The 56,520-nt window shown below is 72.3% G+C and carries 49 protein-coding genes (1 of these 49 running past the window's edge); 23 read left to right on the top strand and 26 right to left on the bottom strand.

Translation table 11 applies throughout. From position 1 onward, the window contains the following. The 3 genes from ACIRQF_RS11955 to ACIRQF_RS11965 form a co-directional block, all read left to right on the top strand. On the top strand, positions 1–1,769 hold the 3' portion of the coding sequence (locus ACIRQF_RS11955) for a DUF4082 domain-containing protein (RefSeq protein WP_404091290.1). Its footprint begins 1,486 nt before the window's first position; only the last 1,769 of its 3,255 coding nucleotides appear in the window; its start codon lies off the left edge, out of view; it ends in the stop codon at positions 1,767–1,769. A gap of 100 nt (positions 1,770–1,869) precedes the next feature. Further along, positions 1,870–2,916 (top strand): glycosyltransferase, encoded by a 1,047-nt coding sequence (locus tag ACIRQF_RS11960; RefSeq protein ID WP_376631565.1) that lies wholly within the window; start codon positions 1,870–1,872, stop codon positions 2,914–2,916. Between the two features lie 59 nt (positions 2,917–2,975). Continuing rightward, a complete protein-coding gene (locus ACIRQF_RS11965; protein WP_389753048.1) occupies positions 2,976–3,584 on the top strand; it encodes an acyltransferase in 609 nt (202 codons plus the stop codon). On the opposite strand, the gene ACIRQF_RS11970 is transcribed toward ACIRQF_RS11965, so the two are convergent. Beyond that, the gene (locus ACIRQF_RS11970; RefSeq protein WP_404091294.1) at positions 3,559–4,239 is read right to left on the bottom strand and encodes a hypothetical protein; all 681 of its coding nucleotides are present in this window, start codon (positions 4,237–4,239) and stop codon (positions 3,559–3,561) included. The two genes, ACIRQF_RS11965 and ACIRQF_RS11970, sit on opposite strands and share 26 nt — an antisense overlap. A gap of 44 nt (positions 4,240–4,283) precedes the next feature. Between ACIRQF_RS11970 and ACIRQF_RS11975 the strand changes: the two genes are divergently transcribed. Next, positions 4,284–6,341, top strand: coding sequence for an O-antigen ligase family protein (locus ACIRQF_RS11975; RefSeq protein ID WP_404091297.1), 2,058 nt, complete (start codon positions 4,284–4,286; stop codon positions 6,339–6,341). Then, on the top strand, positions 6,341–7,285 hold the full coding sequence (locus tag ACIRQF_RS11980) for a glycosyltransferase family 2 protein (protein WP_404091300.1): 945 nt from the start codon (positions 6,341–6,343) through the stop codon (positions 7,283–7,285). The genes ACIRQF_RS11975 and ACIRQF_RS11980 overlap by 1 nt, the downstream gene beginning before the upstream one ends. Here the strand turns inward: ACIRQF_RS11980 and ACIRQF_RS11985 are convergent. The 9 genes from ACIRQF_RS11985 to ACIRQF_RS12025 form a co-directional block, all read right to left on the bottom strand. Beyond that, the gene (locus ACIRQF_RS11985; protein WP_404091303.1) at positions 7,264–8,067 is read right to left on the bottom strand and encodes a glycosyltransferase family 2 protein; all 804 of its coding nucleotides are present in this window, start codon (positions 8,065–8,067) and stop codon (positions 7,264–7,266) included. The genes ACIRQF_RS11980 and ACIRQF_RS11985 overlap by 22 nt on opposite strands. Continuing rightward, positions 8,067–8,729 carry a class I SAM-dependent methyltransferase gene (locus ACIRQF_RS11990; protein WP_376631576.1) on the bottom strand — a complete coding sequence of 221 codons (663 nt, stop codon included), beginning with the start codon at positions 8,727–8,729 and terminating at the stop codon, positions 8,067–8,069. The genes ACIRQF_RS11985 and ACIRQF_RS11990 overlap by 1 nt, the downstream gene beginning before the upstream one ends. Before the next feature lie 96 nt (positions 8,730–8,825). Further along, positions 8,826–9,869, bottom strand: a complete 1,044-nt coding sequence (locus tag ACIRQF_RS11995; protein WP_404091306.1) for a hypothetical protein — start codon at positions 9,867–9,869, stop codon at positions 8,826–8,828. A gap of 1 nt (position 9,870) precedes the next feature. Next, positions 9,871–11,418 (bottom strand): oligosaccharide flippase family protein, encoded by a 1,548-nt coding sequence (locus ACIRQF_RS12000; RefSeq protein WP_376631579.1) that lies wholly within the window; start codon positions 11,416–11,418, stop codon positions 9,871–9,873. Positions 11,419–11,432: 14 nt separating this feature from the next. Then, on the bottom strand, positions 11,433–12,344 hold the full coding sequence (locus tag ACIRQF_RS12005; protein WP_404091310.1) for a chain length determinant protein: 912 nt from the start codon (positions 12,342–12,344) through the stop codon (positions 11,433–11,435). A gap of 152 nt (positions 12,345–12,496) precedes the next feature. Continuing rightward, positions 12,497–13,636 (bottom strand): non-hydrolyzing UDP-N-acetylglucosamine 2-epimerase, encoded by a 1,140-nt coding sequence (gene wecB / locus ACIRQF_RS12010; RefSeq protein ID WP_404091313.1) that lies wholly within the window; start codon positions 13,634–13,636, stop codon positions 12,497–12,499. 5 nt (positions 13,637–13,641) lie between these two features. Next, complete coding sequence (locus ACIRQF_RS12015; protein ID WP_404091315.1) at positions 13,642–14,898, bottom strand: nucleotide sugar dehydrogenase; 1,257 nt, start codon at positions 14,896–14,898, stop codon at positions 13,642–13,644. Then, positions 14,898–15,677, bottom strand: coding sequence for a WecB/TagA/CpsF family glycosyltransferase (locus ACIRQF_RS12020; RefSeq protein ID WP_404091318.1), 780 nt, complete (start codon positions 15,675–15,677; stop codon positions 14,898–14,900). Before ACIRQF_RS12020 ends, ACIRQF_RS12015 begins: the two co-directional genes overlap by 1 nt. Beyond that, a complete protein-coding gene (locus tag ACIRQF_RS12025) occupies positions 15,674–16,894 on the bottom strand; it encodes a hypothetical protein (protein WP_404091321.1) in 1,221 nt (406 codons plus the stop codon). The genes ACIRQF_RS12020 and ACIRQF_RS12025 overlap by 4 nt, the downstream gene beginning before the upstream one ends. A 592-nt stretch (positions 16,895–17,486) precedes the next feature. Here ACIRQF_RS12025 and ACIRQF_RS12030 point away from each other — a divergent pair. Both ACIRQF_RS12030 and ACIRQF_RS12035 read left to right on the top strand, forming a co-directional pair. Beyond that, entirely contained in the window at positions 17,487–18,770 is a 1,284-nt protein-coding gene (locus tag ACIRQF_RS12030; protein WP_404091788.1) for an MFS transporter, read from the top strand. Continuing rightward, positions 18,767–19,801: a TolB family protein gene (locus ACIRQF_RS12035; RefSeq protein WP_404091324.1), complete on the top strand. Its 1,035-nt coding sequence runs from the start codon at positions 18,767–18,769 to the stop codon at positions 19,799–19,801. The genes ACIRQF_RS12030 and ACIRQF_RS12035 overlap by 4 nt, the downstream gene beginning before the upstream one ends. A 245-nt stretch (positions 19,802–20,046) precedes the next feature. On the opposite strand, the gene ACIRQF_RS12040 is transcribed toward ACIRQF_RS12035, so the two are convergent. Beyond that, positions 20,047–20,985 carry a MurR/RpiR family transcriptional regulator gene (locus ACIRQF_RS12040; RefSeq protein ID WP_376631591.1) on the bottom strand — a complete coding sequence of 313 codons (939 nt, stop codon included), beginning with the start codon at positions 20,983–20,985 and terminating at the stop codon, positions 20,047–20,049. A gap of 205 nt (positions 20,986–21,190) precedes the next feature. Between ACIRQF_RS12040 and ACIRQF_RS12045 the strand changes: the two genes are divergently transcribed. From ACIRQF_RS12045 to ACIRQF_RS12075, 7 genes are read left to right on the top strand one after another with little or no spacing between them, the layout of a single operon-like run. Continuing rightward, on the top strand, positions 21,191–23,620 hold the full coding sequence (locus tag ACIRQF_RS12045) for a GMC family oxidoreductase (protein WP_404091327.1): 2,430 nt from the start codon (positions 21,191–21,193) through the stop codon (positions 23,618–23,620). Next, complete coding sequence (locus ACIRQF_RS12050; protein ID WP_404091330.1) at positions 23,617–25,515, top strand: hypothetical protein; 1,899 nt, start codon at positions 23,617–23,619, stop codon at positions 25,513–25,515. The genes ACIRQF_RS12045 and ACIRQF_RS12050 overlap by 4 nt, the downstream gene beginning before the upstream one ends. Before the next feature lie 5 nt (positions 25,516–25,520). Beyond that, on the top strand, positions 25,521–26,594 hold the full coding sequence (locus ACIRQF_RS12055) for an esterase/lipase family protein (RefSeq protein WP_404091333.1): 1,074 nt from the start codon (positions 25,521–25,523) through the stop codon (positions 26,592–26,594). Beyond that, on the top strand, positions 26,591–27,520 hold the full coding sequence (locus ACIRQF_RS12060) for an acetoacetate decarboxylase family protein (RefSeq protein ID WP_404091336.1): 930 nt from the start codon (positions 26,591–26,593) through the stop codon (positions 27,518–27,520). The genes ACIRQF_RS12055 and ACIRQF_RS12060 overlap by 4 nt, the downstream gene beginning before the upstream one ends. Further along, positions 27,517–28,002 (top strand): hypothetical protein, encoded by a 486-nt coding sequence (locus tag ACIRQF_RS12065; RefSeq protein WP_376631601.1) that lies wholly within the window; start codon positions 27,517–27,519, stop codon positions 28,000–28,002. Before ACIRQF_RS12060 ends, ACIRQF_RS12065 begins: the two co-directional genes overlap by 4 nt. Further along, positions 27,999–28,433, top strand: coding sequence for a hypothetical protein (locus ACIRQF_RS12070; protein ID WP_404091339.1), 435 nt, complete (start codon positions 27,999–28,001; stop codon positions 28,431–28,433). Before ACIRQF_RS12065 ends, ACIRQF_RS12070 begins: the two co-directional genes overlap by 4 nt. Next, a complete protein-coding gene (locus ACIRQF_RS12075; RefSeq protein WP_404091342.1) occupies positions 28,430–29,764 on the top strand; it encodes a patatin-like phospholipase family protein in 1,335 nt (444 codons plus the stop codon). Before ACIRQF_RS12070 ends, ACIRQF_RS12075 begins: the two co-directional genes overlap by 4 nt. Positions 29,765–29,824: 60 nt before the next feature. Here ACIRQF_RS12075 and ACIRQF_RS12080 read toward each other — a convergent pair whose 3' ends face one another. Then, on the bottom strand, positions 29,825–30,394 hold the full coding sequence (locus ACIRQF_RS12080; RefSeq protein ID WP_404091344.1) for a HutD family protein: 570 nt from the start codon (positions 30,392–30,394) through the stop codon (positions 29,825–29,827). Between the two features lie 192 nt (positions 30,395–30,586). Here ACIRQF_RS12080 and ACIRQF_RS12085 point away from each other — a divergent pair, with 192 nt between their 5' ends. Together ACIRQF_RS12085 and ACIRQF_RS12090 are read left to right on the top strand one after the other, a co-directional pair. Beyond that, positions 30,587–30,790: a cold-shock protein gene (locus ACIRQF_RS12085; protein ID WP_007502648.1), complete on the top strand. Its 204-nt coding sequence runs from the start codon at positions 30,587–30,589 to the stop codon at positions 30,788–30,790. Between the two features lie 87 nt (positions 30,791–30,877). Continuing rightward, the gene (locus ACIRQF_RS12090; RefSeq protein WP_404091347.1) at positions 30,878–32,632 is read left to right on the top strand and encodes a DEAD/DEAH box helicase; all 1,755 of its coding nucleotides are present in this window, start codon (positions 30,878–30,880) and stop codon (positions 32,630–32,632) included. A gap of 40 nt (positions 32,633–32,672) precedes the next feature. Here the strand turns inward: ACIRQF_RS12090 and ACIRQF_RS12095 are convergent, their stop codons facing one another. Further along, positions 32,673–33,590 (bottom strand): YhjD/YihY/BrkB family envelope integrity protein, encoded by a 918-nt coding sequence (locus ACIRQF_RS12095; RefSeq protein ID WP_404091350.1) that lies wholly within the window; start codon positions 33,588–33,590, stop codon positions 32,673–32,675. A gap of 388 nt (positions 33,591–33,978) precedes the next feature. On the opposite strand from ACIRQF_RS12095, the gene ACIRQF_RS12100 reads away from it, so the two are divergent. Next, the gene (locus tag ACIRQF_RS12100; protein WP_404091352.1) at positions 33,979–34,707 is read left to right on the top strand and encodes a GAP family protein; all 729 of its coding nucleotides are present in this window, start codon (positions 33,979–33,981) and stop codon (positions 34,705–34,707) included. Positions 34,708–34,807: 100 nt separating this feature from the next. Here the strand turns inward: ACIRQF_RS12100 and ACIRQF_RS12105 are convergent, their stop codons facing one another. From ACIRQF_RS12105 to ACIRQF_RS12115, 3 genes are all read right to left on the bottom strand, one after another. Then, positions 34,808–36,064, bottom strand: coding sequence for a hypothetical protein (locus tag ACIRQF_RS12105; protein ID WP_404091355.1), 1,257 nt, complete (start codon positions 36,062–36,064; stop codon positions 34,808–34,810). Positions 36,065–36,223: 159 nt separating this feature from the next. Beyond that, positions 36,224–36,520, bottom strand: coding sequence for an SHOCT domain-containing protein (locus ACIRQF_RS12110; RefSeq protein WP_376631616.1), 297 nt, complete (start codon positions 36,518–36,520; stop codon positions 36,224–36,226). Positions 36,521–36,574: 54 nt separating this feature from the next. Further along, positions 36,575–37,036, bottom strand: coding sequence for a DUF6325 family protein (locus ACIRQF_RS12115; protein WP_376631618.1), 462 nt, complete (start codon positions 37,034–37,036; stop codon positions 36,575–36,577). A gap of 320 nt (positions 37,037–37,356) precedes the next feature. Here ACIRQF_RS12115 and ACIRQF_RS12120 point away from each other — a divergent pair, with 320 nt between their 5' ends. After that, positions 37,357–38,097 carry a class I SAM-dependent DNA methyltransferase gene (locus ACIRQF_RS12120; RefSeq protein WP_404091360.1) on the top strand — a complete coding sequence of 247 codons (741 nt, stop codon included), beginning with the start codon at positions 37,357–37,359 and terminating at the stop codon, positions 38,095–38,097. Between the two features lie 43 nt (positions 38,098–38,140). Here the strand turns inward: ACIRQF_RS12120 and ACIRQF_RS12125 are convergent, their stop codons facing one another. The 5 genes from ACIRQF_RS12125 to kdpF all read right to left on the bottom strand — a co-directional run bounded on the left by ACIRQF_RS12125 (position 38,141) and on the right by kdpF (position 44,124). After that, positions 38,141–39,022 (bottom strand): hypothetical protein, encoded by an 882-nt coding sequence (locus ACIRQF_RS12125; protein WP_404091363.1) that lies wholly within the window; start codon positions 39,020–39,022, stop codon positions 38,141–38,143. A gap of 518 nt (positions 39,023–39,540) precedes the next feature. Then, the gene (locus ACIRQF_RS12130; protein ID WP_376631623.1) at positions 39,541–40,218 is read right to left on the bottom strand and encodes a potassium-transporting ATPase subunit C; all 678 of its coding nucleotides are present in this window, start codon (positions 40,216–40,218) and stop codon (positions 39,541–39,543) included. Between the two features lie 5 nt (positions 40,219–40,223). Further along, positions 40,224–42,365 carry a potassium-transporting ATPase subunit KdpB gene (gene kdpB / locus ACIRQF_RS12135; RefSeq protein WP_404091366.1) on the bottom strand — a complete coding sequence of 714 codons (2,142 nt, stop codon included), beginning with the start codon at positions 42,363–42,365 and terminating at the stop codon, positions 40,224–40,226. After that, complete coding sequence (gene kdpA / locus ACIRQF_RS12140; RefSeq protein WP_404091369.1) at positions 42,362–44,026, bottom strand: potassium-transporting ATPase subunit KdpA; 1,665 nt, start codon at positions 44,024–44,026, stop codon at positions 42,362–42,364. Before kdpA ends, kdpB begins: the two co-directional genes overlap by 4 nt. A gap of 8 nt (positions 44,027–44,034) precedes the next feature. Next, a complete protein-coding gene (gene kdpF / locus ACIRQF_RS12145) occupies positions 44,035–44,124 on the bottom strand; it encodes a K(+)-transporting ATPase subunit F (RefSeq protein ID WP_266387857.1) in 90 nt (29 codons plus the stop codon). 631 nt (positions 44,125–44,755) lie between these two features. Here kdpF and ACIRQF_RS12150 point away from each other — a divergent pair. After that, complete coding sequence (locus tag ACIRQF_RS12150; RefSeq protein ID WP_382479021.1) at positions 44,756–46,711, top strand: amino acid transporter; 1,956 nt, start codon at positions 44,756–44,758, stop codon at positions 46,709–46,711. Between the two features lie 571 nt (positions 46,712–47,282). On the opposite strand, the gene ACIRQF_RS12155 is transcribed toward ACIRQF_RS12150, so the two are convergent. After that, entirely contained in the window at positions 47,283–47,717 is a 435-nt protein-coding gene (locus ACIRQF_RS12155; RefSeq protein WP_404091374.1) for a hypothetical protein, read from the bottom strand. Between the two features lie 284 nt (positions 47,718–48,001). Continuing rightward, positions 48,002–48,436, bottom strand: a complete 435-nt coding sequence (locus ACIRQF_RS12160; RefSeq protein WP_389753114.1) for a VOC family protein — start codon at positions 48,434–48,436, stop codon at positions 48,002–48,004. 349 nt (positions 48,437–48,785) lie between these two features. Here ACIRQF_RS12160 and ACIRQF_RS12165 point away from each other — a divergent pair, with 349 nt between their 5' ends. Continuing rightward, on the top strand, positions 48,786–49,664 hold the full coding sequence (locus tag ACIRQF_RS12165; RefSeq protein WP_404091377.1) for a GNAT family N-acetyltransferase: 879 nt from the start codon (positions 48,786–48,788) through the stop codon (positions 49,662–49,664). 141 nt (positions 49,665–49,805) lie between these two features. Here ACIRQF_RS12165 and ACIRQF_RS12170 read toward each other — a convergent pair whose 3' ends face one another. After that, positions 49,806–51,032 carry a serine hydrolase domain-containing protein gene (locus ACIRQF_RS12170; protein ID WP_404091380.1) on the bottom strand — a complete coding sequence of 409 codons (1,227 nt, stop codon included), beginning with the start codon at positions 51,030–51,032 and terminating at the stop codon, positions 49,806–49,808. A 172-nt stretch (positions 51,033–51,204) separates the two neighbouring features. On the opposite strand from ACIRQF_RS12170, the gene ACIRQF_RS12175 reads away from it, so the two are divergent. After that, positions 51,205–51,990 carry a MerR family transcriptional regulator gene (locus ACIRQF_RS12175; protein WP_404091383.1) on the top strand — a complete coding sequence of 262 codons (786 nt, stop codon included), beginning with the start codon at positions 51,205–51,207 and terminating at the stop codon, positions 51,988–51,990. Between the two features lie 277 nt (positions 51,991–52,267). Here the strand turns inward: ACIRQF_RS12175 and ACIRQF_RS12180 are convergent, their stop codons facing one another. Then, positions 52,268–53,149, bottom strand: a complete 882-nt coding sequence (locus ACIRQF_RS12180) for a PhzF family phenazine biosynthesis isomerase (protein ID WP_404091386.1) — start codon at positions 53,147–53,149, stop codon at positions 52,268–52,270. A 95-nt stretch (positions 53,150–53,244) separates the two neighbouring features. Between ACIRQF_RS12180 and ACIRQF_RS12185 the strand changes: the two genes are divergently transcribed. After that, entirely contained in the window at positions 53,245–54,153 is a 909-nt protein-coding gene (locus ACIRQF_RS12185; RefSeq protein WP_404091389.1) for a LysR family transcriptional regulator, read from the top strand. 308 nt (positions 54,154–54,461) lie between these two features. On the opposite strand, the gene ACIRQF_RS12190 is transcribed toward ACIRQF_RS12185, so the two are convergent. Further along, complete coding sequence (locus ACIRQF_RS12190; protein ID WP_376631646.1) at positions 54,462–54,878, bottom strand: secondary thiamine-phosphate synthase enzyme YjbQ; 417 nt, start codon at positions 54,876–54,878, stop codon at positions 54,462–54,464. A 350-nt stretch (positions 54,879–55,228) separates the two neighbouring features. On the opposite strand from ACIRQF_RS12190, the gene ACIRQF_RS12195 reads away from it, so the two are divergent. Next, entirely contained in the window at positions 55,229–56,440 is a 1,212-nt protein-coding gene (locus ACIRQF_RS12195) for an LLM class flavin-dependent oxidoreductase (RefSeq protein WP_376631648.1), read from the top strand. Positions 56,441–56,520: the final 80 nt, after the last annotated feature.

Here is a 56,520-nt window from a genome sequence, read left to right on the forward strand (position 1 = left end):
GGTCCTGGGGCCTGACCAACGTCCCGACGGTCGACCCCAACGGCGGCGTGGTCACCGAGGACAAGCGGATGCAGCAGGCCACCGTGAACGTCCTGGCCGACATGGGCATCCAGCCCAAGTCGCTCCAGTCCGGACTCGTCACGGCCTCCTCCTCCACCGACACCACCGGGCCGGCCGTCACGGTCACCAGCCCGGTCGCCAACGCCTCCGTCCCGGCCCTGCGTCAGATCACCGTCACGGGCACCGCCGCCGACGCGGGCGGCGGCGTGGTCGCCCGGGTGGAGGTCTCCACCGACGGCGGCACCACCTGGAAGGCGGCCGAGGGCACCGGCTCCTGGAGCTACAAGTGGACGCCCATCGCGGAGGGACCCGTCCAGCTGAAGGTCCGCGCCGTCGACGACAGCGTCAACATCGGCAACGTCACCAACGTTCCGCTCACCGTGGCCCAGCAGCAGTGCCCGTGCACCGTTTGGCCGGCGACGGCCGCCCCGGCCAAGCCCAACGGCGGCGACGGCAGCTCCGTCGAGCTCGGCGTGAAGGTCCGCAGCTCGGTGCCCGGCACGATCACCGGCGTCCGCTTCTACAAGTCGAGCGCCAACACCGGTACCCACAAGGGCAGCCTGTGGTCCTCCGCCGGCCAGCTCCTCGCGACCGGCACCTTCACCAACGAGACCGCGTCCGGCTGGCAGGAGCTGAAGTTCGCCAACCCGGTGCCGGTGAAGGCCAACACCACCTACGTCGCCTCGTACTTCGCCCCGAACGGCGGATACTCCTACGACGCGCACTACTTCACCGACAAGGCCGCCGGGCTCGCCCCGCTGACGGCGCTGCAGTCCGGCACCGACGGCGGCAACGGCGTCTACCGGTACGGCTCCGCCGGCGGCTTCCCGAACCAGGCGGCCGCGGGCAGCAACTACTGGGTGGACGCGGTCCTGGAGACCGGTTCGGCCAGCACCGTGCCGCCGACCGTCACCGGCCGCACGCCGGCCGCGGGCGCGACCGGCGTGTCGATCACGGCCCCGCTCTCCGCGACCTTCAACCAGAGCATCGACAGCGGCACCCTGGTGTTCACGGTGACGGGCCCCGGCGGCGCGACCGTCCCGGGCCGGGCCACGCTCGACGGCGACGGCAAGACCGCGGCCTTCACGCTCAACAGCCAGCTGGCGCTCGGCACCACCTACACGGCCTCGGTGCAGGCCGCGGACCTGTGGGGCAACGCGATGGCCGACCCGGTCACGTGGACCTTCACCACGAGCCCGACCCCGCCGCCGACGGCCTGTCCCTGCACCCTCTGGAACGCGCAGACCGTGCCCGTGAAGCCCGCGGAGACCGGTGACGGCAACTCCCTGGAGCTGGGAACGCGGTTCCGGTCCTCGCTCGACGGCAAGGTCACCGGCGTCACCTTCTACAAGGGCGCCACCAACACCGGCAGCCACACCGGCAGCCTGTGGGCCGCCGACGGCACCCTGCTGGCCACCGGCACCTTCACGGGCGAGATGGCCACCGGCTGGCAGACGCTCACCTTCGCGAGTCCGGTGGCCATCACCGCCGGTACCACGTACGTGGCCTCGTACCACGCGCCGAACGGCAACTACGCCTCGGACCCGGCGTACTTCACGGGCACGTATCTGAACTACCCGCTGTCGGCGCCCGCCGACACGAGCGGTTCCGCCAACGGCCTCTACAGATACGGTGCTACGGCCGCCTTCCCGAACGGCTCCTACAACTCCACCAACTACTGGGTCGGCCCGGTCTTCACGACCGACTGACCCTGCGGCCGACCGCATCCACGGAGGGCCGGCCCGGTCCTGACGACCGACCGGCCCTCCGACCGACCGATCCACGGAACGAAAACGGGGAACGCACCACATGAGCTCTGTCAGCGTCGTGATCCCCTGCTACAAGTACGGCCATTTCCTGGCCGACTGCGTGAGCAGCGTGCTCGACGAACAGCCCGGCCTCGACGTGCGGGTACTGATCATCGACGACGCGTCCCCCGACGACTCGGCGGACGTGGCCAGGAAGCTGGCCGCCTCCGACCCGAGGATCGAGGTGCGGGTCCACGAGCGCAACAAGGGCCATATCGCCACCTACAACGAGGGCCTCCTGGAGTGGGCGGACGGCGACTACGTCGTCCTGCTGTCCGCCGACGACAGGCTGGTCCCCGGGGCGCTCGTGCGGGCCGTGGCCCTGCTGGACGCCCACCCGGAGGCGGGCTTCGCCTACGGCCGGCCGCTCCGGTTCCGGCACGGCGGCCCGCTGCCGGCGGCCCGCACCCGGAGCACCGGCTCCGTGGTCTACCCCGGCCACTGGTGGCTGGAGCGGCGCTTCCGCGAGGGCACGGGGTGCATCACCTCGCCCGAGGTCGTCGTCCGCACCAGCCTGCAGCGGAAGGTGGGCGGCTACGACCCCGAGCTGCCGCACGCCGGGGACATCGAGATGTGGATGCGGCTGGCCGCCCACGCGGACGTCGGGTACGTCCGCGGGGCGGACCAGGCCTTCTACCGCGTGCACGGCGACAACATGTCCACCACGGACTTCGGAGGCCAGCTCGACGACATCCGCCAGCGGCGGGTGGCGTTCACCTCCGTCCTCGACAAGTGCGGCGATCTGCTCCCGCAGCGGCAGCGGCTCGCCGGCCTGGTCGACACGCGCCTGGCCCGCCAGGCGCTGCGCCGGGCCTACCGGGCGTACGACCGGGGGCGCACGGACGTCGTGCCGGTGGACGAGCTCGTGGAGTTCGCCCGCGCCTGCCGCCCGGACGCCGAGACGCTGCCGGAGTACCGGGCACTGCGACTTCGGCGCCGGATCGGCGCCCGCACCATGCCGTACCTGCAGCCGCTCGTCCTGTCGGCGGTCGCCGAACGGGCCCGCGAGTGGTTCTGGTGGCAGTCGTGGAAGCGGCGCGGGATCTAGCACGTGCCGCTCCGCGGCCGGCCCGCTCCCCCGAGACCCTCCGAACGAAAGGCACGTCAGTGAACTACCGGGTCCAGCCCACCGCGCAGGTCGACGAGAAGGCCGTCGTCGGCTCCGGCAGCAGCGTGTGGGAGCTCGCCCAGATCCGCGAGGACGCCCGCCTCGGCGAGAACTGCGTGGTGGGCCGGGGGGCGTACGTCGGCCCCGGCGTGACCATCGGCGACAACTGCAAGCTGCAGAACTACGCCCTGGTGTACGAGCCCGCGGTGCTCGGCGACGGGGTGTTCATCGGCCCGTCCGTGGTGCTCACCAACGACCACAACCCGCGTGCGGTGGACCCGGAGGGCCGGCTCAAGCGCGGCGGCGACTGGGAGCCGGTGGCGGTGCGGATCGGCGACGGCGCCGCCGTCGGCGCCCGCTCGGTGTGCGTGGCCCCGGTGACCGTCGGACGCTGGGCCCTGGTCGCGGCCGGTTCGGTGGTGACCTCCGACGTCCCCGACTTCGCCCTGGTGATGGGCGTGCCCGCCCGGCGGGCCGGCTGGGTCGGCAAGGCGGGCGTCCGGTTGGCGGAGCACCCGGAGCGCCCGGGGATCTGGGAGTGCCCGGAGACGGGGGAGCTCTACGAGGAGCGGGACGGACGCCTCACCGAGCACGGTGCGGCGCACTGACCTCCCGCCGCTCCGGGTCCGTACGCCCGCGGCGCCGTGCCGTCGCGTACCGCTCGACCCACAGCGCCGACATGACGCCCGTGAGGGTGCCGAGGGCGCCCACCCCGGCGAAGGCCCGGGACCGGTTGGGGGGCAGGGCGACGGTGCCGGGGCGGTTCACCAGATCGACGGTGAGCAGCGTCGCGGCGGGCACGCCCTGGGAGGCCTGGAGGGCGCTCAGGTGCCGGCTGTAGACCCCGATGATCGCCTGCACCGTGCGGTCGGCCGCCTCGGGCGCGGACTGCTCGGCCTCGATCTGCAGGGTGGGGATCGAGTAGTACGGGGTGGCGCTGGTGCCGCTGTTGCGGGGCGTGATGCGATAGGTGCCGCGCACCCCCGCGTCGCGCAGTTCGGCGCGTCCGTCGGGCGACTGGAGCTGCTGGACCACCGAGAAGGAGACCATGGCCAGCGAGGGCTGCAGGTTGGTCAGCTGGTTGGGCTGGTTGTCGGTGCGCGGCGGTTTCACGACGAGCACCGCGGAGCTCTGGTAACGCGGCTCGGGTCGCAGCGCCGGGTAGCAGGCGACGCCGGTGACGAGCGCGGCGAGGACGAGGACGTACCAGCGGCGCAGCAGCACGCGGGCGAGTCCCTCGGGAGTCAGCACGTCTCTGTTCATCACCACCGATACTGGCAGCACCGAGAGGAACCGGGGGAGGGTTCGTGAGCATCGCCGAGATCTTCCGTGTGCTGTGCAGGCGTTGGTACGTGATGGTGCCGCTGACCCTGCTCGGTCTGGTCGCGGGCGGCTATCTGTACACGACGGTCCCCGTGACGTACGAGTCGCAGAGCCAGCTGGCCCTGCTGAACTCCAGTCGCGTGGCCAAGCCGGCGCCCAGCTACGGCAATCCGCTGGCGTATGCGAGCGGTTCGCTGATCGGCACCGCCGACGTCCTGATCCGGGCGCTGCAGTCGCCGGAGACGGCGCGGACGCTGCAGGCGCAGGGGATCACCGACGAGTACGGCGTCGACTTCGCCGCCAAGGCCGAGGGGCCGCTGCTCACGCTGACGGTCAAGGGCGAGGACCGGGCGAAGGTGCTCGACGAGACGCGGAAGATCACGGACTACGCGGCCGAGCAGCTCCAGGTCCTGCAGAAGCAGGCCCGGGTGCCGGACGGCTACTACGTGCAGTCGGCGCGCATCGTGCCGCCGCAGAAGCCGGTCTCGCAGCCGAAGTCCCGGTATCAGAAGGTCGCCGCCGTCGTGGTCCTCGGGATCACGGGCGCCTTCCTGCTCTCCTTCGTGGTGGAGACCTGGGCGGGCGCCCGCCGCCGGTCGCGGGGCCTGCCGGACCCGCACCCCGCTCCCCCGGCGCCCGCGCCCGGGGCGGGCCGGCTGCGGCGGCTGCTCACCCGGCCGCTGGACGCCACCGCCGTGCTGACCGGCTATCTGGCCCTCGCCCTCTTCCTGCCGTCCAACCTGGCGCTGCCCGCGCTGGGCGGAGCCGGCACTCCGGCGAACGTCTTCGCGCTGCTCGGCCTGTTCTGGTACCTGGCGACCTGGTGCAGCGGCCGGATCGCCCCCGCGCCCGGCACCCGCACGATGCGGACGGTGATGCTGGTGCTCGGCGTCGCCACCCTGCTGTCGTACATCGCCAACCAGGACCGGATCAGCGGCCAGAAGGAGATCCTGGCGGCCGACCGGGGGTTGATCGTGCTCCTGGTGTGGGTCTCGCTCGTGGTCCTGACGACGGCCGGGATCCAGGACCGCGAGCGGCTGAACGTGCTGATGGGGCGGCTCGTCGTGATGGGCACGGTGGTCGCCGCGCTGGGTCTGTACGACTTCTTCACGGGCACCAACATCGCCGACTCGCTGCGCATCCCGGGCCTCAGCTCCAGCACGGCGAGCGTCAACGTGATGGACCGTGGTTCCTTCACCCGGCCGCGTTCGCTGACCGCCCATCCGCTGGAGTTCAGCGGGATGCTGGCGATCCTGCTGCCGTTCGCCATCTGGTACGCCTTCGACCCGGCCCGCCGGCATCTGCGCGCGTACCGGCGCTGGGCGCCGGTGGTGCTCCTCGGCGGCGGACTGCCGCTGACCGTGTCGCGGACCTCGATCATCGGGATCCTGGTCGTCGCGCTCGTGATGGTGCCGCGCTGGAAGCCCGAGCGGCGCTGGACGGCGATCGGCATCCTCTTCGGCTCGGTCGCGGTCTTCAAGGTCCTGGTGCCGGGCCTCATCGGCACCATCACCGGCCTGTTCTCCGGAAGCCTCAACAACGCCGACAGCAGCACCCAGGCCCGCACCATCAAGTACCCGAAGATCTACGAGTACTTCGTGCAGGATCCCGTCTTCGGCCGGGGCTTCGGCACCTTCACCCCGGAGCGCTACTTCTTCACCGACAACCAGTACCTGCTCACCGTCGCCGAGCTGGGCGCCCTGGGCGTGGCCTGTCTGCTGCTCCTCGGCCTGACCGGGGTGCACCAGGGCGGCGCGATCCGGCGGCTCGCCCGGAGGGAGTCGGACCGGGAGCTCGGTCAGGCCTTCTTCGCCTCGGCGACGGTCGCCCTGGTCATCAGCGCCACCTTCGACACCCTCAGCTTCCCCATGTTCGCGGGCGTCTTCTTCCTGCTCCTCGGCGCGGGCGGCAGCTGCCTCGGCTTCGTACGGCGCGAGGCGGCCGGGGCCGCCACGCCGCCGGCGTCGCCCGAGGAGCGGGGGGACGCGCAGCACCCGCCCCGACCACGTACTCCTGACTCCCAGCGCCTCGTGGAGATTTGATGCAACATCAGTTCGTCACCGGGGTCGGCCCCGTGGCCGTCCTCGTCGTCACCTGGAACAGCGCGGAGGTGCTGCCCGGATTCCTCGACTCCCTCCCGGCCGGGATGAAGGGCCTGGACTGGCGGCTCGTGGTCGCCGACAACGCCTCCTCGGACGACACCGTCGCCGTGGTGCGCGCGCTCGCGCCGGAGGCCACGGTCGTGGAGACCGGCCGCAACGGCGGCTACGCCTTCGGGGTCAACGCGGCCCTGCGCGCGGCCGGGGACTGGGAGGACGGCTACCGGGCGGTCCTGATCTGCAACCCCGACATCCGGATGGCGGAGGGGTGCGCCGCCACCCTGGTCGAGGCCCTCGGCACCCCGCTGCCGGACGGTTCGGCGGTCGGGATCTCCGTGCCGCTGCTGTACGAGGAGGACGGGACCCTCATCCACTCCCTGCGCCGCGAGTCCAGCCTGAGCCGGGCGCTCGGCGAGGCGGTCGTCGGCAACCGCAGGGCCGGCCGCTTCCCGCGGCTCAGCGAGCTGGTCACCGCCCCGGCCGCCTACGCCGCTGCGACGACGGCGGACTGGGCCACCGGCGCGCTGATGGCGCTGTCACGGGAGTGCGTGGCGGCCTGCGGACCCTGGGACGAGTCCTTCTTCCTCTACTCGGAGGAGACGGAGTACTGCCTGCGGGCCGGCGACCGCGGCCTGCGTACCCGGTTGGAGCCGGCGGCACGGGCCACCCACCTCGGCGGCGAGTCGCGGGTGTCGCCGCGCCTGTGGTCGCTCCTGGTCGTGAACCGGGTGCGGCTCTACCGGCGCCGGCACGGTCTCGCCGCGGCCGCGGCCTTCCGCGGGGCGGTACTGCTACGGGAGCTGTCCCGGGCGGCGCTGGGGCGGGAGCCCGCGCGCGCCGCCGTGGCGGCCCTGCTGGGCGGCCCTCAGTCCCGCCACGAGGTGTAGAAGCTCCCGGGGTTGACCAGGTAGCGCACGGTGGGCCGGGCGACATGGGCGACGCGATGCGTCCGGCCGTAGCGGCGGATCAGCTCCCAGTCCTCGCGGGGCAGCACCTCGGGGGTGCGCCGCAGCCGGCTGAAGTGCAGGGCGGGGACCCGCCGGGCGACGAAGGCGTTGGTGTCGAGGAAGGCCTCGTGGGCGGCCCTGCGCCGGTCGTACGGCACCGACAGGACGTCCATGTCGGTGCCGTCCGGCCGCACCCGCCGCAGCGCGGTGTACACGCCGTCGGGGCCACCGGCCGCCTCCAGGGCGGCCAGCGCCTCCCGGAGGTGGTCGGGCTCCCACACGTTGTCGTCGTCGAGGAAGGCGACGTACGCCGAGTCGGTCAGCCGGATGCCCACGTTGCGCACGACGCCCGCGACCCCGGTGTTCCGGGCCAGCGAAACGGCGAAGAGGCGGGGGTCGTCGGGGAGTCCGGGCAGCCCGGCGCCGTCGTCGACGACGATGACGACCTGGTCGCGCACCGACTGCTCCAGGGCCGAGCGCACGGCCCGCAGCAGTGCGTCGGGGCGCCGGTGGGTGGCGATGACGGTCGCCACCCGGGCCCTGGGGCGGCGCCCGAGGACCTTCGCGAGCCGGGCGGTCTCGGCGTCCTCGACGCGACGCAGCCGGCGCGCGGTGGGCGCGAGCAGGAGCTTGTTCCGCAGCTCGTACAGGACGAGCCACCCGAAGCGCCGCTTCAGCAACACCCAGGGCGCGCGCAGGGCCCGGCGCGGCAGGCCGCGCATCAGGGCCGGGTGCGGACGGCCGTCAGCGACTTGGTGAGCCCCGCCACCCGCTCGCTGAGGATCACGGACCGGGGGAAGAGGTAGGTCATCTCGGCGCGGGTGAGCAGCTCGATGTTGATGACCGCGTCCATGCCCTCCTCGGGGGTGCCGGGGCGGCTGTGGGTGAGCGGCCAGTGCCGGACGAGCTTGGCCTGGGCGGCCAGCGGCAGGAACTGGAAGCCGGGGGCGAGGAAGTGCGGCTCCACTGGGAAGTAGCGGTAGGGGGTCTGCACCCAGTGCAGCGGGGCCAGCTTCTCGATGGCGGTGACGAAGCGGCGCCGCTGGGCGTGCCCGCCGACGTGCTCGATGGTCGAGTTGGAGACGACGAGGTCGAACTGGCCGAGGGAGTCCGGGATCGCCGGGTCGGTGACGTCGGCGATCTCGGCGCTGATCCAGTCGGGCAGCTCGGCGGGGTGTGCCTCCAGGTTCACCAGGTGCACGTGACGGGGCCGCAGCGGCGAGCGCAGCCAGTTGTCGGCGGTGCCACCGAGGTCGACGACGCGCATGTCGGCGATGCCGGGGAAGCAGTTGCGGAACCGCTCCCAGCGGGCCGCGCGGAATCGTTCGCCGAGCGAGTCGGGCGCGTCGACGAAACGATTGCGGAGGGCACGGATGCCGGACATCGCATCAACCACCTGGGGTTCGAGGAGAGGGTGGGGTCAGGGCCAACCCTATGCGGAGAGTGGGGATTTATCAGCTGATCAGCCGACGTCGTCGGATCATGAAGGGGACGGGACGACGGGTGTCCCGTCCGCCATCCGGTTGCCGCGCCACACGTTGCCCTTGCCGGTGGGGTTCCAGTAGGCGACGGCGCCGTAGCGGCCGCCCGCCGGGTAGTACCGGGGCGAGAAGACGTTGTCGGTGACCTCGACGCCGGTGGAGTCCTTGCCGCCCGCGTAGAGCGTGTAGGAGCCGCCGGCCAGCCAGTTGTCGTCGACGACGGTGTTGGTGACGGGCGCGCTGTCGGCGAAGAGGCCGATGGCGGCGGAGGCGCCCTTCTCGACGGGGGTCGGGTTGAGCAGGGTGTTGTGACGGATGATCAGCTTGCCCTTGCCGCCGCCGTTGCTGATGACGGCGTTGGTGTGCTGCCACTCGCCGTCGAGGTTCTTGAACGGGGTGATGTCGTGCACGTAGTTGTCGTGCAGGTTGCCCTGGCCCATGGACAGGGCGTCGCCGAAGACGGAGACGTCACAGAAGCCGACCTCGACCGAACTGGTGCTCATGTTGGACACCGCGTAGTCCGAACCGCCGTTGTTGGGGCCCTTGCCGGGAACGGCGGTGATGGTGGTGTGGAGGACGCGCAGGCCCGAGTACCCGGGGCGCAGGTTGATCCCCCACCAGTTGGTCGAGGTGATGCGGCTGTCGACGACGGTGACGTTGTTCGCGTAGATGTCGAGGGAGCCGGTGATGTCCCAGCCCCGGATGACGGTGCCGTCGGTGCGGATCGACGCGTTGCCGGTGCTCTGCGGGGTCAGGGTCGCGATCCGCGGCCCGGTGGTGCTCGCGTCCGGGTAGCCGCAGGCCCTGGGGCCGGCGCAGCCCTTCGGTGCGCGCGGCTTGCCGTCCGCGGTGCCGGGCGGCGTCCCGGGCGGGTCGGTCACCCCGGGCTCGGTGATGGCGCGCGAGTCGCAGAGGGCCGCGCCGCCCAGGCACAGCGCCTGCTGGCCGAGGCCGGTGACGGTGAGCACGGAGAACAGCAGGACGGCGGCGAGCAACGCCGCACCGAGGACCTTGCGACGGCCGGATCGGGCCAGGGGACTCACCTCATCGCTCACGGGCCGGCGCGGCCGGCTGCTTCTGCGCCGGTACGGGGGCGACGGCGCGCTCGGCGTCCGCCACGGGCCGCTCGTCCCCCCGGGTCGGGCCGCGCCGGGCGAGTGCGCCGCGCACCAGTGTGCGGCCGGGCAGCACGCACAGCCCGTAGCACACGAGCCCGATGACACTGGTGGCGCACAGGGCCACCACCCCCTCGCCGAGGCGCTGCCGCAGCAGGACCAGGACGACGCCCATCACGGCCCCTCCGAGCACCGGCCGGACGCATACCCGGGCGAGGGCGCGGGCCGCGATGCCGCCGCGCCGCAGGGCGAAGAGGAAGGCGGGCAGCACGATCACGCCGGCGACCACGACATGGCCGACGGCGACCGTGTCGATGCCCCCGGCGCGGGCCGCGAGGATCAGCACGGGGACCAGGGTGACCAGCCAGAGGCCCTGGATGAGCAGCAGCGAGCGGCGCCGGCCGATCGCCACCAGGCAGTCGTACGTGAGCTCGGCGGCGATCCTGGCGAGGCCGAGGGCCATCAGCCAGGGCAGCGCCTCGGCGGCGGGCCGCCACGTGGCGCCGTAGACGAGCTCGACCAGGGGGCCGGCGAGCGCGCCCAGCAGGACGCAGGCCGGGACGGTGGCGGCCATGAGGACGCCGAGGGCGCGGGCGAAGCCGGCGGAGAGGGCCTTCGGGTCGTCGGCGAGGCGCGAGAATCCCGCGAAGGAGACCCGGCGGGCGGTCTCGGAGATGACGCGGACGGGCCAGCCGGCCATGTTGAAGGCGAGCATGTAGAAGCCGAGGGCGATGTTGCCGAGGACCGCGCCGACGATCATGGCGTCGGCGTTGACCACGGCGAGCGAGAGCAGGCTGGCGCCGGCGAGCGGCAGGCCGAAGCGGAGCAGCGCCCGGGCCTGCTCCTTGTCCCAGCCGAACCGCAGCATGCCGGGGGCGGCCACGGCGCAGCCGGCGAGCGCCACCACGTTGCCGGCGACGGCGCCGCAGGCGAAGCTCATGGCGCCCCAGCCGCGCAGGGCGAGGATCAGGGTCACGGAGGTGCTGACGACGAAGTTGAGGGCGTCGATGGCCATCCGGCGGCCCTGCCGGAACTCCCGGGTGAGCACGCCCGCGGGGACCTGGGACAGTCCGTCGAGCACCAGGCACAGGCACATCACGCGCAGCACGGCGGTGGCCTCGCCGGAGCCCAGCAGGGTGGCGACGGCCGGTGCCGAGACGAAGAGCACCAGGTAGAGCAGGCCGCTGGAGAGCGCGCCGAGGGTGAGCACGGTCGGCGCGAACCGCCGTACGTCGCCGTCCCAGCGGACGACGGCGAGGGTGACGCCCAGTTCGTTGGCGGCGAGCAGGACCATGAGGACCGTCTGGGCGACGCCGTAGACGCCCCAGGCGGCGGGGTCGAGCACGTAGCGGACCAGGAAGATGCCGGTGGCGAAGTTGCCGAGCCGCATCACCATGGTGTTGACGAGGCTCCACCGGGTCGCCGAGCGGACCTTGGTCCCCAGGGACGCCTCGCCCTCGGCGGGTGCGGACTCCATCGAGGGGCTCCTTGTCACTTCACCCACGACGGCGGCCGCTTGGTGGGGCGGCGCTCGGCGGCGGGCAGCACGGGCAGCTGGACGGTGGGCTGGTCGGGCTGCTGTTCCCGGTCGCCGTCGGCCCGGTCGCGCTCGGGGGCGGCGTGCGGGTCAGGGGTGTCCTGGGCGTCGGTGCCGGTCAGCAGCCCGTCCGTGAGGTGCCCGGCCAGGTCGGCCGGGCGGCGGGGGCCGGCCGCCGCCGGGGCGGACCGGGGGGCGGGCGTGGGGACAGGCTCGGGGGCGGGCTCGGTCCGCTCGGTGTCCGGATCCTGACGGTGCTTCCTCGGGGAGCGGCCGCGGCTGCGGGCCTCCGCGAAGAAGGTCGCCACCAGGCTGAGCACGATCCCGAGGCCCGCGGCCATGACGAGGTACTGGACCTTGGACTTGAGCTTGGCCTCGGGATCCTGCGGCGGGACGATCGTGGTGATCCGGATCATGGAGTCGGGGGACACCTTCTGGTCCGCCTGCAGGTCCTTGAGCCGCTGGGCGGTGAACGCCATCAGGGTCTTGTTCCCCCGCAGGACCGCGTCCGGGTCCTCACCGGTCACGGTGAGCCAGAGCAGCGGCCCCTGCGCGTTGTCCGCGATCTTCGCCTCGTACTTCTCGGTGAGCCCCTGGGACTTCAGCTCGGCCGCCGACACGTCGGAGTTGACGTTGCGGGCGAGGCTGTCGGCCATGCCGGTGAGCGAGGGCTCCATGCTCAGGAAGGGATTGCCATCCGCCTCCGCGCCCTTGCGGGAGTTGAGCATGGCGACGGTGCTCTGCGACTCGTACGAGACCGGTACGAGCAGCCATGCCCCCACCGTGAGCCCGGCCGTGAGCAGCAGCCCGGGCACGAGGACGTACCACCGCCGGCACATGACCCGGAAGATCTCTGCGAGGTCCATGGCGTTCCCCCTTGCGCGCCCCTGATCGGCGGCTGCTCAACTGCCTTGCCGCAGATGAGGATAGGTGGGATCGCGAGCGGACGTGAGCCCTTCGCGATCACCACGTTCGACGTTCTGCGGTGATACGTGCCGTCAGCGGTGTCCGCCGGCGGTCAGTGGTGGTCCGTGGGGCGGGGGTGGTCGGTGGGTCGGGCGTGTTCGGCCGCCGATCCACCCTCCAGCAGCACCCGGGCGACGCGCTCGCCCGCGTGCCCGTCCCACAGTTCGGGACGGCGGGGCGGTGGCGGGTCGCCGAGGAGCCGGACGGCGGTGTCGACGATCCGGGCCGGGTCACGGCCGGCCAGGACGTTGGTGCCCTGTTCGACGGTGATCGGGCGCTCGGTGTTGTCCCGCAGCGTCACGCACGGGACGCCGAGGGCGGTGGTCTCCTCCTGGACGCCTCCGGAGTCGGTGAGGACGATCCGGGCGCCCGCCTGCAGGGCGATGAAGTCGAGGTAGCCGGCGGGCGGTACGAGCCGGATGCCGCCGGGCACGCCGAGCGCGTTGATCCTGTCGGCTGCCCGCGGATGCACGGGCAGGACGAGCGGGCAGTGCGTGGCGACCTCGCCGAGCGCCTTGAGGAGGCCGGAGAGAATCGCGGGATCGTCGACGTTGGCCGGCCGGTGCAGGGTGACGAGCCCGTACTCCCCCGCGTCCAGACCGAGTTCGGCCAAAGTGCGCGACTCCTTCGCCCGTTCGAGGTTGGCGAAGAGGGTGTCGATCATGACGTTGCCGACGACATGGATCTGGTCGTCGCGGTAGCCCTCGGCGCGCAGGTTGTCCGCGGCGTCGGGGGACGGGGCGAGCAGGTAGTCGCTGATCCGGTCGGTGGCGACCCGGTTGACCTCCTCGGGCATGGACCAGTCGCGGCTGCGCAGGCCCGCCTCGACGTGCGCGAGCAGCGGGCCGCCCTTGGCCGCCACCAGGGCGCAGGCCAGGGTGGAGTTGACGTCGCCGACCACGACGACGACGTCCGGGGCGAGTTGCTCGACGAGCGGCTCGAAGGCGGCCATCACCCGCCCGGTCTGGACGGCGTGGCTGCCCGAGCCCACGCCGAGGAAGTGGTCGGGCGGGCGCAGACCGAGGTCCCGGAAGAAGACGTCGTTCATCGCCGGGTCGTAGTGCTGCCCGGTGTGGACGAGGATCACCTCGGCGCCCTGGGCCTCCAGGGCGTCCATCACCGGTTTGATCTTCATGTAGTTGGGGCGTGCGCCTGCGACGCAGAGGATCCTGCGGACGGTGGTGACGGTCATGCGGTTCAGAGCACCTCGATCCTGGGACCGCTCAGCCGGCGCCGGCAGTCGAGTACGTAGTCGGCGTGGGCCTCGACGAGCCCGTAGTCGAAGGCGTCGTGGTCGGTGATGAGCACCACCGCGTCGGCGGCGGCGAGCTCCTCCTCGGTCAGCTCCACACGGGCGAGCCGGCGGTCGACCTGGTGTCCCTCCACGACGTGCGGGTCGGCGGCGCGGACCTCGGCTCCCATGTCGAGGAGGAGCTGGGAGATCCGCGCGGCGGGCGACTCGCGGGCGTCGCCGGTGTTCTTCTTGTAGGCGAGACCGAGCAGCAGGATCCGGGAGCCGTTGACGGCCCGCTTGCGCGTGTTGAAGGCGCTGACCAGGCGCTGGATCACGTAGTCGGGCATGTGGTTGTTGATGTCGTTGGCGAGTTCGACGAAGCGGAAGCTCTGCCCGAGTTCGCGCTGCACCCGCCAGGAGAGGTACGAGGGGTCGATGGGCAGGCAGTGGCCGCCGACGCCCGGGCCGGGGGTGAAGCGCATGAAGCCGAAGGGCTTGCTGGAGGCGGCGTCGATCGCCTGCCACACGTCGATGTCGAGGTGGCGGGCGAACATCGCGATCTCGTTGACCAGGGCGATGTTGACGTGCCGGAAGGTGTTTTCCAGGAGCTTGGCGAGCTCGGCCTCCTTGGGCGAGCCGACCGGCACCGTGGTGTCGACGAGGCCGTCGTAGAACTCCCGCACGGCCTCGAGGGAGCCGGCGTCCACACCGGAGACGACCTTGGGGGTCTGCTCGAAGCCCCAGACCGGGTTGCCGGGGTCGATCCGCTCGGGGCTGTAGCCGAGGTGGAAGTCGGATCCGGCCACGAGTCCGGAGCCCTCTTCGAGCAGGGGGCCGAACAGCTCCTGGGTGGTGCCGGGGTAGGTCGTCGACTCCAGGATGACGGTCGCCCCGGGGCGCAGGTAGCGGGCCAGGGTGCGGGCCGACTCCTCGATGTAGCGCAGGTCGGGGGTGCCCTCGTGCAGCGGGGTCGGCACGGTGACGACGGCGACGTCGAAGCCGCCGATGTCCCGTACGGAGTCGCTGGCGCGGTAGGTCCCGGCCTCGGTGGCGGCGCGGAGGCGCTCGGAGGAGACGTCCTCGACGTACGACTCCCCCGACGTGAGGCTCTTGACGCGCTCGGTGTCCACGTCGTAGCCGATGACCTCGTGGCCGATCTCGGCGGCCCGGACGGCGAGCGGCAGTCCGACGTATCCCTGTCCCACGACGACGACGCGCATCACGATTCCCCCCTGCTTGCGGTGCTGATCGACGGTGCCGGCGTGCGGCGGAGCAGCTCCCGTCCCGTCATGAGGGCGAAGGAGACGTTGGTGGTGAGGTAGCGCTTTCCCAGGCGGCGCGGCTCCTGCAGGGCGCGGTAGAGCCATTCGAGGCCGAGCCGCTGCCAGCGCTCGGGAGCGCGCCGGGTGACCCCGGCGAGGATGTCGAAGGAGCCGCCGACACCGTGGACGAGCGCCACCTTGCTGCGTTCGCCGTAACCGGCGGTGAAGATCTCCTTCTTGGGCGAGGTCATGCCGAGGAACAGCATGTCCGCGCCGCTGGCCGCGATCGCGTCGGCGATCGCGGGCTGCTCGCTGTCGTCGAAGTATCCGTTGCGGCTGCCGGCGACGCGCAGCCCGGGGAAGCGGACGGCGATCCGGCGGAGCATCTGCTCCAGGACGTCCTGCTTGGCGCCGAGGAGGTAGACGGAGTGTCCGGCGGCCTCGGCCTCGCCGAGCAACCGCATGAACAGGTCGATCCCGGCGACGCGTTCGGGCAGCGGGCGGCGGAGCAGCCGGCTCGCCCAGACGACGGCCTGGCCGTCTGCGAGCACGAGGTCGCAGCCGGAGACCGCACGGGCGAGTGCGGGATCGCGGCGCATGTTCACCAGCTTGGCGGCGTTGACGACGCCGATCTCCAGGCGTTCGCCGGCCCGGACGGCGGCGAGGCAGCGCTCGACGGTACCGTCCATGGTGAGTGCGTCGAGGGTGACGCCGAACAGGGTCTGACGTGTCGTCATCTTCCGTCCGCCTCGGGGTCGGTGGCCTGAGGTGCCGTCGCGTTCGCGCGGTCGGGCTCGAACGGCGCGCCCTGGCGGATCGAGCCGAGCCACGCGAAGAGCATCCAGCCGAACTCGTACGGCCGGCACTCGCGGTCCACCGCCGTGGGGCGGAAGAAGGAGTCGAGCGCGCCGAGCCGCAGTCCGGGCACGACGCGGGTGGACAGGCCGCGGGCGGCGCGCACCGCCTTCTTCGGGTCGCCGCGGTAGACCTTGCGCCAGGTGACACCGAGGTCGTCGAGGATCATCGGCTCGGTGGCACCGGTGCCGGAGAGTTCGGGGACCTCGGTCATCCAGCGCAGGCCGCGGCGGATCGGCTCGCCGAAGTCGGTGCCGCCGGCCTCGGCGAGGTCGAGCAGGGCCGTGGGGGCCATCGCGTGCTGGTGCACGCTGTAGACCGGGTATCCCTCGACGACGGTGCCGCGCCGGGCGTCGTAGTGCCACCACCACTGGCCGCCGTCGCCCTGGAGGGCGCAGATGCGGGTGGCGCAGGCGTCGGCGGCGGCGAGGGCCTCCGGGTCGTCGCCGGAGGCGTGGGCACGGGCGAGGGCCTGCAGCGGGTAGGTCTGGTCGGCGAAGCAGCCGATGTGGTCGCGGTACCAGGCGTTGAGGCCGGGGCCGGTGGCGTGCGGGAAGAGCGGACTGCCACCGATCCGGGCGCGCAGCAGCCGGTCGCGGGCGGCGGCGAGACGCTGCTCGACGTCGAGGGTGCCGCGGGCGGCGGCCAGCGCGGAGAGCACCCAGGCGGCCTCGACGGTGTACTGGGGGCGACCGGGTACGTCGAGGGCGGCGACCCGGTCGAGCGCGTCCGAGAGCTTGGGATGGCCGGTCTCGGCAGCGGCCCAGGCGATGAGCGCGGCGTCGCCGAGGTTGTCCACCCCGGGGAGCCGCTCGACGAGCAGGCCGGTGAACTCCTCCGCGGTGCGCCCGCCGAGGACCGCGCGCTGCCGGTCGGCGGGCAGGAAGCGCGCGCCCAGGGCGGTGATCGCCGCGTACCGGTTGCTGGTGCCGCGCTGCTCCAGGCTCCATCCGCCGTCGCCGGCGGGGCGCCCGGCGCGGGTGAAGACGAAGCCGGTCCCCTCCGGCAGGAGCATCTTCGGGAGTCCCCGCTCGGCCACGGCGAGCAGGCGGGTGGCGAGGTCGTGCAGCGGTCGGTCCGCGGCCGCGAGCTCGGTCATCCGTGAACTGCGTGGAATGTCGGGTGTGTTGGCAGGACGATCGGACACACCCACCCCCCTCGGGTCGGTCCCGGACCAGAGCGGCTGGTCCGGATCGGCTGGCTGATCGGCCGGCGGTGAGGCCGGCAATGTGGTGCGGGACTGCGACGGGGTGTCGTGCGACGCCGGGTTGCGGGCAGCGCGACGCGGCGCAGGACGAAAACCGCGGCACCCCCCGGGTCGCCGCCCCGCGCGTCGGCGCGCTATCCGGTGACCGCCCGGTTCTCGGGCAGGCCGGTGCGCGATCGGTCCCGGGCGTCACGAACCCGGGCAAGACGAACACGATGAGATGGACAGTCGGCGTCGAAGCGTCTGCGCCTCGGCCTCCTGCCGGTGAAACCCCCCACGAACACCCCCAGCGCACAGCGCGAACGTTGTGCTCAACTCGCAGCGTACATCGGGAAGATAGGCGCACAACACGGTGATGATGAGGCCTTTCGCGGAATTGGTGGCAAGCGGTCGCGAAGCCGCACCGATCCAGACCTTCCGCCGGGGCTCCAGCGGTTACAGTGGGCGCGCGTTCACCCGCTCGACGAGCCTGGAGTCCTGGACCGTGTACCTGGCCGACCGCTCCATACCGCAGGGAGCGCCCAGTTCCGCCCCGGACCGCGTCCGCGGCACGGTCCGGGCGGTCTCCCCGACCGTCCTCGCGCTCGGCACGGTCAGTCTGATCACCGACGTCTCCAGCGAGATGGTCACCGCGGTGCTGCCGCTGTACCTGGTCATGGGCCTCGGGCTCAGTCCGCTGGGCTTCGGCATGCTCGACGGGGTGCAGAACGGGGTGAGCGCCCTGGTGCAGCTCACCGGCGGGCATCTCGCGGACCGGGTGCGCAACCACAAGCTGATCGCCGGGATCGGCTACGGCCTGTCGGCCCTGTGCAAACCCCTGCTGCTCGTCCACAACCTGGGCGCGCTGGGTGCCGCGCTGGCCCTGGACCGTACGGGCAAGGGCCTGCGCACCGCCCCGCGCGACGCGCTGATCTCGCTGTCCGCCCCGCCGGAGCGGCAGGGCCGGGCCTTCGGTGTGCACCGGGCGATGGACACCACGGGGGCGCTGCTCGGCCCGATGCTCGCGTTCCTCATCCTGGGCGTGGCGGCCGGGGGTTACGACGCGGTGTTCGCGGTCAGCGGGTGCGTGGCGGCGCTGGGGGTGCTGGTGCTGCTGCTCTTCGTGCCGGGCGGGAGGAGGGCGGTGCCCGCGGCCGAGGAGTCGGCGCCAGGGGAGGGCGCCGGCGGACCGCCGCGGGTCGATCTGCGGGCGGCGTTCGGCCTGTTGCGGACCCGGCGGCTGCGGGCACTGTTCGTGTGCGCGGTACTGCTCGGCCTGACGACGGTGAGCGACGCGTTCCTGTACCTGCTGGTGCAGCGCCGTACAGGGATCGACGAGCAGCTGTTCCCGCTGCTGCCCCTGGGCACGGCCACCGTGTTCCTGCTGCTCGCGCTGCCCGTCGGACGGCTCGCGGACCGGGTGGGGCGCCGGGCGGTGTTCCTGGCCGGGCACGCCGGGCTGCTGCTCGCGTACGCCCTGCTGCTGTGGGCGCCGGCCACCCCGGCCCTGCCGTATCTGGTCCTGGTGCTGCACGGCGTCTTCTACGCCGCGACCGACGGCGTGCTGCCCGCGGCGGTCGCCGCCGTGGTGCCCGAGCGGCTGCGGGCGAGCGGTATCGCCCTGGTCGGCACCGGCCAGGCGCTCGCCCGCTTCTGCTGTTCCCTGGCCTTCGGCGCCGCGTGGGCCGCGTGGGGCGACGGCCCCGCACTGGCCGCGGCGGCCGCCGGCCTCGCCTGCTGCGCGGCCGTCGCCGGTGCCGCCCTGCGTCCCACGGGAGATCCTCGATGACCCTCACCCCGCTGCGTCGCCTGCTCGTACTCGCCGCGGGGCTCGTGATCCTCGGCGGCGTGGGCGCCTGGTCCGTCCTGTCGGCGGCCGACCGGGCCGCCGAGGACGACAGGCCGCGGCCGGGCGGCCCGGCCTTCGCGGACGGCCGGGTGCGGCTGGACGAGCCGGGACGGCTGGTCTTCCGCAACACGGCGGCGGGTCCGCACCGCGACCGTCTGGTGTCGGTCCCGGCGGCGACCGCGGCGGGCGCGACCCGGACCGCTTCCGACACGAGCTGTCTGCGCTTCTACTCCGCGGCCGGTACGGGCGTCTGCCTCCAGTCCACCACCGTCCTGGGCCGCCCGGCCTATCGCGCGCAGATCCTCGACCCGGAGCTGCGGGTCAGGAAGACGTACCCGGTGGCGGGCATCCCGAGCCGGGCGCGGGTCTCCCCGAGCGGCCGGCTGGCCGCCTGGACGGTGTTCGTGAAGGGCGAGTCCTATGGCTCGGCGTTCTTCTCCACCCGGACCGCGATCCTCGACACCCGGGGTTGGCGACTCTCGCCGAACCTGGAGGAGTTCGCGATCGTCCTGGACGGACGGCCGTACCGGAACAAGGACGTCAACTTCTGGGGTGTGACCTTCGCGAAGGACGACGACACGTTCTACGCGACCCTGAGCACGGGCGAGGACACGTACCTCGTCCGCGGCTCGCTCTCGGCCCGCTCCGTCACGACCCTGACCCGCAACGTCGAGTGTCCGTCCCTCTCGCCGGACGGCACCCGCGTCGCGTACAAGAAGCGCGTGCTCGGCACGTCCGCCCTGTGGCGCGAACACGTCCTGGACCTGCGGACCTTGAAGTCCACCCCGCTCGCCGAGCGGCGCAGCGTGGACGACCAGGCCGTCTGGCTCGACGACCGTACGCTCGCCTACGCGCTGCCCGCTGACACCCGCGCGAACTCCGACGACGTCTGGACCGTCCCGGCCGACGGCACGGGCACCCCGGCCGTCCTCCTGGAGGACGGCCTGGCCCCGGCGGGTCCCCGCACATGACGGCGGCTCCGGTCCAGGGGTTGACCGGAGCCGCCGGAGTGCAACCGCGTGGGGCGCGGTCCTGCCGTTCAAACACACGAGGGCCGTCCGAGGAGGAGGGGGCGGCCCTTCGATGTTCTGTTCGGGCCCGTGGGGGCACCTTCAGTAAATATACTTTCTGTCGAGAAAGCAAGAGAATGAAAATTTTCATGCTACTCGGCGGTACGAAAACCTGTCCCGCCCCCGGGCTCGGCGCCGTGGCGGGTTCAGTCGTCCAGGAAGAACGCGTGCTGCTCGGCCGCCTGCTCGTACTTCTCCAACCGGAGCTGCGTACGCTCCGGGTCCGCGTCCGCCATCGCCTGGAGGATGGCCGCGGACAGCACCCCCGGCGCCGCGTACGAGTCGAAGACGAGCCGTGAGCCCGTCCCGGCGGTGAACACCACGTCGGCCTCGTCGACGAGCGGGCCGAGCGCCAGGTCGGTGATCAGCGCGACGCGCAGACCGGCGCCCCGCGCCGCCCTGACGACGGCGAGGGTCTCCTTGGCGTGCCGGGGCATCGCGAAGGCCACCACCCACGTGCCGCCGGCCTCGCGGGCCTGGAGCAGCCCGTCGTAGGCGACGCTGCCGCCGCGGGTCACCACCCGCACGTCCGGGTGGATACGGCGCGCCGCGTACGCGAAGTACTCGGCGAGGGACACCGAGATCCGCAGGCCGACGACGGTCAGCGGCACGGACCGGGCCAGCTCGCGGCCGATGTCCAGGATCCGGTCGGGGTCGGCGAACACGCGCCGCAGCGCGGTCAGGTTCTCGATCTCGGCGTCGACCGCCGACTGGAGCTCGTTGCGGAGCCGCCTCTCCCCCTCCTTCTCCCCCTCGTCCGGCGCACCGGCGACCGCGCTGAGCGCGATCGGCTGAAGGGCCTCCCGCAGCGCGGGGTAGCCGGTGAAACCCAACGAGGTGGCGAACCGCGTCACGGACGGCTGGCTGACGCCGACGCGCTCCGCGAGCTCGGTGATCGACAGGAACGCGGCCTCGGTGAGGTGGTCGATCAGGAACTGGGCGATGCGGCGCTGCGCGGGGGACAGCCGGTGTCCGCCGAAGAGTGCGCGGACCCGCTCGGCGGGCGTGGCCGCCTCCGGCTCCGGCGAGCGCCTGCCCGGCGTGATCGCGGCCGCCTGTGCGCGCGCCTGCTGCCCAGATGGCACGGGGTGCCTCCCTCTCGTCTCCTGCCGCCCAAGATAGTTCACACGGCGCCCCTCCCTCCGGGGTTGCCGCCCGAGGGGCCCGCGCACCGTGCCGCCACCCGCGCCCATCCCCCGGACGCACCGTTCACTTGGTGCCGCGGCCCGGGAGACCTTAGCGTCCCTTTCGGGGCAGAATGCCCGATCGTCGCCCGTAAGGGGATCGCCGATGACGCACGAACGGCGCCACCGCACACCGGAAACCGACGAAGAGGTCGACGTCGTCGTGGTCGGTTCAGGCTTCGGCGGTTCCGTCGCCGCCTACCGGCTCGCCGCCGGGGGCCGGTCCGTCGTCGTGCTGGAGCGCGGCAAGCCCTACCCGCCGGGCAGCTTCCCCCGGACGCCCGCGGCCATGGCCCGCAACTTCTGGGACCCCAGCGAGGGCCTGCACGGCCTGTTCGACATCTGGTCCTTCCGCGGGCTCGAAGGGGTCGTCTCCAGCGGCCTCGGCGGGGGATCCCTCATCTACGCCAACGTGCTCCTGCGCAAGGACGAGAAGTGGTTCGTCCACGAGTCGCCCCTGCCGGGCGGGGGTTACGAGAACTGGCCGATCAGCCGGCAGGACCTCGACCCGCACTACGCCGAGGTCGAGCAGATGCTCGGCGCCACGCCGTACCCGTACCACGACACCCCGAAGACGGAGGCGCTGCACGAGGCCGCCGAGCGGCTGGGCCTGGACGTGTCCCGGCCCCCGCTCGCCGTCTCCTTCGCCGCGGACGGCGAGGGCACCGCTCCCGTCCCCGGCACCCCGCTGCCCGTACCGGCGTACGGCAACCTGCACGGCCTGCCGCGCGAGACCTGCCGGCTCACCGGCGAGTGCGACCTCGGCTGCAACTTCGGCGCCAAGAACACCCTGGACCACACCTATCTCTCGGCCGCGCGCCACCACGGCGCCGACCTCCGCACCCGCTGCGAGGTGCGCGGCCTCGCGCCCCGCCCCGGCGGCGGCTACGAGGTCCGTTACGTGGTCCACGACCCGGCCCGCGAGGGGCACCGCACCCCCACCGGCCGGCTGCCGCTGCACCGGATCCGCTGCCGCCGCCTGGTCCTCGCGGCCGGCTCGTTCGGCTCGACGTTCCTGCTGCTGCGCAACCGTGCCGCGCTGCCCGGCATCGGGTCGGCCCTCGGCAACCGCTTCAGCGGCAACGGCGACCTCCTCGGCCTGATCCTGAACGCGACCGGGGGCTCCGCGGGCCACGGGCCGCGCAGGCTCGCGAGCAGCACCGGACCGGTCATCACCAGCGCGATCCGCGTCGGCGACGCACTCGACGGGGACGGCTCGACGGGGCGGGGCCACTACGTCGAGGACGCCGGCTACCCGGCCTTCGTGGACTGGCTCGCCGAGGTCTCCCAGCTGCCCAAGAGCCTCCCCCGCACCGCCCGGTTCGCCCTGCACCGGCTGCGCAGCCGGCTCGGCCTCAGTCCCCAGAGCAACATCAGCGCCGGGCTCGCCCTGCTCCTCGGCCCCGCCGTCTTCTCCGGCTCCTCGCTGCCGCTGCTCGGCATGGGACGGGACGTCCCCGACGGCCGGATGAGCCTGCGCCGCGGCTACCTCGACGTCGACTGGACCACCCTCACCTCGCGCGGCTACTTCGAGCGGGTGCGCCGGACCATGAGCGACCTGGCCGGAGCGCTCGGCGGCGAGTTCCACGACAACCCGCTGTGGTGGACCCGCCGCGTGATCACCGTGCATCCGCTCGGCGGCGCGCCGATGGGCCGTCACCCGGCCGAGGGGGTCTGCGACGCGTACGGCGAGGTGTTCGGGCACCCCGGCCTGTACGTGCTCGACGGAGCCGCCCTGCCCGGACCCGTGGGCGCGAACCCCTCGCTGACCATTGCCGCGTACGCCGACCGCGCCTGCACCCGCATCCTGGAGCAGCCGGCCGCCGCACCGGCCGCGTCACCCACACCCAGGCCCGAGGCCTCGTCGGCCGTGCCGGCGGCACACCCCGCGGCCGCCCATCCGGACGGCGAGCGGCCCACGAGCCTCTCCTTCACCGAGGAGATGAAGGGGTACTTCGCGCTCGGCGTCACCGACCCCGAGGAGGGGCGGGCGCTCGGCCGCGCGGACGGCCGGCGGCTGATGTTCCGGCTCACGATCACCGCGGAGGACGTCGACCGGTTCGTGGCGGACCCGCGCCACCGGGCGGGCGCGACCGGGTACGTCGAGTGCGACCTGCTCGGTGGCCGACTGCCCGTCGAGGCGGGCTGGTTCAACCTGTTCACCCGGGACGAGGACCCCTCCCGGCGCCGGATGCTGTACCGGCTGCACCTGCGCGACCCGGGCGGCAATCCGCTCACCCTCGTGGGGCACAAGGAGGTCCACGACGACCCGGGCCCTGACGTGTGGAGCGACACCTCCACGCTCTACGTCCGGGTGCTCGGCGGTCACGTCGCGGAGGACGACGACGCCGGGGCGCCCGTCCTCGGGGCGGGCGTGATCGTCATCCTGCCGGCCGACTTCGCCCGGCAGCTGACCTCGTTCCGCGCCTCCGGACCGCATCCGACGCGGGCGCTCGCCCGCTTCGGGCGCCTGTTCCTGGGCGAGTTGTGGGACGTGTACGGCTCCCGTGTCGCCCCGGCCGGGGAGCTCGGGTGAGGACGCGCGAGCTGCGCGGGCACGCCGACGAACTCGGCTTCACGCCGCAGGACCAGGTGCGCTGGCTGGCTCCCAGGGAGCTGGCCAGGACCGCGGTGAAGGCCGTCCTCGCGACGGTGTTCGCGGGCTACTCGGACAAGCGGGAGTTCCAGAAGGTGCTGGAGGCGGACCTGCTTCAGGCCCCGCTCGGCCGGCCGGACGCGCGGGAGATCTGGATCGACTTCGTGGCCGACCTCGGCGACGGCTTCGACGCGACGGCCACGGTGGCCTTCACCCTGGCCGCGGAGGAGCTGGTCGTCGCCGCGCCCGCGACCGGCGGCGACGCTCCCCCGGCCCGGCACCGCTCCCACGCGGCCCGGGACGGCTCCCCCGCGATCGACGGCGTGCCGCTCCGCCTCAGCCGCGGCTCCCTCCTCGTGCTCGGCGGTGACGAGGTGTATCCGGCGGCCTCGGCGGCCGGATACGAGGACCGTATGAAGGGTCCCTACCGGGCCGCCCTGCCCGAGGCGGCCGACCCGCCGCTGATGGTCGCGCTGCCGGGGAACCACGACTGGTACGACGGGCTGACGGCGTTCCTCCGGATGTTCACGCAGGCGCGCTCGATCGGCGCCTGGCGCACCCTGCAGACCCGCAGCTACTTCTGCGTCCGGCTGCCGGAACGCTGGTGGCTGGTCGGCCTGGACAGCCAGCTGGGCTCGTACTTCGACGACCCCCAACTGCGCTACTTCGAGCAACACCTGTCGGCGAACCTGCGCGAGGGCGACGGCGTGATCATCTGCTCGGCCGAGCCGACCTGGGTGAAGAGCGCCGACCGGAACGTCGACGCCTTCAACGCCCTGCACTGGTTCGACCGCAACATCGTCCGCACCCGCGTCGACCCCGGCACCGGCCGGCGGGTGCCGACCCGTGCCTCGGTGCGGCTGTGGCTGACCGGCGACCGCCACCACTACGCGCGCTACGCCGAGCACCTGCCCGGCGACCCACCCGGCGCCGGGCCCCCGCCGCCGGACCCGCGGAGGCGCCAGATGGTGACCTGCGGCCTCGGCGGCGCCTTCCTGGCGGCCACCCACCGGCTGCCCGCGGTGCTGCCCCTGCCGCCGCGCGGGGCACGGCTGCGTGACAAGGACGACCCGCCGGTGGAGTTCGCGCGCATGAGCGGGACGTATCCGGACGTGGCGGAGTCCCGGCGGCTCGCCCGCGGCATCGCGGTGCCGTGGTCGGGACGCTGGCTGCCGTGGCGGAACATCGGCTTCGCGAAGCTGACGGCCGGCGTGCACGCGGTGCTCTTCCTCCTGATGAGCTTCCTGTTCGCGCTGACGGAGGGGGTGCTGCGGCCGGTCGACGCGGTACGGCGGTCCGGGCTCGGCGACTTCTGGGGCTTCGGAGCGGTGTGCCTGGGCGTGGCCGGCGGACTGCTGGTCCTCGGTTTCCTCGGCCGGCTGGTGCGCGGGCGGCGGGCGACGCCGCCGTCGGGCCCGGCGATCGCGGTCCTGGCGCAGGCCGCGGTGGCGCTGGTGGCGCTTGCCGTGACGGTCGCCATCCCGTTCCCGGCCGGCTGGGACGGCTGGCTGGTGCTGTTCGCGTGCCTGGGCGTCGCCGCCGTCCTGGGCGCGGTGCTCGGTTCGGGGGTGTTCGCCCTGTGGGTGCTGTCCGCGACGGGCGGCGAGGTCGCCGACTGGCAGATGTCCGGCCAGTCCATCGAGGACCACAAGGGCCTGCTGCGCCTGCGCATCGAGCCGGGCGGCGACCTCACCCTCTATCCGCTGGCCCTCGACACGATCTGCCGCGACTGGGAGCTGCGTGAGGAGGCCAACGGCGGGAAGCGTCCCGTGCCCGTCGCCCTGCCGCCCGTCCGTCTGATCGAGGAGCCCGTCGTGATCTCCCGGGGAGCGTGACCGCCATGACCGCCACACCCGAGCCGACCCCGCCGGCCCCTCCTCCGCCGCGGCGCGACCACGTCACCGAGGTACGGCCGCTGACCGCGCTCGACGGCCGGCCGCTGACCCTCGTGCACGTCCAGGGGCGGCAGCCGCCCACCCGGGGCCCGGTGCTCGTCGTGCACGGGGCCGGGGTGCGGGCCGAGCTGTTCCGCCCTCCGCTGCGGCGCACCTTCGTGGACGCCCTCGTCGACGCCGGATGGGACGTGTGGCTGCTGAACTGGCGCGCGTCGATCGACCTGGACCCGGTGCCGTGGACACTGGACCAGGCGGCGGCGTACGACCATCCGGCGGCGGTTGCGCACGTCCTGGAGGCGACGGGCGCGGACCGGCTCAGGGCCGTGGTGCACTGCCAGGGCTCGACGTCCTTCATGATGGCGCTGTCCGCCGGGCTGCTGCCCCAGGTGGAGGCGGTGGTCAGCAACGCCGTGTCGCTGCACCCGGTCGTGCCCCGGCTGTCGGTGTTCAAGATCGCCCGCCTGGCGCCGGTGATCAGCCGGTTCCTGCCGGCCATCTCGCCGGCCTGGGGCGACCGGCCGGCGGGCCCGCTGTCCCGGCTGATCGTCGGCTTCGTCCGCGCCACCCACCCGGAGTGCCGGAACACGGTGTGCCGCATGGTCAGCTTCACGTACGGCACCGGCTGGCCCGCCCTGTGGTCCCACGCCCACCTCGACGAGGCCACGCACGACTGGATCCGCGGCGAGTTCGCCGAGGTGCCGATGACCTTCTTCGCCCAGATGAACCGGTGCATTCGGGCCGGGCAGCTGGTGTCGACCGAGGGCATCGAGTCGCTGCCGCCCGCCTTCGGCGACCGGGCGCCGCGGACCGACGCGCGGATCGTGCTCCTGGCCGGCGAGGACAACCGCTGCTTCCTCGCCGAGAGCCAGGAGCGCACCTACGACTTCCTGGCCCGGCACCGCCCCGGCCGCGACGACCGCCTGCACCTGCTGCCCGGCTACGGCCACCTCGACGTGTTCCTGGGCCGTCACGCGGCGACCGACACGTACCCGCTGATCCTTGAGGAGCTCGCCCGATGAACCGGTTCCTGCACCTTGCCCGGCTGGGGCTCTCGGCCGTGCCCTCGCCCGTCCCGCGCCGGCAGCGCCGGCTCGCCGGACGGCACGCGCTGGTCGACGACATCCCCTTCGTGCTGCCCGTCGACTCGGTCGACACGCCCGCCCTGATGGCCGGCTTCCCCGTCGACCGCGAGGCGGCCGCCCGACTGCTGCCCGGCGGCGAACTGCACCCGCTGGCACTGCCCGGCGGGAAGGGGCTGCTGCTCATCACCGTCGTCAACTACCTGCGCACCGACATCGGGCGCTACATCGAGTTCTCCATCGCGATCGCCTGTACGCACGGACCGCGGCCCGCCCCGCCGCTGCTGCCGGGGCTGCTGCGCGGCGTCTTCCGCACCGGGCAGTACGTCGTGGACCTGCCGGTGAGCAGCGAGATCTCCGTCAAGGGCGGCAAGGGCATCTGGGGGATGCCGAAACACCGGGCCAGCCTCGACTTCAAGGTCGGTGACGCGGCCGTCTCCAGCCAGTACGAGGTGGACGGGCGGCTCGGCATGTACGTCGAGATCGCCCGCCCGCCGGCGACGGCGCTGCCGATGCGGGTCGGAGCGGTCAACTACTGCGCGTTCCGCGGGATGCTGATGAAGTCCTCCATCTACTTCGACGGCCTGGCCGACGTCGCCGTCGGCCGGCGGGCCCGCGCCCGGCTCGTCCTGGGCGACGCGCCGCAGGTCGCCCCGCTGCACGGCCTCGGCATCGCCGACGACCCGCTGTTCACCGTCTACCTGACCTCCGCCCAGGGCGTCCTCGACGACCACTTCGAGTGCTGGTTCCTCACCAGCGAGCAGCCGGGGCGGACGTACGGGGAGCGCCTGGACAGCGTCGTCGGCCTGGGCCTGTCGCAGGAGTGGCCCGAGCCGCCGCGCCTCGACGTGGGGGCCGGGTCGTGAAGGAGTCCCTGCTGCTGCTCAACGCCCTGTACTTCCTGTTCGGCGCGACCATGTACATGGGCACCATGTGGGTGCTGCGGTTCTTCCTCTATCCCACCTGGCGGACCCTCACGCCGGACAACGTCGACGACCACTTCGGCGTGCCCACGACGGAGGCGACCCGGTTCTTCACCGTCGTCGTCCCGCTGATGTTCGTCTCGGGCATCATCCTGGTGTGGAGCGAGTGGGGCGAGTGGTACGTCGCCCTGTCGGCGGTCTGTCTGGCGGGCATCGTCCTGCTCACCTGGGTGGGGCAGATCCTCATCATCCCGATCAACAAGCGGATCCGGGCGGGGGACTTCGACGGCGCGGCCGGCCTGACCCCGCTCCTCATCCGCTGGATGCGCCTCAACGACATCCGCTTCCTCGGCTCGACGGTCACCTGGGCGGCGATCGTCTGGTATGTCGTCGCCAAGGGCGACCTGCTGGGGGCCCTGAAGTGAGCCTGCTCCCGCCCCGGGTCACCCGGGACCCGCTCCGGCTGGTCCTGGTCCTGATCGGCGCCGTGACGGTGCTGACGGGCGCGGCCCAGCTGGTGGCGCCCGGCCCGATCCTGGACCTGCTGTCGGCGGACTCGACCGTCGTCAGCCGCCATCTCTTCGCCACCGTCGGCATGTTCATGATCGTGATCGGGGGGCTCCTGATCCAGGGCCTGGTGGACCCTGCCCCTCCCCCGTACCTGCTGTGGTGGACGGGCCTGCAGAAGTTCGGCGCCTTCGTGCTGGTGGGCGTGGGCGTCCTGCGCGACGTGTTCGGCCCGATCGCCCTGCTCGTCGCGTTCTTCGACCTGGCCACGGCCCTCCTCTGCTGGCTCCTCGGCCGCCGCCTCGCATCGGGTTCCGGGCACCCGCTCACCCAGGGCGCGGGCCGGTGAGACGGTCCCTGGTCCTGGCCGGCGGCGGGATGCGCGTGGCGTGGCAGACCGGCGTCGTGCGGGCCCTGCGGGAGCACGGCCTGGCCTTCGACCACGTCGACGGCACGTCGGGCGGCATCATGACGACGGGCATGCTGCTCTCGGGCCAGGAGCCGCAGGAGATGGGCCGCCGCTGGTCCGGCCTGGACGTACGGAAGTTCAGCTCCGCGCTCCCCCTCACCGACTACCTCACGGGCCCGTGGGCCCTGCCCGCCCTCGGCGACGCGGACGGCATCCTCCGGGGGGTCCTCCCGGGCCTGGGCGTGGACCCGGAGGCGGTCCGCTCCTCCCCCGTGGCCGGCACCTTCAACGTGTGCGACTTCGTGACCAAGACCTGCGTGGCCGTCCCGCACACGGAGATCGACGCGGAGCTGATGGCCGCGGGCATGTCCCTGCCCCTGTTCCTGCCGCCCCTGCGCCGGGGCGGGCACGTCTGGACCGACGCCGTGTGGATCAAGGACGCGAACGTGTCCGAGGCACTGCGGCGCGGCGCCGACGAGGTGTGGCTGGTGTGGTGCATCGGCAACACCCCGTACTGGGGCGACGGCCCCCTCGAACAGTACGTCCACATGATCGAGATGAGCGCGAACGGGGCGCTCTTCGCCGAACTGGAGGCAGCGCGGCGCCCGTTCGTCCTGCACGTCGTCAGACCGCGCCACGCGCTGCCCCTGGACCCCGAGTTCCTCTCGGGGCGGATCTCCGCCGACACGCTGGTGGCGATGGGCTACCGGGACGCCTGGTCCTACTTGGACACGGCGCACGCGGCGGGCGTTCCCAAGGACCCGTCCTGCACGGCGATGGCGGACCAGCCCAGGGGCGTGCGCTTCCGCGAGCGCCTGCGCGGCGAGGCGTCCGGCGCCGCCCTCGCCCTGGACGTCACCGTGGAACTCCCCCTGCCCCCGGACGGCACCCCCTCACCCGGCGCCCGCCTGGTGGGCCACGTCGACCACGAGCCCTGGGGCGGCCGCGTCCTGCTGGCCGACGGCCGGGTGACGACCGACGGCACGGCCGTGGAGTACACCGCCCGGGTGCGCCTCGACGGCGCCTGGCGGGAACTCCGCGCCCGCCGCGACCTGGGCGACGCACCCGGCCCCGACCTCTGGTCCGACTCCCGCACCGTCCACTTCTCGGTGGGCGGAGCGGTCACGGCCCGCCTGGAACTCGGCCTGGCCGACGCCGCCCGTGCCCTCGCCTCGGTGGAGCCGACCGGCGCCCACGGCTTCCGCAGCCGCGCCGAGGCACTGACGGAACTGGCGGGCACGGGCCTGCGGCGCGCCCTGGCGAGGGACTGAGAGGCGAGGGGTCAGGCCGCCGCGTGGGGCCGTCGCGTGAGGCCAGGCCGTCGCGGGGGGTCAGACCGTCGACGTGATCGTGACGGCCGCGGTCACCCCGTCGACCTGGACGGCGGCCGCTTCGGCGTCGGAGAACAGAACGGCGTCGAACCGGTCGAGGGTGACGCCGGACCCGGCGACCGTCGCCGTGCCCGTCAGGGCGATCACCAGGGTCACGGCACCACTCCGCGGGACGACGGAGAACGCCTCCCTGGTCACGCGCACCTCCGCCGTCGCGACGGCGCGGCGCGTCATCACGTTGAAGTCGACGAGCGGGCCGCCCGGCAGCCGGCAGTCCGTGACGGCGTCACCGGAGAAGGAGAACGGCTCGTACGGGACGTCGACGGTGTGCGTGACCCCGTCGACGGTCAGCTCCATCCCCGGACCCTCGACGACCGTGATGATCCGGTCCACCCCGGGAAAGGAGGAGAAGGGACCGCCCACCGCCACGTCGGCGAGGCTCACCCGCCAGGCGAAGTCCTCCAGGCCCGCGTCGGCGGGGCCCGCGGCGACCTCACGGGTCACGCCGCCGCCGTTCCGCCAGCGCGTCGCCGCCCGGTCCCGCGCCCTGAGCAGGCGTCCTGCGCTCATGTCCTCGCTCCTTCGCTCGTCCTGCCGGCCGGCAGCGTACCGAGATCATCCCGAGCGGGTTGTGCTAAGGTGAAGGAAGTTGCAGTTGCGGTACCCATGAACCTATGTGCGCCCACAGGAATGCTTCCTCGGGCGCATATTTTGTTTTCCGGCATCTCCGGATGGGGCCTCTGCCTACAGAAGGAGAAGATCATGGCACAGGGAACCGTGAAGTGGTTCAACTCGGAGAAGGGCTTCGGCTTCATCGAGCAGGACGGTGGCGGCCCGGACGTCTTCGCCCACTACTCGAACATCGCCACCCAGGGCTTCCGTGAGCTCCAGGAGGGCCAGCGGGTCTCCTTCGACGTGACGCAGGGCCAGAAGGGCCCGCAGGCGGAGAACATCGTCCCCGCCTGATCGCCACTCGCGTATCGCTCGCCGGGGTCCGCACCGTCAGGGTGCGGACCCCGGTTTTGCGCTGTTTCCAGGAAGGCAGACCACCGCATGTCCCGTAGGCCCCAGAAGTCGAACCGGCGTTCCTCGTCGCCGTCACCGGCCCCGTCGTCACCGAGGGAGTTCCGGCTGCCGGAAAACACGACGCCCGCGCTTCCCGCCATCGAGGACTTCGCGGGTATGGAGCTGCCGCCGGCCCTGCTGAAGACCCTCGCCGCCCAGGGGGTGACCACCCCCTTCCCCATCCAGGCCGCCACGCTGCCCAACTCGCTGGCCGGGCGTGACCTGCTGGGCCGGGGGCGAACCGGCTCCGGCAAGACCCTCGCCTTCGGGCTGGCGCTGCTGGCCCGCACCGCCGGGCTGCGGGCCGAGCCCAAGGCGCCCCTCGCCCTCGTGCTGGTGCCGACGCGTGAACTCGCCCAGCAGGTGACGGACGCGCTCACGCCCTACGCCACCGCCGTGAACCTCCGGCTGACCACCGTGGTCGGCGGGCTCTCCATCACCAAGCAGGCGGCCTCGCTCCGGCGCGGCGCCGAGGTGCTCGTCGCGAGCCCCGGCCGGCTGAACGACCTCGTGGAGCGCGGCGACTGCGTGCTCGACGACGTACGCATAACGGTGCTGGACGAAGCCGACCAGATGACCGACATGGGCTTCCTGCCCCAGGTCACCAAGCTGATCCAGCAGGTGCGGCCGGACGGTCAGCGCATGCTCTTCTCGGCCACCCTCGACGCCAACATCGACCGGCTCGTGCAGCGGTTCCTGACCGACCCGGTCGTGCACTCCGTGGACCTGTCCGCGGGTGCGGTGACCACCATGGAGCACCATGTGCTCCACCTCCTGGACGAGACCGACAAGAAGGCCGTCACCACCCGCATCGCGGCGCGGGACGGGCGGGTCATCCTCTTCCTCGACACGAAGCGCTCCGCCGACCGGCTCGCCAAGCGGCTGCTGTCCGTCGGCGTCCGCGCCGCGGCCCTGCACGGCGGCCGCTCGCAGCCGCAGCGGAACCGCACCCTGGACCAGTTCAAGAGCGGCCAGGTCACGGCACTGGTGGCGACGAACGTGGCCGCCCGGGGCATCCACGTCGACGACCTCGACCTCGTCGTGAACGTCGATCCGCCCATGGACCACAAGGACTACCTGCACCGGGGCGGCCGCACGGCCCGCGCCGGCGGCAGCGGCAGCGTGGTCACCCTGGTCCTGCCGGACCAGAAGCGGGAGGTCACCCGGATCATGTCCGACGCGGGCATCCGCCCCAGGACGGCCCGCATCAGGTCCACGGACGAGGAACTGTCCACCATCACCGGTGCGCGGGAGCCCTCCGGCGTTCCCGTGGTCGTCGAGGTCGTCGCGCCCGCGGCTCCGCCGGCGCCCCGCAGGGGCGGGAAGACCGGCGGCGAGTCCGGCGCGCGGTCCGGGCGCCGCCGCCGCAAGAGCGACGCTCCGGCGGCTCCGGAAGCCGCCGCCGGCACCAGGGACCGTGGCCAGGGCCGGCGGACCGCCGCCGGGGCGGCGGGCACGGAGCGTCCGGCCGCGGGCAACGGGCGCGGCTCGGCCCGCCGGGGCGGGGCCGGTACGGCAGCCGGTTCCGGCTCGGCCGGCCGTACCGCGGCCGGGACGGGCAAGGCCGCGGGGGCGGCTGCCGGCTCGGGCGGCCGCGGTGCCGACCGCCGGGCCGGGGAGGGCACGGCGTCCCGCGCCGCCTCCGGCAGGGCCGGCCGGGGATCGTCCGGCCGCCGGACGGCGGCGGGCGGCACCACCGAGCGCTCCTCCGGCCGAGGAGACCGCCGCAGGTCCGCGACGTAACCCGGACCCCGCGCCGCCGTCGTCCCTGGCGGCGCGACGGTCAGTCCGCCGGTGGCCCGGCCGGCCCCGGCCCGTCCGACGAGGTGTCGTCGGGTGGCGGGGCCGGCGCGGTGCCGGCCGACGGTGGGGGCGGCGCGGTGCCGGTGGGTGGCGGGGCCGGCGCGGTGGTCCACGGCGGGGACGGGGGGCCGGGCGGCTCCGGTGTGCCCAGGTGGCGGGCCGCCCACGGTTCGCGGGCGATGACGGCGCCCGCGGTGACGCACAGGGTCACCACCACGCAGAGCACGATGAGCCAGGACAGCAGGGTGAAGACCGCCCCCAGCGAGCCGTACTTCTCCAGGCTGCGGTCCAGGGCCCTCGGCATGTAGAGCGACGCGGTCGCCGTGGCGACGCTCAGGGCGATTCCGGTCAGCAGCGCACCCGGCAACAGCGGCAGCCAGGGCACCCGGGCGGCCAGCAGCAGATGCTGCGACCACCACCACATGCCCACCTCCGCGAGGAGCAGCAGCGGCAGGCCCAGCCAGAGTCCCAGACCGAAGCCGTCGCGCAGGCTTCCCTGCACCGCGATCATGACCAGCCATGCCGCGAGCCAGGCGATCCAGCGCCAGGCGGCCACCCTGGGGCTCGCCCCTCGCAGCCTCCACGCGCGCTCGCAGAGACGCTGCATGGCCCGGCTGCACGCGGTGGCCGAGATGAGCACCATCAGTCCGCTCACGACACCGAAGGTCTGACGCAGTTCCTCGGAGGGGTCGCCGGCGCCCTGGAGGGCCTTGTCCAGCTCGGTCTGCGCACTCCCGGTCAGGCCGAAGACGGCGTGCAGGGAGCTGAGGAACTGCTCGCGCACCCCCTCCGGGGCGACGGATCCGACCACGAACAGCAGCGGGACCGCGGTGAGGAAGGTCTGGGCGGCCAGCCGGGTCGCCGAGTCGAACACGTTCACCGAGATCAGGTGGGACATGAGGTGCGTGATCAGCGGAAAACGCGCCTCCGCCCGGGCCCGCAGGCTCAGCGCCCGGTTCCGCAGCGAGGCACCGGACCGCCGCCTCCGCTCGCGCCGTCGGTCCCGGCGCGCGCCACGGCCACCGCGCCGCCCCCCGGGCTTCGTCCCTCGCTGCATGCTGCCAGCGTGCCGCCCGAACGCCCGCGCGGCTCGCAGCGGCGGCGCGACCGGGGACCGAACGGGTGAACGATGCACGCGCAAGGCGGCCGGGCCCGCGGGCGGCAGAGCCGGTACCGACCGGGACGGAGCCGTCGAGGATTTGTGGGGTCCCGGCGGGACGGTGAAGATGAAGCCATGAGCGAGAGCGGCCCGACAGCCGGGCCCGCGGGGCTGTGCGGGGGCCGCCATGCTGCCTGACCTGCTGCTCATCGGCCTGGGAATCGCGATCTTCCCGCTGTCGGTGACCGCGTTCGTCCTGGTGCTTTCCGCGGATCGCGGAACCTGGAAGGGGCTGGCCTTCATCCTCTCCTGGGTCGCCTGCTTCGTGGCGGTCCTCGCCGCCGTGCTGATCACCACCGGCGGCAAGCCCCCGGCCCCGAAGTCGCCTCCGTCCACCGCCACGATCGCCGTCAAGCTCGCCATCGGCGTGGGACTGGTCGCCTACGGGTGGTACCGGCACAGGGTCGGCGGGCGGACCGCCCACCAGGAGAAACCCTCCGAGGAGAGGGACGCCCCGGGCGGAGGGCACTCCCCCGACGGGGCCGAGGCCCCCGCCTCCGGCACGTCCTCCGGTCGGATGTCGGCGCGGCTCGACCGGATCTCCGGCTGGACCGCGGCGGGGCTGGGTCCGCTGCTCCAGCCCTGGGGTCTGGTGGCGGCCGGCGCCGCGACCGTGGTGGGCGCCGACCTGTCGCGTACCTCCTCGTACGTGGCCCTGGTCGTGTACGGCGTCCTCGCCACGAGCAGTCTGCTGGCGATGGAGCTCTACGCGGTGTTCGCGCCCGACACGTCCCGCGTACGGCTCGGGCAGCTGCGCACCTGGTTCCAGACGCACCAGAACCAGGCGCTGGTGGGCGTGTCGACGGTGGTGGGTCTGTTCCTCGTGGGCAAGAGCGTCTACGAGCTGACGTCCTGATCCGGCAGGAGGCGACCTCGGCCGGATACCCGGCTCACGTGCCGGCCCGGCAGAGGTCCCGGGCCCCGCACCCGTACCGGACGCGGCGCCGCTACGGCGATCAGACCCCGCCCGGCGTCCCGGCCTCTGCCCCGCCCGACGTCCCGGCCGGCCTCGCTCTCCGACGGCCGTCGGCGGCCAGCAGCGCGATCACCGCGAGCACCGCGAGCAGGATGAGGACGAGGAGCAGGACCGTGAGGACCGTGGGGTGGTTCCACAGGGCGAACAGCAGGGCGACGATCAGCAGAGCGCCGAGCGTCAGCCACTTGCGGTGGGCCTCGGTCCAGGTGCCCACGGGCCCGGTGTCGATTCCGTGGCCGCCCCACCACCCGGCCGCCGAGTCGGCCCCGCGCTCGGCCGTGGAGCGCGTGGCACGGGGCAGGCGTCCGGGGCCGATGAAGTAGGCGCCGAGGGCGATGACGATGCCGAGCACGATCGCGGTGCGCAGGGCGACCCGCAGGAAGCGCACGAGGATGTCGAAGATGGCCGCGGCGGCGTCCTTGGACTGCACCTGGGGAGGCAGGTGGTCCAGGTAGTAGCGGCGGGCGATGACGAGCACGATGGCCACGACCAGACAGGCGAAGGCGGCTCCCAGAGCCGTCTTCGCCAGGGCCCGGCGCCGTCGGTGGGCCAGCAGGACGCCGCCCGCGGCGAGCACCACCGTGAAGATCGGCAGCCAGTTCCCGAGCACGTCGAGGGCGTGGGCGGCACCCTGGACGCGTTTCAGCTCTTCGGACTGGAAGAGCACCATCTTCTTGTTGACGTCCGGGATCTTCGCGGCCGGTTCCAGGCCCGCGTCCACCAGATCCTTCTTGACCTGCTCCACGGCCTCGCCGACGTCGAGCGTGACCGTGCCCTCCGAGACGCCGACGGCTCCGCGGCCCTTGCCGGTCAGCGCGTGCACCACGGCGGTGTGGGCGGCCCGGTTGGCGGTGACCCACACCTTCTCGAAGCGGTCGCTCTCGACGAACCGGTTCGCGACCTTCTCCGCCGCCGAGTTGACGGCGGAGTCCAGTTGCGGGGCGAGACCCTTGACGGCCTTCGCCGCGCGCGGCGGCAGGCCCTGGGACTGCAGCCAGGCGGCGATCTCGGCGGTGATCTCCTTGCCGTCGACGCGTACGTCGACGGCGTGGACGATGCGCTTCTCGGCGGCGGCCTCGATCGCCGGGTCGTCGGCGAGCGGCTTCATGGTGGCGACGTAGCGATCGGTGTCGAGGACGATGTCGTGCACCCACACCGTGAGGACACTGACGGGAACCAGGATGCAGGCGAGGACGATCAGCACCGCCGACGCCACGCTCCGCAACGCTCTTGTCATCCGTCCTCCAGGGTCACGTCACCGTCTGCCGTGGACAGGTGTCCGTGTCCATTTCCGTGGATGCGCGAGCTCACTGCACCCCGGGCTGAGCCGTTCGGGGCCGGTGGCAGCGGGACGCCCGCCCCGCGCAGGTGGTCGCGGAGCGGGCGTCCGGCGGGGTCAGGAGCCGAGGATCCTGCTCTTCTGCGCCGCGAACTCCTCCTCGGTCAGCACGCCTTGTTCCTTCAGCTGTCCGAGTTCCTTGAGCTGAGCGATCTTGCTGCTCATGTCGTCGCCGGCGGCGGGCGCGGGAGCCGGGGGCGGCGGGGGTGGCGGCGCGTACTGCTGCTGGGGCGCCTCCGCCTCCTGCTGGGCGGCCCAGCGGCCCGCCTGGCGCCGCGAGACCCTGTTGGAGACCGCGGTGGCCGTTCCGGCCACGACCGCGGTGCGCGCGACCCCTCGAAGAAGTCCTGGCATGTCGGGTCCTCCTAGACCGCTGTCGACTGGTTCTCTCCCCCGCCGTCCGGAGCGTCAGGCGGCGGCCCCGCCGCCCTCCGCCGCCTCCACGGCGTCGAGCGAGGCGAGGAGCGCCTGCACGGGGATGCGCCCGCCCGCCACGAGCTGCGCACCGTCGCGCCGCAGGGTGCGCGCGAGCGGGGCGGCCCAGAGGTTCTCGTAGACGAGGATCCCCGCCGAGTTGCCCGGCTCGAGGGCCGCTCCCGCCTCGTCGAGGTCGTCCTGCCCGAGCAGCCCGGACGAGGACCCTTCGAACACGGAGACGTCGAACCCGCCCTCGGCGGCCAAATCCCTGAGTTCGATGGCGACGACGCTGCCGTCCGCGTCCTTGCGGACGAACAGGAGGTCGAGGATGCGCACGATGCCCCTGTCGACCAGGTCGAGGAGCTGGGGGAAGGCCTCGCCCGACATGCGGTTGCCCGGGAACTCGATGACCAGGTAGTCGACCGGGCCCATGTCCTCGAAATCGTCGCTCATGACCACTCCACTCACGGCTGGGGGACGTGACCGCACCCGCCCCGCCTGCGTCGCCTCTCGACGCACGTGACCGGACGCAGTCGTACCCTCATTGCAGCATTGGCCGGAACGCTTCGCACGTTCACGAGGGGCACCGGGTCCGGGCCGCGCCGGGCGTGCCCCGGGTGCGGCTCCCGGCCGGGCCGGCCTCCTCGGCCGGGCGTCCTGTACGGGGTGGGGCCGGGCGTCCGGTACGGGGTGGCGCCGGGCGTCCGGTACGGGGTGGGGCCGGCCGTAAATGCGTCGACAGCGCCTCGCGTTGCCCGGCAGAGTGGCCGCCCGTGACGAGCAGCGAGCTGTGGACCCGTACGACCGCCGAACGCTACGACGCCGAGGAGACCGAGATGTCCTCGGCCGCCGTGCTGGGACCAACCCTGGACTTCCTCTCCGAACTGGCCGGAGACGGCCGGGCCCTGGAGTTCGCCGTCGGCACGGGACGCGTGGGCGTCCCGCTGCGCGAGCGCGGGGTGCCCGTGGCGGGCATCGAGCTCTCCGAGCACATGGCGGCGGTCCTCCGGCGCAAGATCGACGAGGACATGCTCCCGGTGACCCTCGGGGACATGGCGACGACCGTCGTCCCCGGCGAGTTCACCCTGGTCTACCTCGTCTACAACACCCTCTCGAACCTGCTCACGCAGGACGAGCAGGTCGAGTGCTTCCGGAACGCCGCGCGGCACCTGGCGCCCGGCGGTCGGTTCGTCGTCGAGCTGGGCGTGCCGCCGCTGCGCTTCCTGCCGCCCGGACAGGTGGCGGTGCCGTTCGACGTCTCCGAACGGCATCTCGGCTTCGACACCTTCGACCTCGTCGAGCAGGTGCTCGTCTCTCACCACCTCACCCTCGACCGCGAGGACGGCCGCTACCGTCGTGACCGCTCCCGGCACCGGTACGCGTGGCCGGCCGAACTCGATCTCATGGCACGGATCGCGGGGCTCGAGCTGGAGCGGAGGGTCGCGGCCTGGGACGGGGCCCCCTTCGACCAGAACTCCTCCAAGCACGTCTCCGTCTGGCGGAAGCCCGCCTGAAGCGGCCGGCGAACCCGGCCCGGCGGCCTCAAGGACGCGGCGCTCAGCCGATGCAGACGCCGACCAGACACACCTGTGTGGTCGACGCCGGGTCCGTCCCCGGGGTCGTCGACACGAGGCCCCCCAGGAGCGAGGTGCCGGAGTCGGCAGGGCGCTCCTCGGTGCGCGGGGGTGTCGTCGCCTCCGCCGGGTCGGCCGGGCCGGCGGTGCCGTTGTCCGGCTGCGCGTGCGACGCGGGAACCGTCCGCGGCGGGGTGCCGCGACGGGCGGGCGCCTCGGTGACGGCAGTACCGGCCTGCGGTGGCCGGCTCGTCGTCGTGGGGGCCGGCCCGTCGACGCCGGTCTCCTGCATACCGGTCTCCTGCATACCGCCGGACGGACGGGATCGGGTGCCGGGCCCGTCGGAGGCCGGGGTGTCCGGCCGCTCCTGCGGCGCGGCGACGGCCGGTGCCTTCGGCGTGACCGGCAGCGTCGACGGGTCCGGCGGCGGGGCCGCGTGCGTGTGGCCGGCGGGCGGGCGAGAGGACGGCATCGCGGCGATCGTGAGACCGCCGCCGACGAGCGCGACCGCTGTGGCGGCCAGGGCGCGACGCCGGTTCTTCTTCCAGCGCTCCCGCTGCCGGCGCCGGGCCGCTCGGCCGTCCGCGGTGCGGGCAGCGCCTCCGAGGTCGGCGGCCTGGGAGGCGTCCGGCGCCTCGCCCTCCGGGGCACCGTCACCGAACGCCGTGGCAGCGGTGAGGGGCGCGTCGTCGGAGGAGCCGGCGGCGGCTCCGTGCGCCGGCCACACCTCCCGCGCGGGCGCGGCGGAGGCGACGGTGCTGTGGACGAGATGGGCGGGCGGTGCGATGTCGGGTGCGTACGCGCCGCACCCGGGGCACACGAAGACCCCGTTGAGCGTTCGGTGGCACGTGGAGCAGTAATCCATCTGCGCTCTTTCTCCGCTGTCCGCGCCGCCGCTCGTGCCGACGACCTGTTCCGAGTTCGCACCCGCGATCGATCGATCAGCAACGCTATCGGCGCGCGGAGAAGGACATGCGCAGCGCGTGTGATGCTGCCGCGAAGGTTTGCGTGAGGCGGAGCGGACACGACGGTCGGGCCCCCGTGCGGTCGTCGTCGGCCGTGCCGTCGCGGTCCTGCGTGCCGTCGCCGTACGACGTGTGGTCGCCGTACGACGTGCCGTCGCGGTCGTACGTGCGGTCGCCGTACGACGTGCGGTGGCCGTACGACGTGCCGTCGCTGGTCCGACGTGTGGTCGCCGTACGACGTGCCGTCGCGGTCGTAACGTGTGGTCGCCGCCCGACGTGCGCCCTACGACGTGACGTGGCGGTCGTACGTGTGGTCGCCGCCCGACGTGCCGGCGTCGTCCCCTGCGCGGCGGGAGCCGGCGGGCTCGGGGACTCTCTCCCGGCCCGTCGGCTTCCCGTCCGCTGCGCCCCGGGGCCGTCAGCCCTGGGTCAGCTCCCTGAGGGCGATGTTGAGCCGCAGGACGTTGACGCGCGGCTCTCCGATGAAGCCGAGGATGCGGGCGTCGGTGTGGTCGGCGACCAGCTTGTCGACCTGGGCGACGGCGAGGTGGTTGCGCTCGGCGACCCGGTGGACCTGGAGCTTCGCGTACTCCGGGGAGATGTGCGGGTCCAGGCCGGAGCCGGAGGAGGTGACGGCCTCCGCCGGCACGTCCTCGGGCCGGACCTTGAAGTCGGCCGTGGAGTTGTCCCTGACGACGGCCGCCTTCGCGTCCTTCACCCACCGGATCAGGTCCGCGTTGTCCCCGGACCGGTTGGTCGCGCCGGACAGGATGATCGCGTACCGGGTGTTGACGCTGTTGCTGCCGAGGCCGTTGGAGGGGCGCGGCTGGAACCACCTGAGGTCGGGAACGGCCGCCTCCTCGGCGTCGTCCGGGTTCTTCTTCGGCAGGTTGTAGGTCTGGCCGACGAGTGCGGAGCCGACGACCTTGCCGGTGCCGTCCTTGATCTCGGAGCCGTCGGCCTTGCCGGGGAAGGCGAGTCGGGCGACGCCGGTGACGGCCAGCGGGTAGAGCACGCCGCACACGAGGGTCAGGACGAGCAGGGCGCGCAGGCCCGCCCAGAGCAACCGTCCTGCGTTTCCTACGGAGTTGTTCATGACGGTCAGCCGATTCCGGGGATGAGAGAGAGGAGCAGGTCGATGAGCTTGATGCCGGCGAACGGGGCGATGAGGCCGCCGAGGCCGTAGATCCCGAGGTTGCGGCGGAGCATCGAGTCGGCGCTGGAGGGCCGGTAGCGCACGCCCTTGAGGGCGAGCGGGACGAGGGCCACGATGATCAGCGCGTTGAAGATGACGGCCGACAGGATCGCGGACTCGGGTGAGGCGAGGCCCATGACGTTCAGCCTGTCGAGGGACGGGTAGGCCACCGCGAACATGGCCGGGATGATGGCGAAGTACTTGGCCACGTCGTTGGCGATCGAGAAGGTCGTCAACGCGCCGCGGGTGATGAGGAGTTGCTTGCCGATCTCGACGATCTCGATGAGCTTGGTCGGGTTCGAGTCGAGGTCCACCATGTTGCCGGCCTCCTTCGCGGCCGACGTGCCCGTGTTCATCGCCACGCCGACGTCCGCCTGCGCGAGGGCCGGTGCGTCGTTCGTGCCGTCGCCGGTCATCGCCACGAGCTTGCCGCCGGCCTGCTCGCGCTTGATGAGGGCCATCTTGTCCTCGGGGGTGGCCTCGGCGAGGAAGTCGTCGACGCCCGCCTCCTCCGCGATGGCCTTCGCGGTCAGCGGGTTGTCGCCCGTGATCATGATCGTCTTGATGCCCATGCGGCGCAGCTCGTCGAACCGCTCCCGCATGCCCTCCTTCACGACGTCCTTCAGGTGGACGACACCCAGGACACGCGCGCCCTTGGCGTCGTCGACCGCGACGAGCAGCGGTGTGCCGCCCGCCTCGGAGATCCTTTCGGCCAGGGTCTCGGCGTCGGTGGCGACCTCGCCGCCCCGCTCGCGGACCCAGGCGATGACGGAACCGGCCGCGCCCTTGCGGGTCCGCACGCCGTCCATGTCGACCCCGGACATGCGGGTCTGGGCGGTGAACGCGATCCACTGGGCGTTTGCGAGTTCGCCCTGGTGACGCTCGCGCCGACCGTACTTCTCCGTGGCCAGGACGACGACGGAGCGGCCCTCGGGCGTCTCGTCGGCGAGCGAGGAGAGCTGCGCGGCGTCCGCCAGTTCGGCCGCGGTGGTGTCCTTGACCGGGACGAACTCGGCGGCCTGCCGGTTGCCGAGGGTGATGGTGCCGGTCTTGTCGAGCAGCAGGGTGGACACGTCGCCGGCGGCCTCGACCGCCCGCCCGGACATCGCCAGGACGTTGCGCTGGACGAGCCGGTCCATGCCGGCGATGCCGATCGCGGAGAGCAGGGCGCCGATCGTCGTCGGGATGAGGCAGACCAGGAGCGCCGTGAGGACGATCATCGAGGTCTGCTTGTCGGCCCCGGCGTAGATCGCGAAGGGCTTCAGGGTGACCACGGCGAGCAGGAAGACGATGGTGAGGGAGGCCAGCAGGATGTTGAGGGCGATCTCGTTCGGGGTCTTCTGCCGTGCCGCGCCCTCGACCAGGTTGATCATGCGGTCGATGAACGTCTCGCCGGGCTTCGTCGTGATCTTGATGACGATCCGGTCGGACAGTACCTTCGTGCCGCCGGTGACCGCGCACCGGTCGCCGCCGGACTCGCGGATGACGGGGGCGGACTCGCCGGTGATCGCCGACTCGTCCACGGACGCGACGCCCTCGACGACGTCACCGTCGCCGGGGATGACGTCGCCGGCCTCGCAGACCACCCGGTCGCCGATCCGCAGCCCGGTGCCGGGCACCTGCTCCTCGCCCCTGCCGTCCTTGGTGAGGCGGCGGGCGACGGTGTCGGTCTTGGCCTTGCGGAGTGTGTCGGCCTGGGCCTTGCCACGGCCTTCGGCGACGGCCTCCGCCAGGTTGGCGAAGATCGTGGTCAGCCACAGCCAGGCGGTGATCGCCCAGCCGAACCAGTCGCCCGGGTTCCTGATCGCGAGCGCGGTGGTGACCACCGAGCCGACGAGCACCACGAACATGACCGGCGACTTGACCATCACGCGCGGGTCCAGCTTCCGGATCGCGTCCGGGAAGGACCTGACCAGCTGCTTCGGGTCGAAAAGGCCTCCGCCGACACGTCCGGCCGGCTCGTGGGCGGCGGACAGGTCGCCGTGCGGCGCCTCCGTCGGAGTGGCGGTGGACATGGCGTCCTCGTGCTTCTTTACGTCGATGTTCATGCCGCGAGCCCTTCGGCGAGCGGGCCAAGAGCCAGGGCCGGGAAGTAGGTGAGACCGGTGATGATCATGATCGTGCCGACGAGCAGGCCGGTGAACAGCGGCTTCTCGGTCCGCAGCGTGCCCGCGGTCTCGGGGACGGGCTTCTGCTCGGCGAGCGAACCGGCCAGCGCGAGGACGAACACCATGGGCAGGAACCGGCCGAACAGCATCGCGATGCCGATCGTCGAGTTGAACCACTGGGTGTCGGCGTTCAGACCGGCGAAGGCCGAGCCGTTGTTGTTGGCGCCCGACGTGTAGGCGTAGAGGATCTCGGAGAAGCCGTGGGCTCCCGAGTTGGTCATCGAGTGCACCGGTGTCGGCAGCGCCATCGCCACGGCCGTGAAGCAGAGCACGAGCGCCGGGGTGACCAGGATGTACAGCGCGGCAAACGTGATCTCTCGCGTGCCGATCTTCTTGCCCAGGTACTCCGGGGTGCGGCCGACCATCAGTCCGGCGATGAACACCGCGAGGACCGCCATGACCAGCATGCCGTAGAGGCCGGAACCCACACCGCCGGGCGCGATCTCGCCGAGCTGCATGCCCAGCAGGTCGATCCCGCCGCCGAAGCCCGTGTTCGAGGAGTGGAAGGAGTTCACCGCGCCCGTCGAGGTGAGCGTGGTGGCGACCGAGAAGATCGCCGAGGCCCCGATGCCGAAGCGGGTCTCCTTGCCCTCCATGGCTCCGCCGGCGATCTCGAACGCCGTGCCCTTGCCCGCGAACTCGGTCCACATCATCAGCGCGGTGAACCCGAGCCAGATCACGGCCATCGTGCCGAGGATCGCGTAGCCCTGCCTGATCGAGCCGACCATGCGGCCGAAGGTGCGGGTGAGCGCGAAGGGGATGACGAGGATCAGGTAGATCTCGAAGAGGTTGGAAAGACCGTTGGGGTTCTCGAAGGGGTGGGCCGAGTTGGCGTTGAAGTAGCCGCCGCCGTTCGTGCCCAGCTCCTTGATGACCTCCTGCGAGGCCACGGCGCCGCCGTTCCACTGCTGCGTGCCGCCGGTGAACTGGCCGACCTCGTGGATGCCGGCGAAGTTCTGGATCGCTCCGCACGCCACCAGGACGAGCGCGCCGACGACGGAGATCGGCAGGAGGATGCGGACGACGCCACGGACCAGGTCGGCCCAGAAGTTGCCCAGCTCACCGGTACGGGACCGGGCGAAGCCGCGGACCAGCGCGACGGCGACCGCGATGCCGACCGCCGCGGAGACGAAGTTCTGCACCGCCAGGCCGCCGGTCTGCACCACGTGGCCCATGGCCTGCTCGCCGTAGTACGACTGCCAGTTGGTGTTCGCGACGAAGGACGCGGCCGTGTTGAAGGCCTGGTCCGGGTCGATCGACACGAAGCCGAGGGAGCCGGGCAGCGAGCCCTGCAGCCGCTGCAGCAGGTAGAGGAAGAGGACGCTCACCGCGGAGAAGGCGAGCACCCCCCGCAGGTACGCGGGCCAGCGCATCTCGACGTGCGGGTCGGCGCCGATGCCCTTGTAGATCCACTTCTCCACACGCAGGTGCTTGTCGGAGGAGTAGACGCGCGCCATGTGGTCACCGAGCGGGCGGTACGACAGCCCGAGGGCGACGACCAGCGCGAGGAGCTGGAGGACTCCAGCGAGAACGGGACTCATATCCGTGCTCAGAACCTCTCCGGCTTGACGAGGGCGAGGACGAGATAACCGAGGAGGGCGACGGCCACGAGCAGACCGACGATGTTTTCGGCGGTCACGGCTTGGCCACCCCCTTGGCGATGAAGGCCACCAGCGCGAAGACCGCGATCGTGGTGACGACGAAGGCCACGTCGGCCATCGTGAGCTCCTGAGTGAAGAACGGATTCTCGGACGAGACGAGAGAACCGCTTTTCAGCCGGGTGGCGGCTCTCGTTAACGCCCCTCATACGCTCCGCAGTGCGCTCTTGACGCATCCCCTACGCCGCGGTGGGCCGGGAGCGGAACGCGCCACTCCCCTGTCTGTCCGTCCGTCGGCCCGCCGGCCCGTCCGTCCGTCTGTCCGCCCGCCCGCCCGTCCGGGACGGACACTCCCCGGCCGTCCGAGGCGCGAGGCGGGGTCTGCTTCCGGTGCGGCGCGGTGACCCCGCACGGTGGGCCCGTTACGCCGTCCGGACGCTTCCGGTGGCCGGCACCGGAAGCGGAACCCGCCCGCGACGGCGCCCGTGCCCGGCGGTAGGGCGGGCGCCGGCCGCGCCGACCGGTGTGAGACATCCGACGCCCGACCGGGGGATCTTGACGCTTCCCTGACGCCTGGGGCCGAGCCGACGGGTCCCCCGCTGCTTACGCTGACTCGGCCATCCGTGCGATGGCCGGAAACCTCTCACCGAACCGCCCCCCAGGAGCACCCCCATGGCCACCAAGACCGACACGCGCACCGGGCGACTGCGTGCGTGGATGCTGGAGGGGCTCTCCGACATGGGGAAGGGCAGGCCGTCCCGCCCCGTGGAGCCGGCCGCGGACGCCGGGCACAAGGGCCAGCCCTGGTGGCGGGTGATGTGCCTGACCGGTGTCGACTACTTCTCGACCCTCGGATACCAGCCGGGCATCGCCGCCCTGGCGGCCGGTCTCCTCTCCCCCGTCGCCACGATCGTGCTCGTGATCGTCACCCTGGCGGGGGCGCTGCCGGTCTACCGCCGGGTGGCCGAGGAGAGTCCGCACGGCGAGGGCTCGATCGCGATGCTGTCGCGCCTGCTGTCCTTCTGGAAGGGCAAGCTCTTCGTCCTCACCCTGCTCGGCTTCGCCGCGACCGACTTCCTCATCACCATCACCCTGTCGGCGGCCGACGCCTCCACCCACCTGGTGGAGAACCCGCACCTCGAAGAGGCGCTCCACAACAAACAGCTCCTGATCACCATGATCCTGATCGCGCTGCTCGGCGCGGTGTTCCTCAAGGGCTTCCTGGAGGCGATCGGCGTCGCCGTGGCGCTCGTCGGGGTGTATCTGGCGCTCAATGTCGTCGTGGTGGTCAGCGGCCTCTACCACGTGCTGACCGAGGGGCACGTCGTCACCGACTGGACCGCCGCCCTCACCGCCGAGCACGGCAACGTCTTCGCCATGGTCGGCGTCGCCCTGCTCGTCTTCCCCAAGCTCGCCCTGGGTCTGTCCGGCTTCGAGACCGGTGTGGCGGTGATGCCGCACGTCAAGGGCGACCGGGACGACACCGAGGCCGAGCCCGCCGGCCGGATCCGCGGCACGAAGAAGCTCCTGACGACCGCAGCGGTCATCATGAGCGTCTTCCTCATCACGACCAGCTTCATCACCACCGTCCTCATCCCGCAGGACGAGTTCGAGCCCGGCGGAAAGGCCAACGGCCGCGCGCTCGCCTACCTCGCGCACGAGTACCTCGGCAACACCTTCGGCACGGTCTACGACGTCTCCACGATCGCCATCCTCTGGTTCGCCGGCGCGTCCGCCATGGCCGGCCTGCTCAATCTGATGCCGCGCTACCTCCCCAAGTACGGCATGGCCCCGCACTGGGCCCGGGCCGTCCGCCCCATGGTCATCGTCTTCATCCTGGTCGCCTTCCTCGTCACCTGGATCTTCGACGCCGACGTCGACGCCCAGGGCGGCGCGTACGCCACCGGTGTCCTCGTCCTGATCTGCTCCGCCGCCATCGCCGTCACCATCGCCGCCCGCAAGGCAGGCCAGCGCGGCTGGGCGGTCGGCTTCGGCGTCATCTCCGCCGTCTTCCTCTACACCACCGTCGTCAACATCATCGAGCGCCCGGACGGCGTGAAGATCGGTGCCTGCTTCATCGCCGGCATCATCCTCATCTCGCTCCTGTCCCGGCTCGGCCGCGCCTTCGAACTGCGCGTCACCCACGTCGAACTCGACGACATGGCCGAACGCTTCGTCCGGGACATCGCCAGCCGCACCCCGCGCTTCATCGCCAACGAGCCGGACCGGCGGGACGTCGCCGAGTACCGCGACAAGATCGAGCAGATGCGCGCCGACAACGACCTGCCGACCACCGAGGACTTCGTCTTCGTCGAGGTGACGGTCACCGACCCGTCGGAGTTCGAGGCCGGGCTGACCGTCCGCGGCGAGGTCCTGCACGACCGCTACCGGGTCCTCACCCTGGAGAGCTCCTCGGTCCCCAACGCCCTCGCCGCGCTGCTCCTGCACTCCCGTGACATGACCGGCACCAGCCCGCACATCTACTTCGAGTGGACCGAGGGCAACCCCTTCGCCAACTTCGTCCGCTTCTTCCTCTTCGGCCAGGGCGAGGTCGCCCCCGTCACCCGCGAGGTGCTGCGCGAAGCGGAGCCCGACCGGGACCGCCGCCCCCGCGTCCACGTGGGCTGACCCGAAGCCACCCGCCGGTGCCGGGCGCGGCGGGTCCGCTACTGATGCGCATCACCCCCTGCGAAGGGTCCGCTGACGGTCGGCATACATGCGCCACGTACCAAAGAGGCCCGGCCGGAGGAGCTGCATGCTGGGATGCCCCCGTCGGACATCCCGCCTCTTCTGGAGACTGAAAGAGGTCACGTCCCTGACCCACGTGTATCCATTGCTGTCCTGGAAGAGCACGCCCAGCGGGACGGTCCGCTTTCCTTCGAGGTAGCGCGGTACTTGCGCTGTGACTTCCTGCCCGGGCTCCACCAGGTCGTCCTCGAAGTACAGGCGTCCGACCTCACCGTCTCGGCCATAAAGGACTGTCGGCCCGTAGAAGGGGCGGTCAGCCGTATTGCGTAACCGATCCGAAGGAAGCTGTGCTCTTCGTCGGCGTCGCGATGCAGGCCAGTGATCACGAGCTTCAAGGCCTCCTGCCGCTCTTCTTTCCGCCGGTCACGGAGCAGGATGTAGAAGCCGAGGAGCAGCGAGCCTCCGGTCAGCGTGGCGCTCAGCCACGCGGGGACAGTCCCCCATTCGCCGCCTAACCAGAGGCCGCTTGCTGGTCCGGAGACCGCACCCAGGGGGCGAAGCGCTGATCCGGACCTGCATCCTCGCGCCCATACCGCAGGACGCGTTCCTGGACAACATCGAACCGCTCAGCTGCGATCAGGCAGGAGACCAGCTCCTGCCCGCCCGCGTCGGCCTCAAAGGCGACCACGACGGGCGGCCTTTCGCCGACCTGACGCGTGACTCTGAGGAGCTCGTCCGCCGTCGGTGCACGGAAGGTCGGATCGTGAAACGCCGACGGGCAGCAGACGAAGAACGGATCGCCAAAGACCAGTTCCAGGCCGTGGTGGTAAGCCAGATCGTGGCCGGCAGCAAGCCTGAGCTGCCCACCGTCCCAGGCGACCACGTCCCAGTCCCACCAGTTCCCTTCAGGGAGCTGAATCGCAGCGTGCGCTCCTTCGATGTCCACCCGCCTCCCCCTTGCTCGTTCGAAATCGACAGGCTACACAGCGGCTATGGCCGTACGACTTGGCGAATTAGGGCCCTGAGGTGTCTGGGCAGCCCCGTTCACCAAACTGAGCCCGCCCAACTCGCCGCGGCCACAAACCGGCCCCGCCCGTGGAGACGGTGTGCCCGACGCGATGCACGGCATTGCACGCCTACCCAACCTCACCCTCACGGGATAACTCCCGCCGCATGCGGGAGCCGAGAGGGCCAGGGGAGTGCTCGCCGCCTCGCAGTCTCGGAGGAGGCTCAGTCGAGGCAGAACTCGTTGCCCTCGATGTCCTGCATCACGATGCAGGACTCGTTCTCTCCGTCGGCACGCATCGTGCGCACATGGGTCGCGCCGAGGGCGACAAGCCGTGCGCATTCGGCCTCGAGCGTGGACAGGCGCTCTTCCCCCACGAGTCCCAGGCCGGCCCGCACGTCGAGATGCACGCGGTTCTTGACCACCTTCCCCTCGGGAACGCGCTGGAAGAGCACGCGGGGCCCGGCACCCGAGGGATCGCTGCACCCGAAGTAGACGACCCGCTCCTCCGCCGGCAGCGAACGGTCGTACTCCTCCCAGGTGGCGAAACCCTCCGGGACCGGAGGTACGACGTACCCGAGGACGTCGCACCAGAACGCGGCGAGGCGCGTGGGTTCCGCGCAGTCGATGGTCACCTGGAGCTGCTTGATCGTTGACATCGGCGCACGATAGCAGGGGCTCTGCTCGTCTCCGCAGGTGGGAAGGTGCGCACGTCACCGGGAGGAGGGCCCCGGTTGTCCGCTGCTGTGCGGCCGGTCGGGCGGGGGGGCGAACCGGGGTCGGTGCCTCCCAAGGGGGACCGGGGAGATGATCCCGGCCGGCCATTCGCGTGCTGCCGGAGGTCGGTAACCCGTTGCCCAGGAACCGATCGGCCGGTTAGGTTCACCCGGTCGCCTGCATCGGTGCAGGCCGGCGCCGTCTACGAGGAGGTGTGGAGCACATGCGCAGGAGTGCCCGGGAGTTGAGCTCGCGTACGGACCTTTGCCACCTCCTCACGACGGAGACATCTTGTCCCTTTGCATCACCCCACTGACCGACCCCGCTCACGGGCCGCACGGCCGGCGTCTCGCCTGGTTGGCGTCGGACGCGGATTCCGTCCCTGCCGGGACCGCCTTTCTGCGCCTGCTCGACGGCGGACAGGGGCACCTGGCCGAGCTCGACCTCCGTGTTCATCCCGCGGAGCGCCGCAAGGGCGTCGGCTCCCGGCTGCTCGACGCCGCCGTGACCGCGGCCCGGGACAACGCCCGACGGTGCGTTGTCGCGCAGGCGGAAGCCGGATCGCCTGGCGACCGCTTCCTGGCAGCTCGCGGTTTCCAGAAGGTCCTCACTCTGAGGTTCACCCGCTTGCCCCTGGCCGACGTGGATACCGCCGTCCTCGCCGAGATCGTCGAGCGCCCGCATCCCGGCTACCGGCTGATGTCATGGCAGGGAACCGTTCCCGACGACCTCGCCCAGACGTTCGCCTCCTCACGCCGCGCCATGGACGACGTGCCCATGGACGACGCCGACAGCGGCACCGTGACCTGGGACGTGGACCGTGTGCGGGCCGCGGCGAAGGCCGTGGAACAGCGCGGCGACCACCTGCACACCGTCGTCGCCGTCGACGCCTCCGACGGCTCGGTCGCCGGGTTCACCGAACTCGTCGTCCCCGGCAACGGCGCAGGGGACGGCCAGCACTACGGCACCGGTGTGCTGCCCGAACACCGTGGACACGGCCTCGGCCGATGGATGAAGGCCGAGTCGATCCGACAGGCCCGGCGGGACTACCCGGGCCTCGGTGGGCTCCTGACCGACACCGCCGACAGCAACGCGCCCATGAGACGGATCAACGACGGTCTCGGCTACACACCCACGCACACGACGCACCAGCATCAGCTCGACCTCTAGCGGAGAGCGGACGGGCCGGACCGGGGTCTCGCCCCGGCCGGCCCGTCCACGCCTTCGATACGAGCGAGGGCTCGGCCGCCGTGTCCGCCCCGGCCTGCCGCGGACCCGCCCGCCCGGTCCACTCCGGTGGTGCGGACCTGGTCAGTCGAGGGCCTGGTAGAGCGTGGTCCAGAAGTCGGCCATGGCCCGCGGTGAATCCGGGGTGGACAGTCCGACCTGGGTGAGCAGGATGCCGGTGAGCTGGTGAGTCGGGTCCGCATACGCGGTGGTGCCGGTGCCGCCGAACCAGCCGAACCGGCCGACGGGAGCGTAGTCGTCGCGGCCGGTACCCACCGACATGCCGAACCCCCAGCCCCCTGCCGCGCCTTGGCCGGACGACAGGTGGGCGACGCCGTCGAACATCGCTCCCCGGGCTTTCATCTGCTCCGGGGAGAGACGGTTGGTGGTCATCAACTCGACGGCGGCCCGGGACAGGATGCGCTCGCCGTCGTGCACTCCGTGGTTCAGCAGCATGCGGAAGTAGGCGTGGTAGTCGTCGGCGGTGGAGGCCAGTCCGCCGCCCGCGCCCTGGAACACGGGAGGGACGCTGAACAATCCCCCTGCCGCCTGGTCCCAGAGGGCGAACTCGCCCGTCTGCGGGTCGGGCCCGTACAGGGGCGGCAGCCGGTCGATCCGGTCGGCGGGCACGTGGAAGCCGGTGTCCTTCATCCCCAGCGGATCAAGGATCCGTTCGCGCAGGAACGCCTCCAGCGGCTGTCCGGCGACCCGGGACACGAGCACGCCGGCCACCTCGTTGCTGAGGTCGTACTGCCAGCGCACACCCGGCTGGTACTGCAGCGGGAGTTCGCCCAGGCGGCGCATCCACTCGTCCTGGTGAGGCGCCGGACCAGAGGCCACGCTGTAGTCGAGGCGCTCGAAGGTCGCGGCCCTGATCGGCGAGGCCATCGACTCGAAGTCGGTGCCGAGCCCGAAGGTGGAGGTCAGCAGGTCCCGTACGGTGATCGGCCGCCGCGCCGGAACGGTGTCGTCCAGCGGGCCGTCGGGCCGCCTGAGCACCTGCCGGTCGGCGAGTTCGGGCAGCCACGGGTCCACGGGGTCGTCCAGTCGCAGCCGGCACTCGTCGAGCAGGACCATCGTCGCCGCCATGGTGACCGGCTTGGACGTGGACGCCATCCGGAAGATGGTGTCCCGCCGCATCGGCGGGCCGCCGTCGTGGCGCATCGTGCCGATCGCCTCGACGTGCGTCCGCCCGCCGCGGCCGACGAGGGCGACCAGACCGGGGATCCTTCCGGACTCCACGTGCCTTTCCAGCACCTCGCGCAGTCGGCGCAGTCCCGCCTCGGTGAAGCCGCTGCCGTTCGTTTCCATGGGCGTTTCTCCTGTTCGCGGTCGCGTTTCCCGCGGCCGCTCACTGGTGGCCGCTTGGCCCTCCGAAGGGCCGTGGCAAGAGGTTGCAGCCTTGACCCAGGGTCAAGGTCAAGGGCGGGCCCAGGGCGTTATCCTCGCCCCGCGACGACCATCGGCACGGAGGAGCGTCAGGGTGACGGCGGACGGGCTCGGGCTCACGATCGGTCAGGCGGCGGCGTACGCGGGCGTCACCATCAAGACCGTGCGGCACTACCACCGGCTCGGCCTGGTCGCCGAGCCGGAACGCGACGCCTCCGGCTACCGCCGCTACCGCTCGGACGAGTTGTTCCGTCTGGTCCAGGTCCGCACCCTGGCCGTGGCCGGGGTTCCCCTGGTCGAGATCGGCGACCTCCTCGACGCCGGCCCCGAGGCCTTCGCCGCCACCCTGGAGGAGGTCCACCGCGAGCTCACCGCCCGGATCGAGGACCTGACCGCGCGCCGCGACAGGCTGCACCGCCTCGACCACGGCGACCGCGCCCTGCTGCCCGACCGGGCCTGCGCGATCCTGGACGCACTGGCCGGACTCGGCTTCGAACCCGCCTATGTGACGGGTCAGCGAGAAGCCCTCGTACTGACTCGGGCACTGGTCCCGGAGATCTTCGACGGCTTCATGACCTGGCTCGAACAATCGCTCACCGATCCCGAGACCGTCGAGCTCACCAAGCGCGGCTGGGAGGCGAGGAGCTGGGATCCGGACGATCCGCGGATCGAGGAACTGGCCCGCGAACTGGCCGCCAAACTACTGGCCCGCCGCGAACTCCTGTCGATGCCGTCCGCGTTCGAAGAGCGGTCCGACAGCGCCGCCCGCTACGGGATGGTCAACCACCACATGGAGGACCGGGCGCCGTCCGTAGCCCGGCTGAACGCTCTGGTCGAGACGGAACTGCGCGCCGCCGGCATCGCGGTGCCCCACCGCTGACCGATCCTTCCGGAAGGGGTTCGGCTGGTGGGGCCCGTCTCGAGCGTGTGCGGCCCGATGAGGTCCTCGGACCGGGGCGCCGCAGGGCGGCGGACTCCTTTCGTCCTGTCCCGGAGGGGTGAAAGGGGTTCCAGATCTTCCTGACCCGCGCGCGGTGTTGAACGCACGTCGCGCGCGGTCTGAACGCACACGTCGCGCGCGGCGTGAACGCACGTCGCGCGCGGCGTGCTCGGTGCGCTCGGTGCGCTCGGTGCGCTCGGTGCGCTCGGTGCGCTCCTCAGCCTGTGCTCGTGCTCGCACCCGTGATCGCCACAGCCTGCCCGCTCACCCGTACCCGCGGATCAGCGGTGGAGGCTTCGACCCGGAGCAGGCTGGGTCGGCCGAGGTCCTCCCCCTGGCGGACGGTGAGGACGCCGGTGGGCGGGAGGGCGTCAAGAGTGCGCAGGTAGCCGCCGAGGGCGGCAGCCGCGGCACCGGTGGCCGGATCCTCGACGACGCCGCCGACCGGGAAGGGGTCGCGGGCGTGGAAGAGTTCCCGGGTCTCGCGCCAGACCAGTTGGAGCGTTGTCCAGCCGTGACGGTGCATGATCTCGGCCAGCGCGTCAAAGTCGTAGTCGAGGGCCGCGAGACGCTCGCGGGTGGCCGAGGCCAGGACCAGGTGCTCGTTCCCACCGAAGGCAACGTGCGGCGGCAGCGCGGGGTCGAGGTCTTCAGGGGACCAGCGCAGAGCCGCGAGGGAGGCGTTCACCTCCTCGTCGCTCGCCGGCCGAGAGCGGGTGGGAACGCTGGTGAGCGTCGCCGTCACGGGCCCTTCGGGTCCGGCGGAGGTCTCCAGGGCGATCTCACCCACCGGTGTGTCGAAGACGAACGGTCCGGGACCGATCCGTTCGGCCAGGGCCACCGCGGTGGCGACGGTGGCGTGTCCGCAGAAGGCGACCTCGGCGAGCGGGCTGAAGTAGCGCAGCCGGAACCGGCGTGCCGTGTCGTCAGCGGCCGTGACGAACGCGGTTTCCGAGTAGCCGACTTCGGCGGCGATGGCGAGCATGGCGGCCTCGTCCAGCGAGGCCGCGTCCATGACGACGCCGGCCGGGTTGCCACCGGCGGGGTCGGCGGTGAAGGCGGCGTAGCGCAGGATCTCGGGGCGTGTCATCAGGTTCATGGTCCCTACTGTGGCACCGCGCAGACATCCCTACCAACGATGGATTTCGATCCGATCCATCGATATGGCCGATGGAATCGGTTAGGTTCGCGAGCATGGACACCCGACTGCTGCGCACCTTCGCCGCCGTTGCCCGGACGGAGAACCTGACCGCCGCCGCGGAGCGGCTGCACCTGGCCCAGTCCACCGTCACCGCCCAGGTGCAGGCGTTGGAGAAGGAGCTCGGCCTGCGCCTGTTCGACAGGCTGCCACGCGGAGTGGTACTCACCAGTGCCGGGCGTGAGGCGCTGGCACAGGTCGAAGCCGTGCTGGAGGCCGAGTCACGGCTGCGGGCGGTCGCCGCCTCGGCAGGTGGCGCGGACGGTCGGGTGAACGGGCGCGTGGTGGTCGCGGCGGGCGAGACGCTGGTGTCCGCGCGGCTGCCGGGAGTGATCGCCGCGCTGCGGCGCAGTCATCCGGGGATCGAGGTGGACCTGAGCACGATGGCGACCGCGACCGCGGTCGCTGCGCTTCGTACCGGTGAACTGGACCTGGCGCTTCTCCTGGAGGACGAGACGGCTTTCCGTGACATCTCGTGCACGCCGCTGGCCCGTGAGCCGCTGGTCCTCGTCTGCTCTCCCGGGCACCCCGTCGCCCGCAAGGCCGCCGATGCACCCGCCGACTGGGCGGAGCTGGCGCGTCAGGACTACTTCCTGCACGAACAGGGCTGCTCGTACAGCGACCGCTTCGTCGACCGGCTGCTCACCGAGGCCGGAGGCGCTCAGCCCCGGATCACGCGCTTCGGCAGTCTGGAGGCCGCCCGGTCCTTCGTCGCCGCGGGCCTCGGCCTCAGCCTGCTGGCCCGCGCCAACATCGCGGACGCGCTCGCGGCGGGCCGGGTGGCACAGGTGCCCGGACCGCGCTTCCCCGACGTCGCCGTCCAGCTGGCACGTCACCGCCGGCGCTGGCTCTCCCCCGCAGCGGAGGCATTCATCGCCGAACTGCCGCACCACTTCCCTCAGTGAACGCGGTCGTCCCGGGCGGACAGCGGGCCGGCCGGCGGTCCGGCTGGCGGTCCGGTCGGCGAGCTGCAAGGTCGGCCGGTCGCTTCGGATCCCTTCGCCCGGCCTGCGTTCGATCTCGCTGACCTCGCCCGTGACGGCAACCACCGCGCCGCCGGTCCGGCCCCGGCCACCGTCCGGACAGGTGTCCGGGAGTCGGAACTTCACCGGCTCCCCCGCCCGACCTGACTGACCCGACCCCACCAGGACATACCGCCGGCCCTTCGGACCGGCCCCGATCAGTCCTGGGTCGCCCGCGCAGCAGCGAGCCGCTACCCGAGAAACGACAACCGCACCTGCCGCTCCGGGTTGTCCTTGTTGGTGTCGACCAGGCAGATCGACTGCCAGGTGCCCAGCTCCAGGCGGCCGGCGATGACCGGGACCGTCGCGTGCGGGGGCACGAGGGCCGGGAGGACGTGGTCGCGGCCGTGGCCCGGGGAGCCGTGGCGGTGCTGCCAGCGGTCGTCGGCGGGGAGCAGGTGGTGGAGGGCGGTCAGGAGGTCCCGGTCGCTGCCGGCGCCGGTCTCCAGGATGGCGAGGCCGGCGGTGGCGTGGGGGACGAAGAGGTTGAGGAGCCCGTCGCCGCCCTGGGCCGTACGGGCGAGGAAGTCCTCGCAGTGGCCGGTGAGATCGGTGACGGTCTCCGTGGAGCCGGTGGTGAGCGTGAGGATCCTGGTGCTGAAGGCCATGGGACCATACTGCCGTTCACGGGTCAGGATCGCGCGTCCACGCTCCGAGACGTCGTTGACCCTGCGCGGAACGGCTCGCTACGTTCGGCTCATGTTGCGTACAGCCCTGCTCACCACGCGCGGTCACATCGACCTGCTGCGGGTGGCCTCCGCCGCGTGTCCGCGCGGCTGCTGACGCCTTCTCACTTCTTCTTTCACGGCTTCTTTTTCTCCTCTCTCCTTCTCCACGACCTGGTGCGGCGTTTCCGTACCCCTGTCGTGCCCCTCGCGTCCCCTCGCGCACTTCCTCCGGCTGCGGCGTGCCTTTTCGCGACCGACCCCGCGCGCTTTCACGGAAAGGGCTCTCCCTGATGACCGTTCACCTGCACTGGTTCCTGCCGACCGGCGGCGACGGCCGCGGCCTCGTCGACCGGCACGTCTACGGTGACGGGGGCATCGGCCGGAGGCGGACCGCGAGCGGCGTGCGGCCGCCGGACGTCGCGTATCTGGCGCAGGTCGCCAAGGCGGCGGAGCAGCTGGGCTTCGAGGCGGTGCTCACGCCGACCGGTACGTGGTGCGAGGACGCCTGGCTGACGACGACGGCGCTCGCCCAGCACACCGAGCGGCTCAAGTTCCTGGTGGCCTTCCGTCCGGGGGTCGTGTCGCCGGTCCTCGCGGCGCAGATGGCGGCGACGTTCCAGCGGATCACCCGGGGCCGGCTGCTCCTGAACGTGGTGACGGGCGGGGACTCGGCCGAGCAGCGGCGATACGGCGACTTCCTCGACCACGACCGGCGGTACGCGCGGACGGCCGAGTTCCTGGAGGTGGTGCGCGGGGTGTGGGGCGGGCGGCCGTACGACTTCCACGGCGAGCACTACCAGGTGGAGGGAGGGCTGACCGCGCTGCCGCCGGACCCGCTGCCGGAGATCTTCTTCGGGGGTTCCTCGGCGGCGGCCGGGCCGGTCGCCGCCCAGCACGCGGACGTGTACCTGACCTGGGGCGAGCCGCCCTGGCAGGTGAAGGAGAAGATCGACTGGATCCGGCGCCTGGCGCAGGAGCGGGGCCGCGAGGTGCGCTTCGGGATCCGGCTGCACACCATCTCGCGCGACTCGGCCCGTGAGGCCTGGGCCACCGCGGACCGGCTGCTCGCCGACCTGGACGCGGAGTCCGTCGCGGCGGCCCAGGCCGCGCTCGCGCGGAGCGAGTCGGTGGGCCAGCAGCGGATGCTCGCCCTGCACGGGGGCGGCACGCTCGACCGGGACCGTCTGGAGATCGCGCCGAACCTGTGGGCGGGGGTCGGTCTCGTACGGGGCGGGGCCGGCACGGCGCTCGTCGGCAGCCACGCGGACGTGGCCGACCGGATCGAGGAATACCACGACCTGGGCGTCGAGCACTTCGTGCTCTCCGGCTATCCGCACCTGGAGGAGGCGTACTGGTTCGGCGAGGGCGTGACCCCGGAGCTCGCGGCGCGCGGCCTGCTCGCGACCGTGCCTCCGTCCCCGCTGCTCGGCGTCCCGGCGCTGAACGGCCGTCCGGCCTCGGCCCCGGGTGGAGCGCCGCTGATCGTCGGGGGCGGGCGCTAGCCACCCGGGGTCGGGTGGCCGGGGGCGGGGCGCGGGCCCCGTGTCGGGCCCAAAGCCGGGCGGCGGACCCGTCGGCGGAC

It is taken from the genome of Streptomyces sp. NPDC101191, assembly GCF_044767915.1.
Classification (GTDB): domain Bacteria; phylum Actinomycetota; class Actinomycetes; order Streptomycetales; family Streptomycetaceae; genus Streptomyces.

Bases quoted from the DNA above. Each gene is read 5' to 3' on its own strand.
- ACIRQF_RS11960 (WP_376631565.1), top strand. From the start codon at position 1,870: ATGAGCTCTGTCAGCGTCGTGATCCCCTGCTACAAGTACGGCCATTTC.
- ACIRQF_RS11970 (WP_404091294.1), bottom strand. From the start codon at position 4,239: ATGAACAGAGACGTGCTGACTCCCGAGGGACTCGCCCGCGTGCTGCTG.
- ACIRQF_RS11980 (WP_404091300.1), top strand. From the start codon at position 6,341: ATGCAACATCAGTTCGTCACCGGGGTCGGCCCCGTGGCCGTCCTCGTC.
- ACIRQF_RS11985 (WP_404091303.1), bottom strand. From the start codon at position 8,067: ATGCGCGGCCTGCCGCGCCGGGCCCTGCGCGCGCCCTGGGTGTTGCTG.
- ACIRQF_RS11990 (WP_376631576.1), bottom strand. From the start codon at position 8,729: ATGTCCGGCATCCGTGCCCTCCGCAATCGTTTCGTCGACGCGCCCGAC.
- ACIRQF_RS12000 (WP_376631579.1), bottom strand. From the start codon at position 11,418: ATGGAGTCCGCACCCGCCGAGGGCGAGGCGTCCCTGGGGACCAAGGTC.
- ACIRQF_RS12005 (WP_404091310.1), bottom strand. From the start codon at position 12,344: ATGGACCTCGCAGAGATCTTCCGGGTCATGTGCCGGCGGTGGTACGTC.
- wecB (WP_404091313.1), bottom strand. From the start codon at position 13,636: ATGACCGTCACCACCGTCCGCAGGATCCTCTGCGTCGCAGGCGCACGC.
- ACIRQF_RS12015 (WP_404091315.1), bottom strand. From the start codon at position 14,898: ATGCGCGTCGTCGTCGTGGGACAGGGATACGTCGGACTGCCGCTCGCC.
- ACIRQF_RS12020 (WP_404091318.1), bottom strand. From the start codon at position 15,677: ATGACGACACGTCAGACCCTGTTCGGCGTCACCCTCGACGCACTCACC.
- ACIRQF_RS12025 (WP_404091321.1), bottom strand. From the start codon at position 16,894: ATGACCGAGCTCGCGGCCGCGGACCGACCGCTGCACGACCTCGCCACC.
- ACIRQF_RS12035 (WP_404091324.1), top strand. From the start codon at position 18,767: ATGACCCTCACCCCGCTGCGTCGCCTGCTCGTACTCGCCGCGGGGCTC.
- ACIRQF_RS12045 (WP_404091327.1), top strand. From the start codon at position 21,191: ATGACGCACGAACGGCGCCACCGCACACCGGAAACCGACGAAGAGGTC.
- ACIRQF_RS12055 (WP_404091333.1), top strand. From the start codon at position 25,521: ATGACCGCCACACCCGAGCCGACCCCGCCGGCCCCTCCTCCGCCGCGG.
- ACIRQF_RS12060 (WP_404091336.1), top strand. From the start codon at position 26,591: ATGAACCGGTTCCTGCACCTTGCCCGGCTGGGGCTCTCGGCCGTGCCC.
- ACIRQF_RS12080 (WP_404091344.1), bottom strand. From the start codon at position 30,394: ATGAGCGCAGGACGCCTGCTCAGGGCGCGGGACCGGGCGGCGACGCGC.
- ACIRQF_RS12085 (WP_007502648.1), top strand. From the start codon at position 30,587: ATGGCACAGGGAACCGTGAAGTGGTTCAACTCGGAGAAGGGCTTCGGC.
- ACIRQF_RS12090 (WP_404091347.1), top strand. From the start codon at position 30,878: ATGTCCCGTAGGCCCCAGAAGTCGAACCGGCGTTCCTCGTCGCCGTCA.
- ACIRQF_RS12095 (WP_404091350.1), bottom strand. From the start codon at position 33,590: ATGTCCCACCTGATCTCGGTGAACGTGTTCGACTCGGCGACCCGGCTG.
- ACIRQF_RS12100 (WP_404091352.1), top strand. From the start codon at position 33,979: ATGCTGCCTGACCTGCTGCTCATCGGCCTGGGAATCGCGATCTTCCCG.
- ACIRQF_RS12105 (WP_404091355.1), bottom strand. From the start codon at position 36,064: ATGACAAGAGCGTTGCGGAGCGTGGCGTCGGCGGTGCTGATCGTCCTC.
- ACIRQF_RS12110 (WP_376631616.1), bottom strand. From the start codon at position 36,520: ATGCCAGGACTTCTTCGAGGGGTCGCGCGCACCGCGGTCGTGGCCGGA.
- ACIRQF_RS12115 (WP_376631618.1), bottom strand. From the start codon at position 37,036: ATGAGCGACGATTTCGAGGACATGGGCCCGGTCGACTACCTGGTCATC.
- ACIRQF_RS12125 (WP_404091363.1), bottom strand. From the start codon at position 39,022: ATGGATTACTGCTCCACGTGCCACCGAACGCTCAACGGGGTCTTCGTG.
- ACIRQF_RS12130 (WP_376631623.1), bottom strand. From the start codon at position 40,218: ATGAACAACTCCGTAGGAAACGCAGGACGGTTGCTCTGGGCGGGCCTG.
- kdpB (WP_404091366.1), bottom strand. From the start codon at position 42,365: ATGAACATCGACGTAAAGAAGCACGAGGACGCCATGTCCACCGCCACT.
- kdpA (WP_404091369.1), bottom strand. From the start codon at position 44,026: ATGAGTCCCGTTCTCGCTGGAGTCCTCCAGCTCCTCGCGCTGGTCGTC.
- ACIRQF_RS12150 (WP_382479021.1), top strand. From the start codon at position 44,756: ATGGCCACCAAGACCGACACGCGCACCGGGCGACTGCGTGCGTGGATG.
- ACIRQF_RS12160 (WP_389753114.1), bottom strand. From the start codon at position 48,436: ATGTCAACGATCAAGCAGCTCCAGGTGACCATCGACTGCGCGGAACCC.
- ACIRQF_RS12170 (WP_404091380.1), bottom strand. From the start codon at position 51,032: ATGGAAACGAACGGCAGCGGCTTCACCGAGGCGGGACTGCGCCGACTG.
- ACIRQF_RS12180 (WP_404091386.1), bottom strand. From the start codon at position 53,149: ATGAACCTGATGACACGCCCCGAGATCCTGCGCTACGCCGCCTTCACC.
- ACIRQF_RS12185 (WP_404091389.1), top strand. From the start codon at position 53,245: ATGGACACCCGACTGCTGCGCACCTTCGCCGCCGTTGCCCGGACGGAG.
- ACIRQF_RS12190 (WP_376631646.1), bottom strand. From the start codon at position 54,878: ATGGCCTTCAGCACCAGGATCCTCACGCTCACCACCGGCTCCACGGAG.
- ACIRQF_RS12195 (WP_376631648.1), top strand. From the start codon at position 55,229: ATGACCGTTCACCTGCACTGGTTCCTGCCGACCGGCGGCGACGGCCGC.